Below are 49,412 nucleotides of genomic sequence, written 5' to 3' on the forward strand. Positions count from 1 at the left end.
TTTCGATATCGGGGAGGGTATTCCCAAGGGGCGTCAGTTCAAGGCGGCCCAGCTGGGTGGTCCTTCGGGAGGATGTGTCCCCGGGGAGTTTCTCGATCTGCCTATAGATTATGAATCGCTCAAACAGGTCGGTGCCATTATGGGGTCCGGCGGTCTGATCGTCATGGATGATAAGAGCTGCATGGTCGATATGGCCCGTTATTTCCTGGAGTTTATACAGAAAGAATCCTGCGGGAAGTGCGTGCCCTGCCGCGTGGGGTCACGCCATATGCTGGATATCCTGGAGAGAATCTGTCATGGAAAGGGAGAGGAGGGCGATATCGAAAAGCTCGAGGAGCTGGCCGAAACGGTTAAGACATCATCTCTCTGCGCCCTGGGACAGACGGCGCCCAATCCCGTTCTGACGACTCTCCGCTATTTCAGGCATGAGTATGAAGAGCATATCCATGATAAGACATGCCGCGCCGGGGTCTGTACCGATCTGGTTTCCTATTGTATCGATGAGGAAAAATGTGTGGGATGCGGCGTCTGTTTGAAAAACTGTCCTGTCGACGCCATTTCCGGTGAGAAGAAAAAGGCTCATATCATCGATCATGCGATCTGTATCAGCTGCGGCATGTGCGTCGATGTCTGCAAGTTCGATGCGGCGGCAGTGTGCTGAGGAGGGGTTTGTGAATAGTGTAAATATCAGAATAAACGGAAAAGATATAATATGCCCGGAAGGCGCCAATGTTATGCATGTCGCCATCGAAAAGGGCTTCGATATTCCCAATCTCTGCTACGATCAGCGGTTGAGTCCCACCGGCGCCTGCCGGCTCTGCATCGTTGAGATGGAAGGACGTCCCGGCGTTCACACCTCCTGTACGATGAAGGCTGCTGAGGGACTCTCCATAACCACCGAATCGGAAAAACTCAGCGCCTTGAGAAAGTCGACGCTGGAACTGATCTTCAGCGAGCATAAAGCGACCTGCACATCCTGCGACCGGGAGGGAGCCTGTTCTCTTCAGGATTATGCCTACCGGTACGGGGCGGCGGAGGATCGTTTCCCCTCCATTGTGAAAGGCGGTCTTTCGGATAACTACACCGAAGGCGGAATCGCCATCGGATACGATGTGGAAAAATGCATCCGCTGTATGCGCTGCGTGAAAATCTGCGACGAGGTTCAGGGCGCCGAGGCTATCACACTTGAAGGGCGTTCCGGGAATGTGGTCGTCAATACACCTTTCAGCATGCTTCTGACCGATTCAAGCTGTGAAATGTGCGGCCAGTGTGTCGATACCTGTCCGACAGGAGCGCTCTACGCCAAAGCGGCCAAAGGCAAAGGACGGGTGAGAACCATGGAGAAAGTCCGGACCACCTGTCTTTATTGCGGTGTCGGTTGTCAGCTCGATCTGAATATCGGAGCTGACGGGAAACTGGTCAAGGTGACCAGCGAGCCGGGTGTCATTCCCAATGACGGGAATACCTGCGTCAAAGGGCGGTTCGGCTTCGATTTCATCCACCGGGACGAACGGCTGACTGTGCCGCTGATCCGCGAAGGAGAGGCTTTCCGCGAATCGACCTGGGATGAAGCTTTCGATCTGGTGGCCAGACGGTTTTCCGGGATAAAAGAAAAACACGGAAGCGAAGCTCTGGCCGGTCTGACATCAGCCAAATCGGGTAACGAAGATAATTATATTATGCAGAAGTTTGTCCGGACACAGTTCGGAAATAACAACATAGACCACTGCGCCCGCTTGTGCCACGCGTCTACAGTCGCGGGACTGGCCCGTGCCTTCGGCAGCGGGGCCATGACCAACAGCATCGATGAGTTTTCCGACACACCGCTTATTTTCGTGATCGGTTCCAATACGACAGAAAACCATCCCGTTATGGGAATCAAGATCCGCAAGGCCGTAGCAGAGGGGAAAACGAAATTGATCGTCGCCGATCCGCGGAAGATTTCCCTGACCGATATCGCCCATATACATCTGCAGCAGAAACCGGGCTCCGATGTGGCTCTGATCAACGCCATGATGTACACCATCATCGATGAAAAACTCCACGATAGGGATTTCATAAAATCGCGGACGGAAGATTATGAGCTGATGGAAGCGGCGGTCATGAAATGTCCTCCCGAGTTCGCCGAAAAGGTGAGCGGCGTGCCGGCGGAAGATATCCGCGCGGCGGCCCGTCTCTATGCGGCGGCTGAAAGCGCGTCAATCGTCTACTCCATGGGAATTACGCAACACACCACCGGCACGGATAACGTCCTGTCTCTGGCCAATATGGCCATGCTGACGGGAAATGTGGGTAAACCCTTCGCGGGAGTCAATCCGTTGAGAGGGCAGAACAATGTTCAGGGCGCCTGCGATATGGGCGGACTGCCCGATGTTTATCCGGGATATCAGAAAGTGCATCTGCCTGAATCAAAAGCCAAATTCGAGAAAGCCTGGGGAGTCTCACTCTCCGACAAGCCCGGTCTTACGGTCAACGAGATTATGCACGATGTGGGTTCCGGGAAGATTAAAGGGCTCTATGTATTCGGGGAAAACCCCGTTCTGAGCGATCCCGATACCAATGAAGTGGTCAAATCTCTGAAAAAGACCGATTTTCTCGTTGTGCAGGATATCTTCCTGACCGAAACGGCCGAACTGGCTGATGTGGTCCTTCCCGCCCGGTCCTTCGCCGAGCGCGACGGTACTTTTACAAACACGGAGCGCCGGGTCCAGGTGTACCGCGAAGCGGTTTTGGCTCCCGGTGAATCGAAACCCGACTGGGAGATCATCACCGGAGTGGCCAACAGGATGGGTGCGGACTGGAATTACAATTCAGCCTCGGAGATTATGGACGAGATTGCTTCTGTGACACCGATCTACGGCGGGATCAGTTATGAGCGGATTGCCGATGTGGGACTTCAGTGGCCCTGTCCTGATAAGGAGCACAAAGGAACAGCTGTCCTTCACCAGGGAAAATTCTCCCGGGGACTGGGAAAATTTCACCCGGTCGATTATCTGCCCCAGCAGGAACTGCCCGATGAGGAATATCCCCTGATTCTCACAACCGGTCGGATGCTCCAGCACTGGCATACAGGGACCATGACCAGAAAGAGCGAGGTGCTTCACGGAATCGTTCCGGAAGGTCATATCCAGATCAGTCCCGCCGATGCCGGCCGGCTCGGAATCGGTCCTGAAGATAAGGTAAAAGTGAGCACGAGGCGCGGCGAAATCGAGATTGCCGCCGATGTAACTGACCGGATGAAAGAGGGCGTTGTATTCCTCACTTTCCACTTCAAGGAAAGCCCGGCCAATGCTTTGACCATCGCCGCTCTGGACCCGATCGCCAAGATTCCTGAGTTCAAAGCCTGTGCGGTCAAAATTGAAAAGATATGAGAAAAAAAGGCGGCTCCCCGGAAAGAGGTAGCCGCCTTTTTTCATGCTTCGATAAAAGGTGCGAGAAGCTCGCTCTTGTGATCTTCATCGCTATGGACCCGACAGATCCCTTTTCTGCTTCTTTCGTATCGGAAAGGCTGATGAATCTTCTTACCGTCGATAAAGTATTGCCCCTGTATAATCAGCCGCATCTCATCACCTTTTCTGTAATAAGTTGAGGACGGGGTAAACTGAAACTCCATCTTTACAATTTCTCCGGGAGAGACAGGCTCCCTGATATCAAAGTCGTGGTCCGGTGAATAGGGAAGACTCGTCTTTTCATTGACTTTTCTCAGAGATGTTCGCAAGGCCGTTTTGGCGACCAGATCATTCGGGAAACCGTATACACCTTCAAATTCCACTTCTTTTCCTTTGTGGAATTTCCGGATTCCAGCATAAATCGTCGCATCGTCGCAGTCCTGGTAACTGGTGTAGAGAGTCAGTTTCATCGGTCCTGTTATCTCACAATCCCTGTCAAAACGGTAAATGTATTCCAGAGCTTCCTTTTTCAGACGGAATCTCCGGGCCTCTTCTGAAGCGGGGGAGCTTTTTGATAGGATGGATGTACCGTTATCCAGATTTAGAGTTTTCCAAGTTATGTCAGCAGGCGGCCACTGATCGACATAGCGGACCTCTTTGACCTGATCTCCAAATTCCCGGACTTCAAGTCGGATTTTATCCGGTCCATCCCCTTGCGAGGGTATCCCCTTCAGGAACCGGTTGAAGAATCTGGCCATATGAGCTGTGGCTTCGGTACAGTAATATTCGGTCCACTCTCCGTTGCGGTGTGTGTAGAGCCATTTTTCGGAGGATCCGCTTCTCTCATAAACCCGCTGGCTCCCTCTGCTATGGAACATCTGGCAGGAGAAACTGACGCAGTTGAGCATGGGAACTTTTATGTTTTCAAAGTCGGCAACATAGGATTTCCAGAAATCGTCGCGAAGAGGATGGGCTGCTGAAATCTCTCCCAGATCCTCTCCGAAGCCGAACATTTGAAGCCTTTTAAAGAGGAAAGGAGTAAAGCCGATTTCCCGGATTCCTCCGCAGTAAAACCAGTCTTTGTATAGATCCGAGACCCCCTCCCAGGGGCATATTGCTTTCAGGTGGGGCGGATTCATCGCTGCTGTTCTGTACTGGTTTATCGCCAGGTAGGACACGCCTATCAGCCCGACATTCCCGTTTGACCACTCCTGAACGCCGGCCCATTCCACAGCGTCGTAAATATCTTCAATTTCCTTCTGTCCGAAGAAAGGCTGGGGTTCTCTGCCGGGAGGGGAGGTTCCAAACCCCCTTTTATCTATGTGAAGCACGGCGAAACCGTTTGCCACCCAGAAATCGGGATCCGGTGCTTCAAAACCTGTTTCATCGGAGAAAACAAGTTGTCCCGGTTGACGGGCAAAGCGGTACTGGATGTGCATATAGCCGTTTTTGCAGGTGACATCCTTGCGGGTCGGATCGAGATGGAGGAGCGGCGGGAATTTTCCCTCCCTGTTTGGCATATAGAGGTTAGCTGATAAAGTGTGGCCGTCGCGCATGGGGATCTGAATATCCCGGATCACTTTCACATTAGCGCTCATCTTTTTTATGAGGTAGTTTTTCGGCTTAATCAGATTGGATATTTTGTCTTTTATCTGCAGGGGAGAGTTTTTCTTTATAAGAGCTTTCATCATTGTACCTTCTTCTTGTAGCTTTTATAGAGAATTGAGCCTATTACAGGAAGAAGCAGATTTAATCCCAGTCCAATGGGGAAATGAATGTTGATAAAGAAGCTGTCGATGTATCCGGCCCTCATGAAGTAAAGGACAACGGCTGTTCCCACCGGTATATTCAGAAGCAGGCTGACGATAAGGCCGGGGTTGTAGAGCTTTCGCGCCTTAATCGCCAGGGCGATATGGGAAACACCGGCGAAGATGGTGAAATAGGGAATCCATAATCCCAGTTCCGGATTAAGCACTGACAAAAAACCGAATAAGGGCAGCAGTATCCAGATATAGGACATATTGATGGCAAAGATGAAACCGGAGCCTATCGGTTCGTTATCCTGCTCCACCCCGAAGATATCTCTGTTGAAAAAGGGACCGAAACCGCCGGGGAAGATATACTCCTCCGCTTGGTGAAGCATGTAGAGTGGTGTCTGAAGCAGAATGAGAAACACGGCGAAATTGGATTTTCTGACGAACACGACGAGAAAGATCGTCAGATAAAAAGCAAGCAACAGTCCGGTATTGGCCCAGTTTTCCTTAAGCCAGTTGTAGTATTCCTTTAATTTCATTATAAAGACTCCATATTTATTGTTTTAACTCGGGTAGAAAGGCTGTGGTGATAATATCTTCCAGATATTCGAGTTCAGAGTTGATATCCTGTTTTTCTTTCAGAGAGACCAGGCCGATTGCGTAGCCGAAAACAAGACTGATCAGAGAATCGGCATAGATACGGGGATCTCCTGATGGTAATCTCCCCTGCGAAATATGATAGGAGAAAAAATTTTCCAGACGGGTCACGCTGCGCATCGGACCATCTTTTAGCAGATCCTTCAGTTCCGGATTTCTGATCGATTCGAAGAGCATCATGCGGATCGTCCGGTTCTGCTCAATAAAGTAACGGCAGAGAGTTTTTGCGAAATGACACAGACCATCGCGCAAGCCCGGATTGCCTTCGGTATCGGAGATTTCCAGAATAACCGAGCCCTGGATCTGTTTTACCGTCTCCCTGAAGAGAGTTTCCTTGTTATTGAAATGACGGAACAGGGTCACTTCCGCAACACCGGCCATTGCGGCAACAGCAGCTGTTGTCGTACCCGAATAGCCCTTTTCTTCAAATAGCCGCGATGCCGCATAAAGCAGTTTTTCTTTAGCCGCCACAATACACCTCTTTTTATTATGTAAGTAAGTAATTACTAACATATTGAGGAAAAGAAGAAAAGTCAAGTTTTTTTAATCGACCATCCCTCTTCTGAACAGGACAGCCGGGAGAAATCAAAATCGGCGCCGTCCGGAGTGGTTTCAACAATCAGATCGGTCCTGTCAACCAATTCTTTTGCTGATTTCTTGGTATTTTTCCGGTTCCGGGCTTTCAGCTGGATATAGAGGCCGGGCTGAATATATTTCACAATGCTGTTTGATTCGCAGAGAACCGGGATTCCGGGATCAAGTCTTTTCAGAAGAGCCCTCAGCCCCCGGGCGACGGCGTCATTCCGAACTCTGAGCCAGAAGACCCGTCGTGCCCCTGCCTGGAGAAGCTGAGACGTATCCTTTCCGCTTTCCCGGTCGGTTTCCTCGGTTATGTCGAAGGGGGTTTGGAGGGAAGAGCAGACGCCGCACCCTCTGTCGCCATGGGGACAGCTGTGCCCCCGTGAGATGACTGTAATTTTTACCACAATCAGTTCCGGTCCGAACGTCCTGATGATTTTCCGGGAAAATGAAGTTTTTCCCGAGTTCCTGGCCTGTGAGCCGATAACGAGAAACAGAGGCAGTACGGTGAGACTGTTTATCATAGGTACATTATGGGTCCTGAAGAGAATAAAAGCAATATGTCACAAAAAAATAGACAAGTATAAAAATGTGAGATATATTGTGGTTGTGATAGATAGTGATTTGATCTTTGGAATCATGGCTTCAATGGGGGAAGGGCAATACAGTGTTTCCCGGCTTATGTATCTCACCTCTCCCTTTTCCATGAGCGACACTTCACTGAGGACGGCCCTTTCCAGAATGGCGGCCCGGGGAATCGTAATGGCGGAGAAGAGGGGGCGAAAAGCCTTTTACACAATCGTGACCAGAGGCAAACGGATCGGTGCCAATGTAGCGCTCTCCTTCGCCGAGCCCGACTGGTCCTCCTGGGACGGGCGATGGTGGGGATTCCTCTACTCCCTCCCTTCGGCGGAGAAAGCGCTCCGCCACAGACTCCGGACAAAGCTGGAGGCCCATCGCTTTGTCAGTTTTTACCCCGGCTGCTGGATCAGACCCTTCCGGGAAGAGGAGAAAATTAAAGAAAAATTATCGGGATTTTCCGTTTCGGTCAACGGCAGGCTTGTGCTTCTGACCTTTCCCGATGAGTTGACAGCCGTCGAAGTCGGGGGACTCTGGCAACTCGATTCTGTCAATGATGCTCTCGGACGGGGTATAAAACTGATCGAACAGTCTGAGAGATCTCTGGAGCGAACGGATCCCGCCGGAGCGTTCCGGCTGAAAATGGAGACGGGAGATCAGGTCGTGAAGATCCTTTTCGGTGACCCTCTTCTGCCGCCTTGCTATTTACCGGAGAACTGGGCCGGCGGAGAATTGCGCCGTCGATTCACTCTCTGGGAAAAACAGGTCAATAAGGCCGCGGCATCGTTCGCGGCAGGAGGAACAATATGAATTTCTTTTTCTCGGGGCTGTTGTGGGGAACTGTGGCAGGAGCGGTGAGCTTTTTCCTGGGATCATTGCTGTGGTTCGCGCCCTGGGCCAGAGCCGTCAGCGAGAGATCCTCAGATCTGCCGATCTGGAAGAATCTTCCGGTCAAACTGTTTTTGCCGGTTCTTTTTTGCTGGGGTACCGTCTTTACCATAGGGCTGACTTTTCTCTATCTTGCCGTTCGCTCCATTCTTCCGGGGAGCCCGGTTGCAAGCGGGGTGATTTTCGGGGCTGTCATCTGGTTTCTCAAAAACCTTACAGAGGGAATCAATGCGCTCGTGCTGATCGATAAGCCCTCAGAATATGTCGCTCTGGAGCTGGTTAACTCTCTGATAGGCCTTCTCGTGACAGGCGCCTTAATCGCCTGGCTGACCAAAGGAGTCTCTGTATGAACGATCCTTTTATCCGCTCGGTTATCGATGATTTGAAAGAATGGCCTTATCCGGTTCTGAAGAGGCATAACGATGCTAAGCTCCTGCTCCACAAGCTCGCCTTTCTGGCGGAACTGGATTACACGGTTGAAGAGCGGGATATCGCTGAGATCTGCAGCGCGATCTCGGCGAACCGCTCTGATGAGGGAGTCGTTCAACTGATGGTGAATATCCCGAAGCACTTCGGCGGTTCCGGTACTGATTCCTACAGCTGGATGCTTTGCGACGCGCCGCTGCTCCACTACAGCCTTCACCGCATGGGAGTAGACAGAGCCATACTGGAGCGGGGGACCGAATACTTGTTTTCTCTCGGCCAGTCCTATGGTTATCCCTGTGCGGTCTCGCCTCTCATGGGGAAATTCAACGGGCCGGGCAAAAGGGGAACGATCTGTCCCTATGCCACATTACTTATGCTCCGTCTCTACAGCCTTTTTCCCGATCGTCATAACGACGAATCGTGCCGGGCATCCCAGGAAGCTCTTCTCGGGCAATTGGAAAGCCATGACAAACCCTATCTCTTTGGAACGGGAAAGAAGTTCAGAAAATTGAAATATCCCTTTATCTGGTATGATATCCTCCATGTGGCGGAAGTTCTCACCCGATTTGATTTCGCACGGAAAGACCGCCGCCTGAAAGCGCTTGTCGATGAAATTGCAAAAGAGGCCGACGCGCAGGGACTCTATAAAGCCGGATCGGTCTGGACGGCATGGAAGGGGATCGATGCGGGCCAGAAGAAAAATCCCTCCCAATGGATTACCTCCGCGGCCGGCAGAATAATATCGCGTATGACCTGATCGGAAGCATGTCCCATTCTGCACCTCTCTTAAACGGAATAAGTTATGTTTCTTTATAACAAGAGGAGCACCGGATCGTCCATTGGATGACTTGAGGAATTGATTTTGAACATACATAAATGTATGATAAATATCAATAAGTTACATTAATGTCATATGATTTATTCGTATTCATAGTCTCAGGAATTTGATCATTTTTGGGTCTGAAAAAATATAAGATCATTTAAATCTATATCATAATTGGGAATATCGCGGATATGCACCTGTCTACGAGTTTCGAAATAAATAAATTCATCATAAGTGGCACGTTCATTGCTTAACTATATACCAAGTAAGTGAATGGAGTGAAAATTATGGATTATCTCAAAGGCAGGAAAGTTCTCCTGTCGGCTGCTCTGTCAGTTTTTCTTATCGGACCCCTCAGCGCGGAAGGGGTGTCTCTGTCTCAGCTTCAAACCGGACTCGATACGGTTTGGGTTCTTCTGGCCGCCTTTCTGGTTTTTTTCATGCAGGCGGGATTCGGTATGGTCGAAGCGGGTTTTATCCGCTCCAAGAATGCGACCAATATTCTGACCAAGAACTTCCTCGATTTCTGCATGGCTTCCATCGGATTTTTCGTTTTCGGTTACGCCCTCATGTTCGGAACAGGTTCCGCTTTCGCGGGATTCAGCGGGTTTTTCATGATCGATGCCAAAAGCGGCGCCGATGTGCCTCTCTGGGCCTTCTGGCTTTTTCAGGCTGCCTTCTGCGGAGCTGCCGCCACAATAGTTGCCGGAGGAATGGCGGAGCGGATGAAGTTTAAAGCCTACCTGGTTTACTCCTTTCTCATCTCCGCCTTCATTTATCCGATCGTCGGCCACTGGGTCTGGGGAGGAGGCTGGCTTTCCTCTCTGAACTTTGCCGATTTCGCCGGTTCGGCCGTTGTCCATACAACAGGTGGTGTGGCGGCCCTTATCGGAACAATCATTCTCAAACCGAGAACCGGGAAATACCGCCCCGACGGGACGGTTAAAATGATCTCAGGCCATAACATACCATTAGCTTCCCTCGGCGTATTCATTCTGTGGTTCGGATGGTTCGGTTTCAATCCCGGGTCGACTCTCAGCGTCGGCGACGGATCGCTCATCTCTCTGGTCGCCATCAATACGAACCTCGCCGCCGCGGCGGGAGGAATCCTCGCCATGATAATGGTCTGGGCTATTACGGGTAAACCCGATCTCTCTATGGCTCTCAACGGCGCTTTGGCCGGTCTGGTCGCCATAACCGCACCCTGTGCTTTCGTCAGTCCCTGGTCCTCTATCCTGATCGGTGCTGTCGGAGGCGTTATGGTTGTTCTGGCTTCCCTCCTCCTCGATAAGCTTAAAATTGATGATCCTGTCGGAGCATTTCCGGTGCACGGAGTCAATGGCATCTGGGGAACTCTGGCGGTGGGGCTTTTCGGCCGACAGGCTCTGGGACTTTCGTCGGAAGGTCTCTTTTTCGGGGGCGGTTTCAAAGTGCTCGGCGTGCAGAGCCTCGGCGTTTTTTCCATAGCCGCATTCGTTCTTGTTGCCATGGGAACGATATTTATTATCATCGATAAGACAATAGGTCTCAGAGCTTCTCTGGAAGAAGAGTATCTGGGACTGGATATCGGTGAACACGGACTGGAATCCTATTCGGGATTCCAGATAGTAGAATAGGAGGATGAGTATGTTTTTAGTAACCGCTATGATACAGCCCCAGAAATTTGAAGATGTTAAAAAGGCTCTATTTGATGCCAATGTACATAAAATGACCGTTACTTCGGTGAAAGGATGCGGTCAGCAGAAAGGCTATGAAGAGTCTTTTCGAGGAGTCGTTTCGGAAGTCAACCTGATGAATAAAATACGACTGGATATCGCCGTCAATAAAGAATTTGTCGAACCGACTGTCGATGCCATCATCAAAGGGGCGCGGAGCGGCAATATCGGCGACGGAAAAATCTTTGTTACCGAATTGAAAGAGTGTATCCGGATCCGTACGGGAGAGAAGGGGAGCGACGCTATCGGATAATACCTGTTTCATTCAGGCGGGACCTCCAGTATAATTAATAGAGGAGGTTCCGTCATGATAAGAAAAAAGGGCTTTATGGCCATGCTTGTCCTTTCCCTGTTTCTGTTTTTTGCCGCCTATGCCACTTTGATTCCTTTTGAGAATGCGGAAAAAGTCAGCCTTCTGGGTTACAGTGCGCTCAGTGTCTATGCTCCGGTGACGACTCTGGGTTTTCTCTTCTGCGCCATAGCGGCACAGATTATTCGCAGGCGGTTTTTCCGAATCTAAAAAGCGACAGACAGGATCGGGCTTAGCCGATTCCTCTGCGAATAATACAGATAAGGGCAACTGAGGCTGTACATTTCTTTATACAACTGATATGTTTGCCCCTCGCGAAGAATAATTACCGGTCGTTACGCATACCTTTTAATTAAACGGTGTCCCGGACTGGTGCGGCTTTAAAACCGCGGGACCCGCAAACACAGGAGATATGTTAATGACTTTCAATAAACTCGGGCTCAAGCCCGAAATCCTTTCCGTTCTGGAGAGGAAAGGCTACGATAAACCCACGCCCATACAGGCTCAGGCCATTCCCGCTGTTCTCAAAGGTAGAGATGTTCTCGGCGGCGCCCAGACAGGTACGGGCAAGACCGCGGCTTTCGCGCTTCCCGTGCTGCACAGGCTGAGCGAATCGGAAAAAAGAGTCCGGCATCCCCGGAGCCTCGTCATCACTCCCACAAGGGAACTGGCCGATCAGGTCTGCACAAGTTTCCGCTCATACGGCGGGAACCTGAATCTCAATACTGTAAAGATTTTCGGCGGAGTAAAAATAAATCCCCAGATCAGCACCCTCAAAAACGGAGCTGACATTGTCGTTGCGACCCCGGGGAGACTTCTCGATCATATCAATCAGAAAACGATTAATCTCAATAATGTGGAAGTTCTGGTTCTCGATGAAGCGGACCGCATGCTCGATATGGGTTTTATCAACGATATTAAAAAGATCCTGAAAAAACTGCCGGAAAGCAGACAGAATCTCCTGTTCTCGGCAACTTACAGCAAGGATATAAGAGGACTCGCCGAGACAGTTCTCAACAACCCGATCAGCGTGGAAGTGACGCCGCGCAACACGGCCGCTGAAAAAGTGGAACAGCTCGTTTATCCCGTAGCGGCCAGCATGAGAAAGGAGCTTCTTCTTCATCTGATTAATGAGGGCGCCTGGTATCAGGCTCTCGTTTTCGTTTCCATGAAACACAACGCTTCGCGACTGGCGAAGTTTCTCGATAAAAACGGTGTGCCTTCGGCCGCTATACACGGCGATAAGAGCCAGGGAGCGCGAACCAGAGCGCTTGACGATTTCAAAAAAGGCGATATCCAGGTGCTTGTGGCTACGGATATTGCGGCAAGAGGGCTCCAGATCGACAATCTCGATTATGTGGTCAATTACGATCTTCCCCAGGTTCCCGAAGATTACGTTCACAGAATCGGACGGACGGGACGCGCGGGGAAATCCGGTACGGCCATCACTTTCGTTCACGGCGAATCGGTAAAGCAGCTCCAGAGAATCGAAAGGATTCTGAAGCAGGAGATCCCCGTTACAGTTATTCCCCGGTTTCAGGGAGAGACGGCGACGAAAGTAAATACTCAGTCGGGAAAAGAGGGGGTAAGATCCCGGTCTTCAAATCCGGCAAGACAGGAATCGCCACGTTCCGAGGCATCAAAAACGGACACTCCCGTCCGCGTTAAACCGGACAGAAAGCCCTATCTGAAGAATAACAGAAAACCGAATCAATCAGGTTCGGGAAACCGGAAAAGCCAGAGCGGCCGGAATAACAGAAATTCAAGGCCCCGGACTAAATCCTGAAATCCTAAAGCCTTTCGGGAATCTCTCCCTTTTGCCAGCAGTCGATCAGATTGACCATCTGTTCAAAAGTGGGGGATTCTCCCGATCGGACAAAATGTCCCGACGAGCAGACGCCGGCGAGGATCATTCCTGTATCATCCAATCCCTTTAAAGATGCTGCCAGACAGCCGGCCCCGAAGTTATCGCCGGCACCGGTAGATATAAGCGGTTCCCTGCAGTAGGGGCCGGGAACATATACTGTTTCCTCCTCTCCGGAACAGACAGCTCCGTCATTGGGATGGATCACAACTTTATCTGCGGTTACATTTGCTTTTATAAAGGCTGCCAGTTCCGCAGCGCTTTCGGGATCTTTTTTGCCCCGGAAGTCTTTTCCGAGGAAATCGCCCATTTCCCAGGCTTCTTTCAGGTTGAAACTCAGAATGGACGTGGACTGCTCAGTAATCAGAACCAGAAGATCGAGCAATCCTTTTATATCTTTTTCCGGTCTCTGTTCGAACTCCGCCAGGTCCATAAAGAAATGAACTTTTTTGGCCGGAACCTGCAGTTCCGTCAGTCTGAGAGATATATTTTCCCATATCTCGCCGACGTTGACCAGTTTCCCCCAGTTTACGGCACCTATGTAGTCAGCCCTGCTCAACTTTTCATCGAGTTTTTCCATGCCCATGACTTCCCGTAACCGCTCCCAGGTGATTTCCGCACAGCTGCTCAGATCGTTGAGCATGATTTTTCCATCGGTAAACTCCAGACAATCGCTGTGGGCCGGGTCGGCCAGGGTGTATATATTGTCGACTTTGTCTTCCAGAGCCTTGCGGAAGATGGGTGATACTTCGTCCTTTCCGATACCGCCTATGTAGGAGAGTTCTATTTCTCTCCGGAAGATATCGCTCAGCGCTCCGGCGAAGAGAGGCCCGTTACCGCCGAATTTGTCCCCCTTATGCTTGACCCTGTAGGATGCGGCTATCCCCGCTGCGGCTGAAACTCTGGGGCCGAAATCCGCCATGGACGACGGATCCTCCATACGGATGAAGGTGTCGATAAATCCGTCGAATCCGCATATTCCCGAAAACTTTTTATGCGGCGCAGCTAATCGGCTTTTTATCGTATCGATTTTATCAGACAGTTCATTGATATTTTTATAGATGTTGATGCGGGAACTCATTTTACACTCCTCAATCTTTCAGATAAGTATAAATGAGTTTCCCTTCATATCAAGATGATATTTGTCACATTTCCGAGTAGGCTTCTATCAGGTTGTTTTTGCATTCGTCACAAAGAATGTCATCTTTCATATCGTGCTCTTCCAGCGAATGCGGGTAGGCTCTTGCGCAAGTCGGATCTGTGCATCTCGGAATACCTATAAGATATCCCGTTGAGGAGAAAGCCTGCATGACAGTGCGTTTGATTTCCTTTGAACGACCGGCATTATCCCGTACGAACCTGTTATAACTCATAATGGATATATCCGGATTGCCCCAGCCGAAGAGGAAGTTGTAATCGCCCGAGTAAATATCGCTTGAAGTTACAGCCAGAATCCCCAGGCAATCCGGTTCTTTCAGCTCATCAGCAAAGACATGCTTTAAAACGGTATAGGATTTGCCGGCATCATACTGATCCTGAATAAGCGACATGTTTTTTTCCCACAATTCCGCTCCATTTTCTTCTTGCAGATAGAGAAAGCGGACGAATTCCTCTTCGATATTTCCAATCGGGCCATTCCTGTTAAGTTCTTTGATGACAAGATCAAATGTATCCTGTCCGTTCCGGTCGATAAACTTTTGAATTACAGAGTCGAAATACTTCAGGTGGTTATCTTTTTTATTTTCTTCAACAGGGAGTATTATTTTATCCAGAATCCGCACTTCGATTCTGAACTCGTCCTCAATGCGATCCTGAATCGCCTTCTGGAAGATTCCATCGATTTCTCCCAATCGCATCAGATAGACATACTTATCGGACATATCGGGAATTGATATGTCATGATATTCATATCCGGTTCTCAAAATCTTTGCCTGGAGTTTTTCGGCTTTGTCCAGCAAACCTTTATCTGAAGATTTTTCCAGAATTTTCAGAGTCCTTATGTATGAAGAATTATAGTCTTCCAACTCGAATTCGATCAGAGCGCTAAGGTATTGATAAGTATAATCTGTCGATCGGAGCCTTAAGCCTTTGTTGACTGCTTCAAGCGCTTCGGGCATTTCGCCTTTCTGGTAGTAAGCTGTTCCCAGCTTGAAATATGTTTCATAGTATTTTCTGGCTGAGGTATTAACCATGGCATCAATTTCAGCCGATTCATCTTCCAGAGCTTTGATTTCTTCATCTGAAAATATGTAATCACTGAATTCAACAGAGTTGCAGGAGCCTAATATCAGTGTTGAAGAAAGAAGTAAAATTTTGAGGCTTTTCATTTAAGAATCCTTTTTCTCAATATAATCGATTGCCAGGAAAACCGGCCCCTCCTGAGATCCGCCGATAAAGTAGTAATAGATCAATGCGGAATCGCCGGCGTTGATATGCTCGAATAGGGAATCCTGAAACAGGATATAAAATGTTTCCCCGGATTCTTTAACCAGTATTTTCTTATTGTACAAAGTTGAGAAATCGTTAAGGGAGAGAGACTTAGTCCAGTAATGAATCATGTCCCTGTCGGTTTTTGTTATGGGAATGATATCATTTTGGAAAGTCGCGTAAGCCATAGAGCTGTTTAAACGGGCTTCAAAAGACATTGTGGTATCGGAAATGTTATTTTTATGGTAATCCGAGTAGGATTTAAAGCTTTTCAGGGTGAATTTGAGCGCCACATCGACCAAGTCGCCTCTTGTTTGAAAGAACGATCCATCATTCATCAGAAAATCGATCCCGATTATTTTATCCGATTCATCGACATATTCTCTTTTGGACAGGCAATTTGTATTTTCAGCTTCCGAGTCGGTAAACCATATTTCAAACAGGTAGATTATATCGTTTTCATAGTAATCGATCTGTTTTTTCATTCCGTTCTGAATTGAAGCGCTTTCTGTAAGGAAATTTTCAATTTTTATTAAGGCTCCGTCGTCATCGCGGTGAACAATCTGCTTTTCCAGTATCCCGAAAAGATGGCTTTCAGGCTCAATCTGATTTACAGTAATGCTTCCTTCTGCGGAACTACCCGCCGAGATGAAAAACAGCGTTAAGAGAATGCTTGTCAGTGTTCTGATAATATACGCTCCCAGAAGCGGCAAGGATTGTTATTATGCCGCTTCTCTTTTTACAACTATCTGAAATAATAGCCTGAGACATAAGGGGGTGCAAGAATTCTTTATCAGGCGGTCTATGCCAGGCTATCATCTGCCAGATGATGCCATTCCAGTCCTTCGATTTCCGACACTTCCACAATCCCGTCCGCCTTCTTCAGCAGAATCCGGCATTCGTGGCTCAGGTTGAGTATATGCAGTTTTTTGCCGAGGGATGAGTATTTTTCCGTAACGAAGTTGAGTGCTTCCACTCCCGAATGATCGTGAACCCTGGTGTGCATAAAGTCGATTACAATGTGTTCCGGGTCTTCGGCAAAGCGGAATATATCTTTGAAGGAATGAACCGAAGCGAAGAAAAGGGCGCCGTTGAGTTTGTACACCTTTGTCCCGTTTTCATCTGTTGTCTCTGTAAAATCGATCTTCTTTCCCTTCTCCCAGGCGAAAACAAGCGCCGAGAAAATAATCCCCGCAGCAACGGCTATGGCCAGATCGACTGTAACCGTCACGACCGATACCAGAACGATTACCAGAGCATCGGACTTGGGAATCTGTTTCATGACCCTGAAACTGGACCACTCGAAGGTTCCGATTACGACCATAAACATAACGCCCACAAGAGCGGCGAGGGGGATATTCTCGATAAGAGGAGCACCGAATAGGATAAATCCCAGTAAAGCTACAGCAGCAGTGATTCCCGAAAGCCTGCTTCGTCCTCCCGCTTTGATATTAATGACCGATTGGCCGATCATGGCGCAACCGCCCATTCCGCCGAAGAGCCCGTTGACCATATTGGCCACGCCCTGGCCGATACACTCCTTATTGCCTCTTCCCCTTGTGTCAGTCAGTTCGTCGACAAGGGTGAGGGTCATCAGAGATTCTATCAGTCCGACCGATGCCGCCAGCATGGAGTAGGGGAAAATCTTTTTCAGGGCTTCAATGCTGACAGGGATCCGGGGGAGAGAAAATGTCGGCAGACTGGCGGCCAGAGTCGTTCGGGCCGGGTCTTTTTCCTGAACAAAATCGAGGACGCTGAGAACGGATATGCCGGCTTTGTTGAGGATGAAAGAGATAAGGCTGACCGTGATAATGGCGACCAGAGTCGCCGGGACAGCTTTGGTCAGTTTCGGCAGGAACTGGATGATGGCCATTGTCATAGCAATGAGTATTCCCATTACTCCCAGTACAAGAGCTTTTTCCTCAAATGTTTCGGCATGGCCGGTGAAGAACATTTCAAACTGGGAACGGAAGATCACAATGGCCAGTCCATTTACAAATCCGAGCATAACGGGGTGGGGAACAAGCCGTATGAATTTACCCAGCTTCAGGACTCCGAAGAGAATCTGTATCAGTCCCATAAGGACGACAGCGGCGAAAAGGTAGTCCAGAGCCGATTCCATTCCGCCTTTTTTAACCTGTTCCCGGACAAGGGGAGCGAAAATAACAGCGACAGCGCCGGTTGCTCCGGAAATCATTCCGGGGCGTCCTCCGATGGCCGCTGTGACAAGCCCCATCATAAAAGCGGCATATAAACCGATTGTCGGGTCGATTCCGACTATAAATGCAAAAGCAATAGCTTCCGGAACCAGGGCGAGAGCCACGGTCAGTCCTGATAATAAATCATTTTTCAGGTTTTCCGGTCTCCTGATTCCTGAAGGAGAGAATTTCATGATTGTATTTCCTGTATATATAAAGAATTGAATTGGAAAGGTAACAATTATTAAAGAAAAGGGCAAGCGCCCTTTTCTCATTTCTCTCCTATTTCATACCAGTTTATTTTTCTTGTAAAGATCATGACTCCCGCCAGCATGATGAACAGTCCGAGCGAACCGATCAGAAGAGCGTAGTCTTCCGAAGCCAGCGCCATATAGAGATAGAGGTAGAGCAGTCCCATCAATCCGGCCATCAGTCCCCCTTTTACAGGGCTCTTCAGAACGGCTCCTGTATAGAAAGATATGAGGAGAGCTGATCCGGCCGCCGCTACAAGATAAGCTGTATTGAAGGCCATATGCTCGGAAAAGGTAAGCAACAGCAGGAAGAAGATGACCACGGCCAGCCCGATCATTATGTACTGCAGCGGATGGAGTTTCCCCGCTGCGAATATCTCGAAGAGAAAAAGAGTCACGAAAGGGAGAAATATAAAGAGGAGACTGTATTTGACCGCTCTGTGGCTTTTGAAATAGCCGTCCACCGGTGAGACGAAATCCACGCCGAATCCGCTTCCGTTTATATCCTGCCATGTAACGTTGTCGTCAATCCAGAATTGGGGATAGTTCCGGGCCAGCGACTGGATAGTCCAACCGGCGGAAAATCCTTCTTCCGACAGCTCCCTTTGCGTCGGGATAAAGGCTCCGGTAAATCCGGGACTGATCCAGTCGGAGTTCACTGAAACCTCTGTTTCGCCGCCCATGGGGAAGAAGCGGATTGATCCGCCGCCCTTAAGCGATACATTCATGGTGAAAGCCGTGCTTCCCTCATGGTTGATTTCAACGGGCGCCCATATCCCTTCGGGTAGGAGTTTTGTCCCCGAAGTGCCGCCTTGAAAAGCCGGAGAACTGCCATCCCAGTCAAGCACAACATCGCGGCTCAGCCCTTTTACATCTCCCATTCCCAGGATCAGACGGGCGTCTTCCCAGATCACTTTGCTCCTGTTCAGGTCCCACAGAGGGTTCGCCGGTCTGGTAAAGCTTCCGGTCAGTGTAAAATCTCCTGTATAGAGTTCGATTTTGAAGATCCCCTTCTCCCGGATCTGAGTATCCATTGAAGCGTCGATTTTCAGTGAATCGGGAAGAATGTAAAGATAATGGTTGATGATTCCCTTCTCCACGCGGTCGTTGTAATGCTCTTCATATTCCTCCTCAACCGGAACTGCCAGTACAGGCCCGGTCAGGTACTGCCATCCTCCCCACTGGTCGATCACCTGGTTCACCGCTTCATCCCGGCGGTTTTCCCGTTCCCACATCAGGTCCTTGATCGCCGCGACAGGAATCAGGAGTAAAAGGGCGATAAAAACCGTTACGAGAAGTTTCGCCATGGGCGATCCTCCCCAATCCTTCATTCGGCTGATCATTCTATTTTCATTCATTCAGGTATCCTCACTATTTGTTTTGATAGGAACATTGTGCCCTCTCTCCATGGCAAAGGAGGGGCGCAAATGTGGCAATCCTGTGACATTGTCTTTTCCGCGCTTGGAGTTTCTTTTGCGGCCGTGATACATTGAAAACATGAAAATTGCCGTAGTTGACGATGAAGCCGATCTGAGAGAGACCCTCCGGTTCGCTCTTGAGAAAGAGGGGTATTCCTGCGACACCTACAGAGACGGCGAGCAGGCCTGGGACGCTTTCTCCCGCTGTCTGCCCGATCTGGCCGTACTCGATGTTTCCATGCCCCGGATGGACGGGCTGGAGCTCTGCCGCAGAATCAGAACTATTTCCGAAACCGTTCCCGTACTTTTTCTCTCTTCGAAGGATGAGGAGATCGACCGTATTCTCGGTCTGGAAATCGGCGGCGACGATTATATGTGCAAACCCTTTTCCGTGCGGGAACTGACGGTGCGGATAAAGGTTCTCTTCCGGCGGCTGAAAGCACGGGAGAAAGAGAGTTCCAAAGCGCCCTATGTAATTGGCCATCTGCAGCTCGATTCGGAGAAGTATACGGCGACCTGGAAGCAGAGTCTTCTCGATCTGACGGTGACGGAATTTCTGCTGCTGACCACTCTGGCGCGGTCTCCCGGATTCGTGAGGACCAGAGAAGCCCTGATGGAACTGGTTTATCCTGTCGGGACTTATGTTTCCAGCCGTACCATAGATACCCATATCAAACGGCTCCGCCGGAAAATACAGATGAAAGATGAGGAATTCGATGAAATCGAAACGGTTTACGGCCTGGGCTACAGGTATAAGCAGGTCGGCGCTTAGCATTTCATTCCGTCTGCTTCTTTTTAATGTTCTTCTCGTTTTCCTCCCTGTGGCGGCGGTTCTCTATCTCGATGTTTACGAGGAGCAGCTCCTGGTATCCCAGGAAAAAACCATGGTGCAGCAGGGGCGGATTCTGGCGGCGGCTCTTGGGGGAGAGAGCTCTATCAGCCGCAAAGAGGTCGAAGGCTTCATTACCAATCTGGCGGGGCGCACCGAGACGAGGCTGCGGGTTCTCGATGATAGGGGGCGGTTGATCGGCGATTCCAGTTCCCCCCTATCAGAGCAATCCTATGGAATCGATGAGGATATGGCCAATGTCGGCAAAGTCTCCCCGCGCTCTTATGATTCTCTCGATACTGTCGCTCAGGAGGTTCTCGGGGAGAATACCCTTCTCTACCGCCTGGCTACCTATCCCATCCGGGTCTACAGGAAACTCTTTGATCCTCCCGTTCCCGTCGGAGATCCCGATGATTATGATGCCCGCTATCCCTTTCAGGGCGTCGAGGTCCAGGCGGCTCTGGAAGGCCGTTACGGTGCGGCTACAAGATTGTCTTCGGGCGGCCAGCGGTCTGTAACCCTCTATACGGCCATTCCCGTTTACAATGGCGATGAGGTTATCGGGGCGGTTCTCAGCAGCCAGTCCACCTATCGGATCCTGAAGGATCTCTACAATATCCGCCTTGTCATTCTGAAGATTTTTCTGGCATCGCTGATTGCCGCGGTCATTATCAGTCTTTTTCTGTCGGCGACCATATCTTCGCGAATCAAGAAGCTGGGACGGGAAGCCCGTTCCATCAGCACGGGAAAGGGGCGGATCAGCGGTTCCTTTACGACCATGAAGCTGGGCGATGAGATCGGCCTGCTCTCCCGTTCTCTCGTAGACCTGACGGGGCGGCTCGACAGGCACATCCGTTTTATCGATTCCCTTTCCCGGGATATCAGTCACGAGTTCAAAAATCCTCTCGCGGTTATCCGCTCGGCCGCCCAGATGGTAGAATCGGCGGAAGGGAAGGATAAAGAGCGGTTTCTTACCATGATAGAGGACAATACGAGGAGAATGGAGTCTCTTCTCAACGGCGTGGAGGAGATTTCCCGGCTCGATTCCCGTCTGGAACAGGAGGAGAGGGAAGCGGTTGATGTGGACAAGCTGATAAACGGGCTTCTGGAGGGGTTTCGTCTGCGGTATCCCTCTCTCCAATGGAATTTCCAGACTTCGGGAGAAAAGGCAACTGTAACGGCATCGCCGGAGAGGCTCAGCCAGATATTCGTCAATATTTATGAGAACGCCGCCACATTCTGTGATAATGACTCAGCGATCGGGACGGCGCTCTTCGCCGACCGGGATAAGATCCGGCTGACGATTTCCAACCGGGGACCGGAAATCCCCGAAGAGGATCTTGATAGAATTTTCGACCGTTTCTACACGTCCCGCGACAAAGGGAAAGAGAAACACCACGGCCTGGGACTCTCCATCGTCCGTGCCATAGCGGAAAACTACGGCGGTTCCGTCTCGGCTTCCAACGGTGAAAAGGGGCCGGTCTTTACCCTCACATTTCCGGAGGCCGGCGCTTTCTGCTGATCTGTTCCCAGCTGTAAGCCAGTCCGATCAGAACCGGTTCGCTCCAGGCCGTTCCGATAAAAGAAAGCCCTACAGGCAATCCATGAACAAATCCCATAGGCACGGTTATATGGGGATAGCCGGCGATAGCCGCAGCCTGCGACGCTCCGCCTCCTGTGTAATGGTCTCCATTGATCAGGTCTATTTTCCAGGCTGGACCGCCGGTAGGGCCGATCAGCGCCTGAAGTTGATGTTCTTTCAAGAGGCTGTCAATTCCCTCTTCGCCAGCCAGACGAAGAGATTTCTCTCTGGCTTTTTTATAAGTCTCTTCCGTCAGATCGCCTTTCTCCTGAGCTTTTATCAGCAGTTCCTGACCGAACCAGGGCATGGTTTCGCCGCTTCGCTTTCTGTTGAAATCAATCAGCTCTTCGAGATTTTTCACCGGAGCACCCGCACCGGACAGATAGGCATTGAGATCGGCCTTGAATTCGTACAGGAGCACTTCCATTTCCTCATCGTCGTATTCTCTCATATGGGGAAGCTCCAGGTCTTCTATGATCTGTGCACCGGCTTGCCGCATCTGCTCCGCCGCCTCCGCGACCATCTCATCAATATCGCTCCGGAATCCGCAGAAACTCTTTACCAGTCCTATCCGAGCGCCTTTTAACGCACCGGACTTCAGAAAAGATGCATAGTCCTTCTCTCCTTTCACACCGAAAGGCCTGGTGGATTCATCACGGGAATCGCTCCCTTTCATGGCATCGAGAAGATAAACCGCATCGCTGACCGTCCGGGCCATAGGACCGGCCGTATCCTGGCTGTGGGCAATGGGGATGATGCCGCTCCGGCTCACAAGGCCGATGGTCGGCTTGAATCCGACAATTCCGTTTTTCTGGGAGGGGCAGACGATGGACCCGTCGGTTTCTGTTCCCACCGCCACAGTTGTGAAGTCGGCGGCAACGGCCACTCCCGAACCGGAACTGGATCCGCAGGGACTCCGCTCCCTGTCATAGGGGTTGCGGGTCTGGCCGCCGCGGCTGCTCCATCCGCTGGAGGACCGGGAAGACCGGAAATTGGCCCATTCGCTCAGGTTTGTCTTACCGAGAATGACCGCCCCCGCTTTTCGCAGCTGCTCCGCAAGAAAGGCATCGCCGGCGGCTTTGTGTCCGGCCAGAGCCAGAGAACCGGCAGTCGTTTCCATTTTATCACCCGTGTCGATATTTCCTTTGAGCATGACCGGAATGCCGTGGAGGGGAGAGCGGCGTCCTTTTTCCTTTCTCTCCTTATCGAGACTCCGGGCCATTTCCAGGGAATCGGGATTGATTTCCAGAACGGAATTGAGCTCCGGCCCCTTCCGGTCATATGTTTCGATCCGTTCGAGATAATAGCGGACCAGGTCTTCCGCCTTGAGCTCTCCCTTATCCATCAGATCCTGCAGAGACTCTATTGTCGCATCTTTCAGTTTATCCATCAGTTCTCTCTCCTGTTGTCGATTCCAATTCTGTTATTCTCATCGCGGATGACAATACCTTTTCCGTAGATGCCCGATTCGCTATCTCCCAGGGCAAAATCAAATTTACCATTGCTCTTTATTATATTGTCTTCAAACTCAAGCCTTCCCTTATTCAATATCCCGCCGTAACCCGTTCGGGAATCATTGTTGACGATCCGGGTGTTCACTAATGTCAGGTCTCCCCGCACATGGATGGCGCCTCCTTTGTAGGATGCGTAATTTTCCTCAATCAGGCAATTATCGATGACCGTCTGCGATTCGCAGGATACGAATACTCCGCCGCCCCGTCTCATCGCTGTGTTTCCCCGGATGGTCGTATCTTTTATGGTCATAACGCCGCCCGGTTCGTTTTTTATGCCGCCTCCGCTTCCCGTGCAGCCCGTGGCGTCTTTGACCTCGGCCGTCGTCAGGCGGAGACCTGTATTGTTTTCGATCAGGGAATCGTAAATCTCCATTTCCCCTTCGTTCCAGATTCCCACTCCGTAGACCGCCTGATTATCGGCTATTCTGACCCGTTCCAGCCTTACAAAACCCTGGCTGGCTATGGCTCCGCCGCATCTGTGCAATCCGTAAGGTCGGCCGTTGGTCACCGACAGGTCTTCGAGAATCAGGCGGCCTTCGGACTTAACAAAGAAGATCCGGTCTTCCGCTTCTTCTGCTGTCTCTCCTCCCGCCAGAATTGTTTTCTTCATTCCTCTGCCGCTGATTGTCACCTCTTTCGTGATATCTATACCCGATTCGATTGTCAGATCATCCATAAGGACGATTCTGTCCCAATCGTCGGAAAAGGCTTCAACCGCCTCCCTCAGAGATGTGTAATCGCAATCTTCCCGACCGACTGTAATGATCCTCTCATCATTCGAACCGCTCCGGCAGGCTGGAAAAAAGGACAGAAAAAAAATGAGAAGCAGAAGCTTATGCAGAAATTTCATCGGTTACTCCCGTGTTTCAGAATATAATCATTACACTGGAATGGCAAATAATTTGAACCTGCGGTATTTAGATGCTAATCTTGTATTATGGAAGTACTCGATTTAACTAAGGAACAGAAGAAAACCGTCATGGCTCCCGGCTCTGTTCTGCTCATGCAGGGATCGGACAATCAGGCGGTATGCCTTCTCCACTCGGGACTGGCCGAGATCCTCTATCACGGAGAGAATAACAGCACCGATTTGAGAGTCGGATTGATCAAGGGGGAGTCACCCTTCGGTATCATCGGCATTATGAACAGGAAGGAGACGTCGCGGATTACGATCCGGACTGTTACAGAGTGCATTGTCAGTTCCCGGCCCATGAGGGAAGAGGAGCTCATCTCCAAAATCCAATCTGATTTCTCCTTCAATTTCAAAGTCCTGCGGACGCTTGTCTCCCGGATCGAGTCGACTATCTATCTTTTCAATAATTATCGCTATCTCTGGCACAAATATGCTTCGATCGCCGATTCCATCGCCCTGGGTTGTGAATATCCCGAAATCAGCGGCTACAATGTGGCTATACGCCACGAATCCACTCTGGAAGAGTACGCGGGATATGTCAAACATCTTGTATCAGAAGCCCAGTTTCCCCATCCCGAAGCGTGGAGTTACAACCTTTTTCTGGGAAAGCTCCAGGATCAGCTGGGACTGTATGAAGACCAGGATAAAATCAGACTCGAGGATATGATCGATTATCAGCAGTTTCTCTTTATAAAACGGATATTGAGAAAGAGCGATGCGGTACTGAAAGCCCTTTTTCAAAAAGACGAACCCTCCAATCAGTACATATTCGAGTTTCTGGGGAAAGTTCTGGAAACCATGATGAAAACCAATATGGGACTGGCTTCCATAATCGATAATCTGATCAATATCCTCTACCGGGAAGACGGATGGGTCATGAAACTTCTGAAGGAACAGAACCGGGATGATCCGAAAATCCGCTCTTTTTTTCATTTCCTGGCCAAATTCACCTGGCGCTGCCGCAAGGATACAGAGAGTCTTTTAGGCAAAGATCTCTTCAGGGAATATGATGTCTTCAAGCACTTGAAACCTTTTCATGATCTTGATCTGTCTGCGGAAGCCCCGGAGAAGAAACAGACTGAAGTTAAGATGAATGGGGGAAGCCGGCTGAACAAGTACAAGGGACTGTTATCCCGCATACTCGATTTTGCTGAACTGCCTCAGGGGGATCGTGAGGAATTCCTCAATCTGATGGAAAAATTCCGCAACAGCAAAGACCGCCTCTCCAATGATAAGGCCATGGCGGAGCTGAGGAAAAAGATTTCCGAGCGCTACTGGAAAATTTATGAAATCTGCTTCCTCAAGATAATTGACTCCGACTTGAAGGGTTTTGTTCCCGGAATTATGCTCCATTTCGGTCTTATCGATGAACGACTGGTTTCCCAGAGGGACCTGGCGGTCATGGATGCCTTTTATTCGGGAAACCTCTTTGTGGATGATTCGGTCCCGATTATGACTCTGCCTTATTTTCTGGAAAAGATATACCGCTCCGAGAGAGAACCGTCGATTACCGATATGGGCGACAGTTTCCGGACCCAGCTGAAAAAACAGGAGAAGATGACCGAAGGGCAGAAAGATAAGATTTATGTCTACGAAAATACCGCCGAAGACCGGGTCCGTTTTGAAATCCGCAAAATCGCCCGGGAGATGGGCGGGATTCTCTACGGCAACAAAAGCAAAGCGGTCCCCTTCCTCTGTACGGAAACAATTGCCGGGGATCTCAGGAGGACGCTGATTGAACCGGAAAAACTGGTGTCCATGCTGGATAAAATCAGAGAGCGCGATTTCTCCCTGTTTTTCCGGGAAGTCATGTTCAAACATGAACTGGGGGCCGATTTCATACAACAGGAAGTTCCCCCTCTCTTTGTGCTCTATCCGCTTGCCGGTTCAAGAGGTCTGATCTGGCAGGAACTGGACGGCACAAGAAAGGATACGCCGGGCCGCTTTTTCTTTCCCCTTTCCTTCAGCGAGAAATTATACGATACCCTTGTTTACCAACTTGCTTCGTTCCGCTGGGAACTGCAGAAAACAATCGCCGGCCATAACTGGACCGACCCTGTGGAAGGGGGGATGGTCGGGGCTTACTACGATTATATCCAGTTCTATAAAAAGAATAACAACATTACTCCTGAAGCCAAAAAGCGGCTTGAGGAATTCATCAAGAAAACCCGGTCCGATAAAGACCGGTTTGCCAGAGACTATATGACCTGGATCGATTATGAATTCGATGGCAAAATCAGGCTGAACGGAGCGGCACGGGAAGTGTTTTACCGCTTCTGTCCCTTTCCGTCGTCCGTCCGTGAAAAGTTTGCATCGAAACCGCTTTATTCCTCTCTGGACAACCGTTTCAAGAAACGGCGGAAAGACGATATCCTTAAATTGAAAACGCGCTTTATCAAATACGAGAAGAAGAACAAAGTTGTTCCGCTGGAACTCCAGGGCTTTATGATGTATCTGGAAGAGTAAAGTGATGACAAATGTCATGTTGTGAACGTGACGAAAGGGTAGTATCATTTTCCCGATGCTTAAGGAAGGGAAACCGGTCGGACTTATCCGGACGGCATTTATCATTGTCAATTACTCAACGCTCCTCTTTGTTTCTCTGGTCATTTACAGAACCACTTGCCAGTCTCGGCGTTGCCCAAATACTCATTTACTTACGTAAACTCCGTTTTGGGCGCCTTGATACTGAAAAAAATAATTTGTTTAACAGCAATTACAAAGTAGTTCCGGAGCCCGGTTTCCTCCTTTCTCCGGGTTCCGGGACGTTTTTTTATCAGCGGAGGAAGGGGATGGAGAGAATGTAACGGCACGGTTGCTCCTGAAGGGCTCTGAGAGCATTGCGAATTCCCTGAACAAAACAGATAATGCCCAGAGCGATGAGCGGAACAATTCCCGAAAGGCTTATTATTACGGCAAGCGCATCGGACAAATCTCCTGATTTTTCGAGAAAGATAAGCAGCGCGGGCATAAGCACCGTATAGAGAATGACCGTTCCGAAAAGAAGAATTGTCATGGTTATCTGGAAGTTGAGAACCATGCGTCCGTGATCATCGATCTTCAAACTGCTCTTTTTCCTGAAGGACCAGATGAGCAGAGGGATGATAAGTATGGCCAGAACCGAACTGACGTGCATAAGAGTGATCCAGAAGAGTTCGCCCTTTTCATCATCAGTATAAAAATCGAATTCCAGAATATTGCTAAGATTGTTGAGTGTGAATGAACGGGGATCGACTTCGCCGCTCTCTATCCTCTGAATGGTCCTTGTGCTGACCTCGCACAACTCCGCCAGCTTTTCCTGAGTCATACCTTTTTTCAACCTCAGGTCCGCTACAGTTTTTCCTATTTCCGGCTGTTTCATAATCAGACTCCTTAAAATAATCTGATTTCAATATGCTCCTATCAGGTTCAGCAGGCCATGTCGTAAGGGCGACATTGACCCGACATTTGATCATTCATTAGTCCCAGACATATTTCCAGGTACCGCCGGGTTGTCTTTTCCAGACCGTGTGGAAGATTCCCCGGGCTTCTACAGGTTTGTTTTCATCTGAAAGAGCGGCAAAAACGTAGTTCCCGTAGGTCCAGGCCATGTCTCCCGATTCTGCCACATCAACGTAATCGGGACTCCAGGTAAGTTGGACATCCTTTAGAGTCTGGTTGTCGTAGTATTCAGCTATTCCCGCTTTTCCCCGGTAAATGCGGTTGTTCCGGTTTATGACGGCCCCATCATCGGCATAGGTGAGAAAGGCTTCGGCTATTCCCCTTTCCGCTGCCAGACGGCAGAAAGCCGCTTCCGTATCCTTTATTTCTTTAATGAGATCTGCTTTATCAAATTTGTCAGCCATAAATTAATTATAGATCAGATCCTTTTTAAACTTAACAAAAGAAGCCTTATTCCCTATATAATATAGACATGAAAATATCAATCATACATCTTTTCTGGATTATCCTGGCGCTCTTCAATCTTATAATACAGATTTCCTATTTTCTCAAAGATGACAGCTCCTTTCTCTATCTGGGTAAGAGAATTACAACTCCCGCTCTGCTCTTCAGCGGTATGGCCATGCTTCTTTTTTACAATGAAAGCTCATCGTTTCTTCCGATTCTCCTACTGGGATTGATGGGACTGGGTGAAATAGGGATAGAGGGATCTTCAGTCGTCGAAGACAGGGGAGAAAAAGCAAAACCATCTATTGTCGGCAATATGATTGTTACAGTAGCGGGAGTTATATTTCTTGCCGTCAATATAATTCTGGGTCTCTCTCTGTTTCCCCATAAATCTTTTCATGTCCTGGCTGTTTCGTTCGGTATAAGCCTTGTAGTCTTCATGCTGATCAATCATTTTCTGGAGCTCCGTTTCAAACCGGATAGCGGAATAAAATTTCAGACAAGGATCTATTCTCTCGGACTGATAATCCTGTTCACAGGAGCATTGGCTGATCTGTACAGCGGGTTGAGCTCTACAGGACTGGCTGCAATGATCCTGAGTATTTCCGATACACTTGTGCTGATAAGAATGTCCGCCGGCTTTGATAAAAGTAAAAACCGTGAGAGATACATTCTATTCGGCTTTCTGCTGATAATTTTGCTGCTCTATTACTTTTACATGGCCGTACTGATAAATTCCGGTCATTCCTTCTAAATCTATGTGATACAATATGGTTAATTTTGCATAACCAAGGATTAAAAATATAATGAAATATGAAATAAGAAATGCTCTGGAAAGCGATGCCTCTCAGATCCTTCAATTTATAAAAGAACTGGCAGATTACGAAAAAGCGCCCGATCAGGTTTCTGCAACCGTGGAAGATATACGGACTTCTCTGTTCGGAGACGGTGCAACGGCCCATGCCCTTATTTGCGAATCGGAAAAGGACGCGGTTGGTTTTGCTGTATATTTCTACAATTATTCGACATGGCAGGGGAAGCGGGGATTATACCTCGAAGATCTGTATATTACACCGGAATACCGGGGAAAAGGAGCCGGCGGTGCCCTGTTGAAATATCTTGCACGAAAAGCCGTGAAGGAGCAATGCGGCCGCTTCGAATGGAGTGTTCTGGACTGGAATGAACCGGCAATCGGATTTTACAAATCTATCGGTGCGATTCCTAAAGAGGGATGGATAGGCTATCAGCTTGCCGGAGAAGCCTTGCTGAATTATGGGAAAATCGAGGATGATGAATAATGAGTCTTAAGTTGAAGCCTTTCAGTCCACTTGACGGAAAGAAGGAATGGGAACTGATTCAGAAAATCGGGGAAGGGGAAAACGGATTTATGAACGACGGATTCGGCATCCCTTTTGAATCTTTTGACGGATACATTTTAAAAAATGTCGAAATGTCGAACGGCATCAATCTAAAATCTCATCTTGTACCGCAGACATCTTACTGGCTGACAGACGGGGAGACGCTGATGGGGTATGGAAAAATCCGGCACTACCTGAATGAAGCCCTGTTAAAAAAAGGAGGCCATATAGGATATTGTGTTGCACCGGAATTCAGAGGAGAGGGATACGGGAAAGAGTTGTTAAAGCTCCTACTGGAAAGAGCGAGATATAAAGGGATCGATTCAGCTTTGATTACATGCAGCAGCGGAAATATCAGTTCGCAAAGAGTGATTCAGGCAAACGGGGGTATTCTGCAGAAGGCTGATGAGAATGATCATTGGTACTGGGTTCATTTATAATTCAGAATGTCAGGCGATACTTATACTGATTCAGTATAAGTTATAAAAATCGAATACTTATATCGAATTAATTATAGATAAGTACGATATTTGTTAATTGTACTGCAGAAGAGATATCGACTTCAGGAAATTCAGAGAACTGGATAATAAGTTACGTTATATATACAGAATGGAGAATAGATGTCAATTTTTGAAACAAAAGATAAAATAAAAGACTTTGTTAAAACAGCTACACCTTCAGTTCTTGCTATAAAAGGGGATTGGGGTGTAGGTAAGACATATACTTGGAATCAGGAATTATATAAAAATAAAGCGAATATACAACTTAAAAAGTATTCTTATGTTTCTTTATTTGGTTTAAATTCATTATCTGATTTCAAAAACTCTATTTTCCAAAACTCAATCTCAACAAATATAATTGGCAAAAACCCATCACTAGATTCTTTTAAAGAAAATATTAAGGAATTTTCATTTCTTGGAACAAGAAACTTTATAAGTAAATTTAATAAAACATCTTTTTCAGAAAATTTTGCACCATTTTTAGAATCCCTATCATTTGTTTCAATTAAGGAAACACTGATATGTATTGATGACTTGGAAAGAAGAGGTGATGATTTAAAAATAAAAGATATTCTTGGATTAATATCTATTTTAGTAGAACAGAAAAAATGTAAAATTGTATTAATTTTTAATCATAAGAAAATAGATGATGAAACCTATGACGAATTTAGAGAGAAAGTAATCGATTATGAATTATTATACAATCCTACTCCTTTAGAATGCTCAAACATTGTATTTAACGTTCAAAATGATAATATAGAAAAAATAAAAGACATTACAACTTCATTAAAACTAACAAATATTCGAATACTAATAAAAATTGAAAAAATGTATTATGATTTGGAAAAATATTTGAATAATATTGAAAAAGAAGTAGTTGATCAAATAATAAATACACTTATTATTTCAACTTGCTCCTTCTATATCAAAGATAAAACATTCCCAGATATCGATTTCTTATTAAAACGGAACAATTATTTTTCTTTATCAAAAAGCGATAAAGAGGAAGAAGTTGTTGATCGTTGGAATTTATTATTAAAAAACTATGGATATATATATACTGATGAATTAGATCGTGAAATTATTAATAGTGTCATGATTGGATATTTTATAGACAATAAAATAGAAAAACAAATCGAAGTAAAAAATAATGAAATTAAAAAGAAAAAATCCCAAGATTCATTCTTCAATTCTTGGGAATTGTATCATAATTCGTTAAAAGATAATCAGGAAGAAGTAGTAAATTCTATTTATGACTCTTTTCTTGAGAATGCATTAGAAATTAGTATAGGGAATCTTCAAGGTACTTTCAATTTACTTAATGAGTTGGATTGCGAAGAAAAAGCACGTAATATAGTAATGAAGTACATTGATGTTAGAAAAAATAATCCAGAATCTTTAAATCTAAAAACCATTGATTCATTTAGAGATATCACAAATCCTTATATAATTGAACAATTCAATAAAAGTTATGCAGACCTCAAAACTTTTGATGATCCTGAAACAACAATTGAAAAAGTAACAGAAAGTCATGGATTTACTGAAGATGCAGAAATCGTGTTATCAAATCTTACTGAATCTGATTTTGTTAGATTATTGAAAAGCTATGATAGTAGCGATACCGATAAAAAAATCGCAGGATTACTGAGGATTGGAGAACTATCACCTCAAACAGAAAGACGAAGCAAGATTTACAACAATTTACGTAATGCACTAATAAAGATTGGTAATGAAAGTAAAATAAATCGGAGACGTGTCAAAAAATTTGGAATAAAAATTGAAGATACATAACAATCGAATGAACGAAGACAGAGTCTTTGGCACAGCATCTGCTCGCCGCTTCGCTCTGAGGCAAATGCAGCGCCAATCCTTACGCTCCGCTCCAGGAACGAGTCTGCTTGTTATTCGGGCGTTATATTCGTTTATTAATAAACTATTAAAAAAATCTTTATATTTCATAAAATCGAGATTAGTATATACAAATGAAGATAAAATTAATTATAGCTATGCTGCTGTTACAGCTCTCTATTTACCCAGATGATATTCGTATTCAGGAAGTTGATAATTATAATTGGGAAGCCACAGCAGTAATAAATAATACAAATACATATTTATATTTTGACTTCACATCTTCAAATCAGAGTGTAAAAGTTATTGAAAAAGATTTATTTTTGAATATTATTTCAGAAAATGCATTTAAATATAAGCTTTTTTTTGATGAATATCCTAGGCATATTTATATTTATGATACTGATATTGAAGAACCAATATATTCTATTGAATATTTTGAAGGAAACTATATTTTAAAAATGAATCAAATCAGTGCAAATCCTAAGACATTAATTTCTTTTGATTCTGTGAAAAATAATTATGTTCGTTTATTTATGCAGGGTGTATTAAACTATGACAGAGTAAGATTGAGAACTGCACCTAATTTAGAAGCAAAGCAAATTGATTCATTAATGAAGGGTGATGTTGTTAAAATTCTAAATAGATCTGATTACCAGATGAAAATCAATGAAATGAATTCATTTTGGTTTAAAGTTCAAACGCAATCTGGTCTTGTTGGATGGACATATGGCTATTTTATGGAACTTGGAAAAGTAATTAATAGCAATAACACTCTAAATACTTTTATATTTCAGAAATTTGTGAATTTAGATCAAGGTTCGAATCAGAGATTCTATTTTTATAAAAATAATAAATTGGTTAGTGATTCAGGTTGGATTAAGAATAACCAGATTTATCTGTTTGAAAATCAAAATAGATTAGTGTCTTTAAGTGATAACTATAGAGATTGGGTGTCCAATCAGAATACAAATTTCGAAGCGCCTCCCTTAATATATATTTTTGATTTTAGCGGGGAACTTATAAACGAAATAGAAATTAATAATATGATTTTATATATTAATAGAATTAAAGATTCCTCCCTATTCTATCAAGTTGTTGAAAATGGTCTCGATTCAAACCAAATATGGTCTAATAAATGTATTATTTATAATCATGATGGAATAATTGTGAATGAGACAATATTCAACGATTCTGATTCGATTTTTGAATTTGAATATATGGGTAAACAATATCGTATTAAATTGAATTAAAATATGGAGAATATAACAATCGAATGAACAGAGACCGAGTCTTTTGTCAGGGTATCTGCTGCTCCACTTCGTTCCGAAGCAAATACCCCGCCAAATTCTTTCGCTTCGCTTCAGAAACGAGTCGGCTCGTTATTCGGGCGTTAAATTGACTAAGGAGTATAAATGAGAGAAAAAATTGTATCAAAATGGAAGAATATTGATAATGATGAATGCCTACTCTTTTTTGCTCAAACAGTTGAAGAATTATTATTTTATTACACTATTGATAGCTATAGATTACCAGCTCATAATACACATTCATTACTTGATGAAAGTTTAAGCACAATTCAGCATATAAAACAAGATATTCTGAAACCAGGAGCCCTTAATTCAATAATAGAAGAAATAGAAGATCAATTTGAAAAAGACATAGTAATGAGAGATTTTTTTGGAACTGAATGTCCAGAACTAATTAAGCACATAAACTCCAGTAAAAGTATTGATCACAAATATGACACAATAAAATATTTATCCCAAAGAATTGAGAATAATTATCTAGATTTATTGATCAAAAGGATTAGATCATGCATTGAGAAAAATGAAAGAAAAGATATTATTTTTTTAACTAAGTCTCTTATTATTGAAATAAATAAATACTTACAATATTCAAAAGAATATATATATGATCAATGCATGCATATCTTTTTCAAAAGCAAAGTTGATGGAATTAGCTCATATGATAGATTTATAGAGAGCTTCAAGAATGATGATTTTGAATATAATATTCTTTTTCGAATTGGAAAAGGATTTAACCAAGTTAAGAAAAGTCTTAATATAAAATATTTTAAAATATATGAAAATTTAAAAGAAAGTGACGATGCCTATAAAAAATGGAATAAACATAGTTTTTTGAAAGAAAATAAAAACTATATTGAAATTGTAGTAAAAGCTAAAGACGAATTTCGTGCATTGTCCAAAGGACGTTATCAGCTAATTGGTATATCATCTCACATAAGTTTTTTGAAGCATGCGGAAGAACTAAGTATTTCGGAAACAGCACTTATTGAGATTGTTTCAAAAAGCAAAATCATAAAATCTAGTGAAATATCAAGCCCAATATATCGAAGACCCGATACCATAAAAACTAACGACTTCAATGATAAATTTGAAAAGATTGTTGATATAGAAACTACAAATGAAATAGAATTTAATACTCTACAACGTCTAAACCTAGCCTTTCAAAGGCATTCAGTTTCATTAAAATCCTCATCTTTTGAAAACCAATTAGTAGACTTGTGGAGTGGGTTGAATGTTTACTTCCCGTTTACAATAAGGATAGTGATGATAAAATCGTCCAAATAATAAATTACATAAGTCCGATTCTTGTTCATAATTATATTAGTAAATTATTAATTGATTTAAGAGAGTCACTGAATTTTTCAATAAATAAAGTAAAGATTAAAAAGTTTTTAAAAAATAAGGGAATTAATACGCTAAAAGATTTAGCAGAATTAATCCTTATAAGAGAATCATCTGATATTGAAGAACTCTATTCTCTTTTAGATTCAAATATTTTATTAATCGATAGAATTAAGTACTTCCAAGGCATCTTTAAAAAACCAACTCGAGTCAAATCTAGATTAGTTTCTCATGAACGTAGATTAAAATGGCAAATACAAAGAATATATAGAGCAAGAAACCTGATAATTCACTCAGGGAAAACTCCATATCAACTAGAAACATTAATAGAAAACCTGCATTATTATTTTGATACATTAATGAATGTATGTATAAGTAATCTTGCAGAAAATGATGAATATAAAACAATAACTGATATTGTTAATCATTATTCAATCAAAAAGTGTGCATATTACAATTTTTTAGATAGTATAAAAAAAGAAGAAATTAATAGTGAAAATATTAGTTCAATATTAAGTATAAGTCAAATTTAATAATCATTTGAAGTTGACAGTCCTACTGTCACAAATACTGCTTATCGCTGCGCGGCAGTATTAGTGCCAGCTTAACGGTCTGCAACTTAAATGGGCGTTCTACAGACTCTAGAAACGGATTATTTAATTTTAGAACTGAATGTCTTATTTAAATTCAGAACATAAAGAAATCCTCCTTTGGAGGATGAAAAATCAAAGGCTATAGAAATACCGATTGGAAAGTATCAGAATAAAAAACGTTTTCTGAATTGATATATAGACATATATTAATCCTCCTGCGGAGGATTAGTTAGAAAATTATATAAAATACGATTGGAAAGTCTGAAAAATATTTTTTAATTGGATATATCGTTTATTTTTATATTAACATAAAATCAAAGGAATCTATTTATGACTTTCATTCAGGACATATCAGAGTTCATCTTTCTAAACGATAAAATTGAAGAATCAGATATTATTTTTATACCTGGAGGGTCATATCCGGAGTTAGGAGAATATGCTGCAAGATTATGGAATAATAAGATTGCCCCATATGTAATGCCTTCTGGTGGTGTTTCCATAAAGACAGGTAAATTTAACGGGGTTAAATCCAAAAAGAACATATATAGCAAAGATTACAAAACTGATTGTGAATTCCTTACAGATGTTTTAAAAATAAACGGAGTTCCCGAAGAAGCAATAATCTGTGAAGACAAATCTTCTTTCACAAAAGAAAATGCTATTCTATCAAAAAGAATACTAGATTTATATGGAATGAAAATTAAGAAAGCAATTATATGCTGCAAATCATTTCATGCGCGAAGAGCATTACTTTGTTATCAATTTGCCTTTCCAAAAACTGAGTTTCTTATGCATCCATACCCATATGTAGAAAATAATGTCGAGATATCAAAATTGAACTGGCATAATTCTGAAATTGGAATAAAAAGAGTTTTAGGGGAATTACAAAGATGCGGAAATCAATTTGAAGAAGAATTTATTCGATTATTAGAATAAATACATGTAACTAAAATAAATACGCTGTAGAACAAGGAATTGAACATGACATTTCTATTGTCAAGTTTCTTGCAGAAGTTGGTATAAACTCGGAAGAATCCTTTTCCAGAAGCGGAGTAGGTATTATCCTAAAAAGCAAGAAAATCGCCAATGCCTGGCAAGCCAGGCCGTAATGCATGTTAATTCGATGTTCTACCGACACTAGGGGCGGATTATTGATTCTTTTGAACAATTTCCGTTTTTTAAATTCAGAATATAATTAATCCTCCTGTGGAGGATGGAGAATGGGCTATAAAAAGTACAAGTGGAAAATTTGCAATGTATGACTACATATTGAGACTTTGCAATTGCCCTATAAACGAATAGAAGGATAACATGGATTATATTTTGGGAACTATAATTGGATGGGGAATAATTCTATTACTTTTGACCCCTTTATTTTTACACAGAGGAAAAAAAGCTAGAAAACTAATTAATGAATGGGCAATTGCAGATAATTATGAATTATTGGATGTAAAATACAAATATTTTGGATCAGACATATTTAGCTTCATTATGAAGGGATATAAAATGTCATATTTGGTTAAAGTTATTGATATTCAAAATGAAAAAAAACAATTGTGGCTTGAAATTGGTGATTATTGGACAGGTCTATTATTCAGTGATATAAATGATATAAAAACATTTAGTACTTAAGGTATTATTTACGAAGCGGATTAGTAATGAATTCTCCCAAGAATACAATAAGAGTTATGGAAAATCAATATTATTTAATAAGAAAAACAGAAGAACTCGATGGAACATGCTATTTTGAATTCTTACCAGGAAAATATCAGGATAAGTGTTGGAATAGCCACTCAGTTTACTTAACTGAAGATAGTGCAGCTTTTGTTGAAGACATTTTTCATCAAATTTCCAATGAATATGATCATTACTCATTCACAGAATTAAATAAAGAGCAAATTCAACTATTTTTAACTCTTATAGATTCTCGAATATCTAAAATGAAATCTACGAAACAATACAAATTAGAATCAACAATATTTTCCGAATATTATTACAACTATCTTATGAATGACTATATCAAATATAAGAAACAAATAATTACATTATTGTTTGATTTTAAAATATGGCTTAGTGAAATAATCCAATCATATGATAGAATAACAATTATGGGTTTATAATCCTTTGCGAATTGAAATAGGGAAATATTAAGATGGCGGTAGAACAAAGATTTGCACCAGATTCGGCTATGTCAAGAATCCTGCTTTTTCGCTTCGCGGCAGGATTATCGCCATATACGCCGAACAGGTGAAATCGACGTTCTAAAGATAAAATTAATAAATATGTTTATTTTATAATAAAATAGTAATAAACTTTCTCTTTAATAAGGTGTAGTATGAAGATAAAACTAGAGAAGAAAGAATTCCACATTTGTGACAATAAATTTATCCTACCTGTAAAATTCTTTAAAATTATTAAAGATAATATAACGATAAATAGAATTTCAGCTACTTTAGTCCATGAGAGTGGGAAGTCTACAACGATAAATACAGCAATGGAACATACTGATAGTAAAATAGACTTTCCTTTCAAAATAAATGGTAGTAATATTAACAACGATTACCAAATATTTTTAACTATTAACCTTGATGAAATTAGTCATAATGATAAAGTTGTACTTAATTTCCATTTTGAGAATGAGTATGAATCATATATCATAGACTTTAAAATCAGTGGTTTATTTGAAAAAGATCAAATTACTCATAGTTCAATAAAAAGAAATAGTAACTCAAAAAGAGCAGCCTTTTTATCAATATTCTTGATTTTGTCATTTATTCTTTTTCAATATTGGGAAATTAATAATTATATTGCAAACTACAGTCCTTTAAGTGATTTATTTAAAATTACTCCCTTATTTGTAACTTTTTTACTTGCTTATATTAGCTTGCAACCTAAGTTGATTAAGACATTACTTTTGAAACAGATTCATGGAGTATTCAATTATTTTCAATTTCCTGAATTTTATTTTGGATCAACAACAATAAAAATCCTAAAACATAGTGTCTCTATAATATTTATTATTTTATTATTATTAGCGTCAATCATGTTAAATATTGCATTTAAAAAAATAGAATTACAACAATTAGATGAGAGTTCAAATAGACATTATTATATCAATGAAAAAAAATTAAATAGCTCAGTATATGTTTATTTGTATGATTATAATAAGATAAAAATTGGATTTGAAAGAAATAATGACTCTCCTTTCATTGTTGGTGATATTGAAAAATTATCTTCAATTAGCGAATATATTCAACTTTTCCAAGGTACCTATCAAAGTTCTTTTAAAGATAGGTCATTTAATTGTTATACAAATGATAGCTATTCATTTTCTGAAATCTTAAGAAGAAGCACAGATGATAAACATTTTAAACAGATACTAACTCTTATGCAAAATGGAAACTCTGATTTCGTAAAATACAATGAAACAGATAATTCTTTTTCTATTGATACGGTAATAATGAAGCAAGCTGAAATAAAAGATTTTGAAAAATTATTTAATTCAATTTATGATGACGAAGATCGAGATGATTCACTACTTTGTGGTGTTGAATATGGGAATTTAGATTTCACAATGAAAGATCAATTTACTGAATTAAATGAAAAAATTAGAAAAAATTATAATGAGATTTTTACAAAAGAAAATATATATTTAACAGCAGACTCAATTTTTGATTATTACAAGAAATTGTATGAAGAATACGTTTATAACAAACGAACTGGACTTGCTAGATATAGGATGAAACAATCTATAGTTTTTCATTTAATTTTGACTCTTTATAAAGAAGCAAATCATAGAGAAAATGTTTGGATAGATGAAAATCAAATTGATAGTTTTGTAACTGATTTTGTCACACTTTTTCAAGATTTAAACCAAAATAGTTTGACCAATTTTGATGATATATCAGTAGAACTGTATTTAAGATTTCTTTTATCACTAGAAAAATATCAGATTATGGAATCGAATAAAATACATAATTGTATTGTCGGATTATTAAAAAATTCAACAAATAGCTATTATTTAATATATTTTAGAGCAATTATTGATGTTAAAGCTAATTATGATGATCCTAGATTAACATTTTTTTTAAAAGATGAAGTTAAAGGTTATTTAGAATTCCGGCAAGATGATTTAAAACTTATTTTAAATAATTATCCAGTTCTAAATAATGAGATAAGAGAATATATAAATAGTATTTTATTTAAAATTAATTAGGTGCAAAAAGACTTTAGAACAATTTCATGAACCCGACCCGGCTATGTCACAATTTTTGTAAGTCACTTCGCTCGACAAAAACTGCGCCATGTACGCCGTGCGGGTTATGAAGGCGTTCTACCGACACTAGAGGCGGATTACTTTTTTAAAAACAATTTCCGTATTTTAAATTCACATATTAATCCTCCTTCGGAGGATGAAGAATTTGAACTATATAAAGGACAATTGGAAATAATGCAAACCTCCCTTCATCTAGAACTGAGTTATTTGTTCAATAACTAAAATATAAAACACCAGATTGGAAAGAATGAAAAATGAAAAGAGTGGGATAATTTTTCTACAGATAAAAATGGATTTTGATACTTGAGGGCAATTTTATTATTTAAAATTTGACATTAGTTCTCCAACTGTTATTCTTGTGTTGGACAACAAAGGTGAACCACGATGAAAAAATATCTATTATTATTCATTCTCTTATTTCTGTCTCTTCTTTTATTTACTTCATGTAGCTTAATCAAAGAAGGTAAAATAGCTTCAAAAATTGAAGCTTTTGAAAATGGGCTAAGACACGCAACAAAATATTATACAATTTATGAACGGATGGATGCGTATAATGTCCCTGGTGTAAGTATTGCATTTGTTTATAATGGGGAAATTGAATGGGTAAAAGCTTATGGAATTGCTAATACTAATAATGAGAAAAAAGTAAATACAGAAACATTATTCCAAGCAGCTTCTATAAGTAAACCAATAACAGCATTGGCAGCACTTAAAATGGTAGAAGAAGGATATTTAGCGCTTGATGAGGATATTGAAGCTTATTTAAAAACATGGAAAATTCCAGAAAATGATTTTAATAAAGATGAAAAAGTAACTTTGAGACGCTTACTTACACACACTTCGGGATTTAATGTTCATGGATTTCCTGGATACAAAGTCAATGAAGTACTCCCTGGTATTAATTCTGTTCTTAATGGTCTTGGGAATACTTCTCCTATAGTCTTAACAGATACACCAGGTAAGAAATGGGCATACTCGGGAGGTGGATATACTGTAATACAAAAAGTTATAGAAGATGTAACTAATAAATCTTTCGAAGTATATATGGAGGATTCCATATTAAAACCTATTGGCATGAGCAACAGCACTTTTGAGCAACCTTTACCACCAGATTTACAGTTTAATGCAAGTGCAGCATATGACCAAAGAGGAAATATTATAGATGGATTATGGCATAATTACCCAGAAAAAGCTGCTGCTGGTCTGTGGACAACTCCTACAGATTTGGCAAAATATTGTATAGAGATTTATAGGATAATATCTGATAAACCAAATGGTGTCATTTCTAAAGATATGGCACAACAAATGATGACAAAACATATGAATGATTGGGGACTTGGTATGTATATCGGAGGTAGGGAAGAAAATATTTATCTTGTGCATGATGGAAAAAATGAAGGATTTACTAGCAAATTAATCATGTTGCCATATCATGGAACAGCTCTAATTGTAATGACTAATGGTGATAGTGGGTATGGACTGATTGAAGAAATACAGCAGGCATTAATTGAAGTATATGAATTGTAATATGAATACTTCATAACAGATGCTTACTTAACATTCATTTAATAATAAACACGCTGTAGAACAAAGTTTTGCACCAGATTCGTCTTTGTCATAAATACTGCTGTTCAGCTTCGCTGGCAGTATTTACGCCAAGTACGACGAACAGGTGAAAACGACGTTCTACCGACACTAGAGCCGGATTATTGATTTTTTTGAACAATTTACGTTTTCAATTTTCGGAACAATTTCTAATCCTCCTTCGGAGGATGAAAACATATGGGCTATAAATAAATCAGAATTGGAAAGTATGCAAAGAATTTCGGTTTTGTGAATTTTAATCTCCGGTGGTAGATTATTTAAAGGCAATAAATGAGAGGTATTATGAGAATAGTATTTATACGACATGGGGAAAGCGAAGCTAACACTCAGAAAATTATTTCAAATACAGGATATACTCATGGATTAACAGAAAATGGTTATGCCCAAGCAACAAATCTTGTAAAGAAACTAAAAATAAATATCCGAATCCTTCCAAGATCATTTCAAGTCCTCTAAAAAGGGCAGATGAGACCGCTAAAATTATCAGTAAATATTATAACTCAGAATATATAATCGATAATCGCTTAATTGAATTCCATACGGGAATACTTGAAGGTAAAAGTGATGATAATAGCTGGAATCAATTATTTAAACTATGGAATAAATGGATAACAGACGATCAAGCTTCGAATGAATCACTACCTGGTGGTGAAAGTCGTGATGATGTTGTTAGAAGATTAGATCATTTTTTTAAAGATCTAATAGCTGACAATAACGAAAATGATATAATTTTCTGTATTAGTCATGGAGGAGTAATAATAACTGGAATACCAAACGTTCCAATTATTAAAAATACTGAAAATCTAAAACACTATGATCTTAAGAATACTGATATAGTAGAAATTTTATATACTAAAAATGAAGGTTTTATTTGCAAAAATTATGGGCCAGCTTAATAATAAAACACGGTAGAACAAGCAATTGAACGTGACATTTCTATTGTCAAGTTTCTTGCAGAGCTATTAACCATAACGGATTAGACTTCATACTATCTCGGAGAAGGGATTCTGTTAAAAAAGCAAGAAAATCGCCAATGCCTGGCAAGCCAGGCCGAAATGCACGTTAATTGGACGTTCTACCGACACGAGAGACAATTTTTTGATTTCCTATACAATTCTTTTTTTTAAATCAGAACTTAATTAATCTTCCTTCGGAAGATGGGAGAAAATTGCTAAATAAAGATCAAATTTTAAAATTTGCAAAGATATTATTGATGACTTTGTTTATTCAAATACAACAGTTTTTGCAATATTGCTAGTTTTTCCAATTATTATTTGACACTCACTGTTATGCTGTTATACTTGTATAGTACAGTTAAATAATAAAGGAGATTTCATGAATCAAAACAAGATAATTCTCGTATTTTTTACATTTATTCTAGCAGCATGTACCCCAAAACAAGTTGCATTGGAAGAACGATTTGGTTATCAATTAGTTAATTCTGAGGATCATAAACTTGCAACAAAGACATTTGGTAAAGGAAATGTGACAATTATTCTTGAAGCTGGTCTTAATACTCAGTGTAAAACTTGGATAGATTCAGGGATAGTCTCAAATCTAGAAAAACATGCGAAAGTCATAATATATAGTAGACCGGGCATCTATCCATCTGATAACTCAGAACATCCAGCAAATATCAGTAATATGATTAAAGATCTGGATGCTGTAATAAATAAACTTGCTAAAGGTGAAAAACTGATTTTAGTCGGTCATTCTTTAGGAGGAGTAATAATCAGAGCATATAGTATAAAATACCCTAAAAAAGTTGATGGTTTGGTTTTTGTCGATACAGCGCACGAAGTCTTTATTGATGCAACACAAGAAGAGGTTATAGCGCATTTGTCTGATATGGGTGTACCTGACACCGATCCATACTATAAAGAAATGATCGAAATGAGAAATACTTTAGAATATATATCTAATATAGGAACTCTACCTGATATTCCAGTTATTTCATTATCTGCTTTAGGTTTAGAAAAAGATCCGCTTGATAATAAAGAAAGACGATTGTTAAAAGAACTTAATGATGATTTAAGTATTGGATTATCTGATTTTACTAATATAGAAGTTTCTGATAGTGGACATTTTATACAGAACGATCAGCCGGATATTTTAATATCGGCTATTTTAGATGTTCTTAGAAAAATTAAATAAAAGGCATCTTAAAGCAAGAATCTATATATTAAAAACTGATTCTTGCTTTAAATTCAAACAATGATAAAATACTCGGTAGAACAATCGAATGAACAGTGACAGAGCCTATTGTCAGGGTATCTGCTACTTCACTTCGTTCTGGAGCAAATACCCCGCCAATTCCTTTCGCTTCGCTACAGGATCGAGTCTGCACGTTATTCGGGCGTTATATTTATTTAAATTGCAAACTAAAAAGAAGAATTAATGGAATGTAGATTTTGTGATATTGCGAATAAAAAAGTTATTTCCAAAATAGTGTATGAAGATAATAAAATTATTGCTTTTTTAGATCGTTTCCCAGTTAACCCAGGGCATGTTCTTGTTATCCCGAAAGAGCATTATTCCAGCATATGGCAGCTTGAAAATGAACTATATACCTCAATATTTAAAATAGTGAAACAGATTTCTAGTTCTATTCAAGAAGAAATAGAACCAGAAAAAATAGGTCTCTTAGTCGCAGGTTATGATATTGATCATTGCCATATTCATATTATTCCGATGTACTCTCGAGACGATGTTGCTACAAAACGTGTTCATAACAATGCATGGATAGAAGCAGATATTAAAGAGCAAGAAAAGCTTGCTATAAGACTTCGAAAAAGAATTTCATCTTTAAAATGAGTGTCCTCAAACTCCATCCTTGGAGTTTGGGAATATTGTACAAATTCGTCGAACTCATCACTTAACAGCAAGTTTATGCTACAGCCCTTCGGGCTTCCGGGCTCCGCCAAATTTTCCTCTGTCAAAATTATTGCTTTTAAGGTTATACTGCTATAAAACTATGATAGTTTGATATTGAAACGGTTTATTGGTTTATCATGCAGTAATTTCACCAGTCCTGCGGATCGGAAAACTTCAGATACTTGCGAACCGTTAAGTGACATGTCCGACTAGTCGGGATTATAGAACTCGCCTGTCCGTGGGCGAATAAAGATATTAGGAGTTATCATTGGTAAATATAATTCAAATACATGATGATAAAGAAAAATCAAATATAACTCGCAGAATATTAGAAAATTTACCGGAATGGTTTGGTGATAAAGAATCTCTTGAAAAATATGTTAATACTGTTAAAGGAAAGCCTTTTTATGCTGCAGTAGAAGAAAATAAAAATTCCATTGGTTTTCTCAGCTTAAAGCTACACAATAAATATACTGCTGATTTATATGTCACAGGAATCCTGAAAAAGTATCATAGACAAGGTATTGGAAAATTATTAGTACAAAGAGCAGAATCCTATCTGATGAAAAATAAATATAAGTTTTTTATGGTTAAAACTCTAGGAGAGTCATCCAGCGATGAGTCATATGCTAAAACAAGAAAGTTTTATTTTAGCCAAGGATTTTATCCTATGGAAGAAATCAAAGAGATATGGGGAGAGAAGAATCCCTGTTTGATAATGGTAAAGAATATTGAGAACGATTATTGAAAATCAAAATATAACCAAAAAATGCAACTGACAGCCCTACTGTCACAAATACTGCTATTCGCTTCGCGGCAGTATTTGCGCCAGCTTTACGGTCTGCAGCTGATTTTGGCGTTATATAGCAAAAAAGGTTTAAAAATGAAAAAAATACAATTTATTTTATTAGTTATTCTCATAATAAGTTGTTCAAATAATGATGAAAAAGATATTACGGCAACAGAGAATAGTGATAATATCAATAAAACTGAAGAACAAAATCAAAAAGAAACTGATATAAGTATTCCTCTACCAAAAGAGGAAATTCTCAAATCAAAATATCTATCGAAGAATGAGATACTAAGAGAAATTAATTCAAATATATTAACTTCAGAGAGTTCCGATTCAATAATTCTCCTTAATGATACAAATCTAAGATATTTGAATGAGTATGAAGAGCCTAATTTAGATATATTACTTGTTTATGATTCAGTAGAGAATCAAATGTTATTACACCCATTCGATTCTCTTTGCCTTGTAAATCAAGGAAGAACTAAAAATCTTGATTCTGTTAATCATCTTTCTGAAAGACTTGGAGAATTCTATGAATACTTCTACCTAACTGATTTTAACAATAATGGGATTAAAGAGATTTTTGGATTTCGCGTAACCGGAATATCATTTGAACCAGAAATTTGGGAATATCAAAATGGTGAATTTATTAATCTCTTTCCTCTAGAAAAAGATCTAGATCTACCTGTTTTAAACTATTTGGATATTACTGATGATAAAATTTCTGTTTGGTACGCTAGATATGGAAAAACGGATAATGATATTTATCAATATTATTGGGGTGACAGTAGTAATAGATTTTTAAGAAAAGCGCACATCATTGGAACTAATGAAATGCTAGAATCAGTTACTTCCGGTCAATATACGACTGATGAATTAATAAATGATGCTTTTAAAGAATATTTGGATCAATATCTAGAGGAAATTTCAGAATGGAGAAATACGACTGATATTACTGAGTTACCAAAACTAGAAATTACAGATATGGGACTTACTCTACCTGCTTCAACTAATCAATTGATGGATAATCCTCCTGTTTATTGGCATGAAAACGAATTTATTGGTTCAATTCCATTTATTGTCAAAATTCTTCCTGAGAATGAATCATCTTTATTTCTTCAGGAAATTGAGAATGCACTTTCTGATCATTATAAAACAAGACCAGATACCCAGGACATGGGATTTGAAAATCTAGATTCTACACAATTTTATACTGCTGCATTAGCCGAAGTATATGGTTTCTCTAGACTATTTGGTCCGACCATGGCAGGGAATAGAACATATCTTCTTATTAAGAAAGATAACCAATTTAGAGAATATAATGATTTGGGATCTATTCTTTACAATGGATATATACCTTGGAAGCCATCTGGTATGAATTTCTTATTAATTGAAGAATTTGAAGATGGCTCATTTAAAGTTATTAAAGAAGGTGCAGCTGGTTAAAAATCACTATATAACAAAGTTTTGCAGCAGAATTGCCTATGGCACAGTTTTTGAAGTCGCTTCGCTCAGTTCAAAAACTCCGCCATGCACGGCAATCAGCTGAAAACGACGTTATGTGGAATAAGGAGAATTTAATTGAGAAAATTATTATTAACTGTGATATTGATGTTCGGAATTCTATTAAGTTCCTATGCAAACGATTCATTTTCATATAGAGAATCAGGATCAGGATTGATTCTCTTAACAAAAAATGAAGGGATTTCTATGAGTTCTGAGTTATTAAAATATGATTATAATAACAAAAATTATGAGATCACCTACACTTTTGAAAATTTAACAACAAACGATCAAGATATTACAATTGCATTCCCTGTATCTAGCAATGGTTATGATGGTTATGAGATGGAACTATATAATACTGCTGAAGAATGGATGCAATCGACATATCATTTTGTAACTGAAATTGATGGTATTAGTTATGAACGCGAATTAATGAAATTAAAGCCTGAAAGCGCTACAATTGATTATGACTATGCTTTTGTTCTTGATATAAGCATTCCCAGTAAAAGCGATATTACAATAATTGATAAATATGGAAGCAAAGGTAATAGTGAATATTATTATGATTACTTTTATCCAAATAGTAATGATCTCCAAACAATGATCTGGTATACAGATATTAATCAAAAATATATCCTTGAAACAGCTAATAGTTGGTCTGGAACCATAACTGATTTTGAAACAGTTTATAGTGTCGGATTTTATAGTAACTTTTTCACTCTTGGAAATGACATATATTTCTTCAATAATAACCAGTTTCAATCAATCAGATTTGATTCTAACTACAACGAGATGAATCTAGAATATTCCGAAAATGCAGATACTGCTAGATTAAATTACACTATGGATTTTAATAATTTTGAACCAATAAAAAACCTAGAATCAGAACTTATCATTCGAAAAACTGACTCAATCAATGCATTAACATTTAGTGGTACAATATTCGAGTATCTTAATAGTAATTATTACAATATAGATCATATTAACTATATGCTAGATATGATTTTTAAGATTTTTCCTCAAGATCAATTCAATGACATATTATTTAATGCAATACTAAAAATGGATAAATATTATAACGACAATGAATTAAGAGATATGTATTTTTCTGATCATAAAAGCTATATAGCAACTGAAATAGTGACTTTATCTAGATTTTTTCTTAATAAATTGTTTGCACAAGAAGGTTATGTCTTTAATTCAGAGAAATGGAATAATATTTTCTCGTATTTTGATTGGTACAATCCAACAACAAAAAATGTTTCATTTAACTCATTAGAAGAATCACAAATTGAGAAGATTAAACAAATTCGAAGTACATATAGTACAATATCTGAAGAGGAATTATCAAATGATAACTTTTTGATGCCTAAATTACAGTTGCAATATCAAGGAAAATAAAACACCACATAACAATCGAATGAACCTGATTTTCCTATGTCAAGAATCCTGCTTTTCTGCTTCGCAGGCAGGATTCTCGCCATCTACGGAAAACAGGTTATTCGGGCGTTGAGGCTGTAGAATAAGTCATTTTCCTTTCAGTTATAAACCAATCGTGGTAAAAATTTCTTAACTGGGAGGGAAATATGGCTCGATACAAGTATTATTCCTATGAACAGCAGCTGATGATTCCTGTTAATCTAAAAAATCAGATTTTACCCGACACCTTTGAGCATACTTTAAATAGAGTAATAGATAGTCTCGATCTATCTGTCTTCAATAATAAATATGCAAATGATGAAACGGGAGCTCCCGCTTATGACCCGGCCATATTGCTGAAGGTTGTCCTTTTCGCCTATTCCCGGGGAATTATCAGCAGCCGGAAAATAGCCAGGCTCTGCGAAGAGAATATAGTTTGTATGGCATTGGCCGCCGACACAAAACCTCACTTTACTACTATCGCTGATTTCATATCCTCTATGGATCAGGAATGCATTTACCTATTCACAAAAATCCTCTCTATCTGCTATTCAGAGAACCTGATCGGAAAGAATATGTTTGCGATTGACGGTTGTAAGATTTCCTCCAATTGCTCGAAGGAATGGAGTGGAACAAAGGAAGAACTGCTAAATAAATCAGAGAAGATAAGGCGTTCTGTAAGTTATCTAGTTTCCAAACACAAAAGAACTGATGCCAATCTTGAAAATGACAAACAGAGGGAACGGGAGAAAAGAGCCATTGTTAATCTTACCGAACAGGCCAATAAAATATCAGCCTGGCTCGATGAAAATGAAGATAGGATCGGTGTTCAGAACAAACCGGTGAAGAGCAATATTATAGATAACGAAAGCGCCAAGATGTCCACTGGCCACGGTGTGGTCCAGGGATATAACGGTATTGCAGCAGTGGATGATAAGCATCAGCTGATAGTCTGGGCAGGAACCTATGGTGATGCCAATGAATCCAGGCATCTGGAAGAAGTACTTACCGGAATAGAGGATAACTGCAGAGAATCAGGTATTGATGAGAATATATATAATAAAGTGACAGTGACCGCCGATACGGGATATCACAGCAATCGCAATATGGATTTGCTTCAGGAAAAAAGAATAGATGCTTATATTCCAGACAACCAGTTCCGCAAAAGAGATATCAGATTCAAGGATGCCGGAGAACACAAAAAGCAAAGAGTTGTTAACTGGAAACCGAAGAAGGGAAAAAAGTATTTCCGACCGGATGATTTTCATTTCGATGCCATTACCGGAAGTCTTGTGTGCCCATCGGGATATCCCATGTGGTGTAAGGGAAGAAACTTCAAATCATCAACAGGCCTGACAGGGCAGGCATTCATGGGACATATAAAGAATTGCAAAATCTGTAAACTGCGGTCCAAGTGTCTGAGGAATAAGAATACGAAAGCCCGGCAAGTCGTAATTTTTGATAAGGTTGAAAACGCGACAGAGCAAATGAAGAGGAAAATCGATACTGCCTATGGGCGGAGTGTTTATTCTAAAAGAATGGGGATAGTCGAGCCGGTCTTTGGACATATAAGAGGAACTCTTAAACTGGATCGATTCTCTTTACGAACCCGGCAGAAGGTGAATAATCAATGGTTATTGTATTGTATGGTCCACAATATCGGGAAAATTAACCGGTATGGGAAATGAGAGAGAAAGAAAAGTAGAGAAATATAATGAGAACCCGTATAATGGGTGTGAAAAGGACCTAATTAGAGTTTAAAAGAACCTGGAAATATCCAAAGAAGCCCAATATTAGATATATCCTTATGGTAAACACGATCTTTTTAAGGGTTATTCTACAGCCTCGTTATCCAGCCTTCGGCCGCGAAGAATAGAATTTTATGCTTGTCGATAGCATCAAATGATACTATCATGAAGCTGTGAAACCACCGTACGATATTACAAAAACGATATTAAATTTATATGGGCAAATTACAGAGGCTT

45 protein-coding genes (1 of these 45 only partly in view) are annotated in these 49,412 nt (G+C 41.8%); 32 read left to right on the top strand and 13 right to left on the bottom strand.

Going from position 1 to position 49,412, the window contains the following annotated elements; genetic code table 11:
• Positions 1–661: the end of an NADH-quinone oxidoreductase subunit NuoF gene (nuoF, locus tag HNR50_RS19515; protein ID WP_184748484.1), read on the top strand. Its footprint begins 1,139 nt before the window's first position; 661 of the gene's 1,800 nt are visible here — the last part of the coding sequence; its start codon lies beyond the left edge, outside the window; it ends in the stop codon at positions 659–661.
• A 10-nt stretch (positions 662–671) separates the two neighbouring features.
• On the top strand, positions 672–3,371 hold the full coding sequence (gene fdhF / locus HNR50_RS19520) for a formate dehydrogenase subunit alpha (protein ID WP_221439939.1): 2,700 nt from the start codon (positions 672–674) through the stop codon (positions 3,369–3,371).
• 41 nt (positions 3,372–3,412) lie between these two features.
• Here fdhF and HNR50_RS19525 read toward each other — a convergent pair whose 3' ends face one another.
• The 4 genes from HNR50_RS19525 to HNR50_RS19540 all read right to left on the bottom strand — a co-directional run bounded on the left by HNR50_RS19525 (position 3,413) and on the right by HNR50_RS19540 (position 6,903).
• Positions 3,413–5,080, bottom strand: a complete 1,668-nt coding sequence (locus HNR50_RS19525; RefSeq protein ID WP_184748485.1) for a CocE/NonD family hydrolase — start codon at positions 5,078–5,080, stop codon at positions 3,413–3,415.
• Positions 5,077–5,682, bottom strand: a complete 606-nt coding sequence (locus tag HNR50_RS19530; RefSeq protein WP_184748486.1) for an HXXEE domain-containing protein — start codon at positions 5,680–5,682, stop codon at positions 5,077–5,079. The genes HNR50_RS19525 and HNR50_RS19530 overlap by 4 nt, the downstream gene beginning before the upstream one ends.
• A 16-nt stretch (positions 5,683–5,698) precedes the next feature.
• On the bottom strand, positions 5,699–6,271 hold the full coding sequence (locus HNR50_RS19535; RefSeq protein WP_184748487.1) for a TetR family transcriptional regulator: 573 nt from the start codon (positions 6,269–6,271) through the stop codon (positions 5,699–5,701).
• 62 nt (positions 6,272–6,333) lie between these two features.
• Positions 6,334–6,903: a hypothetical protein gene (locus HNR50_RS19540; protein WP_184748488.1), complete on the bottom strand. Its 570-nt coding sequence runs from the start codon at positions 6,901–6,903 to the stop codon at positions 6,334–6,336.
• 85 nt (positions 6,904–6,988) lie between these two features.
• Between HNR50_RS19540 and HNR50_RS19545 the strand changes: the two genes are divergently transcribed.
• The 7 genes from HNR50_RS19545 (at position 6,989) to HNR50_RS19575 (ending at position 12,906) form a co-directional block, all read left to right on the top strand.
• The gene (locus tag HNR50_RS19545) at positions 6,989–7,768 is read left to right on the top strand and encodes a PaaX family transcriptional regulator C-terminal domain-containing protein (RefSeq protein ID WP_184748489.1); all 780 of its coding nucleotides are present in this window, start codon (positions 6,989–6,991) and stop codon (positions 7,766–7,768) included.
• Positions 7,765–8,196 carry a hypothetical protein gene (locus HNR50_RS19550; protein ID WP_184748490.1) on the top strand — a complete coding sequence of 144 codons (432 nt, stop codon included), beginning with the start codon at positions 7,765–7,767 and terminating at the stop codon, positions 8,194–8,196. Before HNR50_RS19545 ends, HNR50_RS19550 begins: the two co-directional genes overlap by 4 nt.
• The gene (locus tag HNR50_RS19555; RefSeq protein ID WP_184748491.1) at positions 8,193–9,029 is read left to right on the top strand and encodes a hypothetical protein; all 837 of its coding nucleotides are present in this window, start codon (positions 8,193–8,195) and stop codon (positions 9,027–9,029) included. The genes HNR50_RS19550 and HNR50_RS19555 overlap by 4 nt, the downstream gene beginning before the upstream one ends.
• Before the next feature lie 353 nt (positions 9,030–9,382).
• A complete protein-coding gene (locus tag HNR50_RS19560; protein ID WP_184748492.1) occupies positions 9,383–10,711 on the top strand; it encodes an ammonium transporter in 1,329 nt (442 codons plus the stop codon).
• A 10-nt stretch (positions 10,712–10,721) separates the two neighbouring features.
• The gene (locus HNR50_RS19565; RefSeq protein ID WP_184748493.1) at positions 10,722–11,063 is read left to right on the top strand and encodes a P-II family nitrogen regulator; all 342 of its coding nucleotides are present in this window, start codon (positions 10,722–10,724) and stop codon (positions 11,061–11,063) included.
• A 54-nt stretch (positions 11,064–11,117) separates the two neighbouring features.
• A complete protein-coding gene (locus tag HNR50_RS19570; protein WP_184748494.1) occupies positions 11,118–11,330 on the top strand; it encodes a hypothetical protein in 213 nt (70 codons plus the stop codon).
• A gap of 208 nt (positions 11,331–11,538) precedes the next feature.
• Positions 11,539–12,906 carry a DEAD/DEAH box helicase gene (locus HNR50_RS19575; protein WP_184748495.1) on the top strand — a complete coding sequence of 456 codons (1,368 nt, stop codon included), beginning with the start codon at positions 11,539–11,541 and terminating at the stop codon, positions 12,904–12,906.
• A 4-nt stretch (positions 12,907–12,910) separates the two neighbouring features.
• On the opposite strand, the gene HNR50_RS19580 is transcribed toward HNR50_RS19575, so the two are convergent.
• From HNR50_RS19580 to creD, 5 genes are all read right to left on the bottom strand, one after another.
• Positions 12,911–14,065 carry a PfkB family carbohydrate kinase gene (locus HNR50_RS19580; protein ID WP_184748496.1) on the bottom strand — a complete coding sequence of 385 codons (1,155 nt, stop codon included), beginning with the start codon at positions 14,063–14,065 and terminating at the stop codon, positions 12,911–12,913.
• A gap of 64 nt (positions 14,066–14,129) precedes the next feature.
• Positions 14,130–15,311: a hypothetical protein gene (locus HNR50_RS19585; protein ID WP_184748497.1), complete on the bottom strand. Its 1,182-nt coding sequence runs from the start codon at positions 15,309–15,311 to the stop codon at positions 14,130–14,132.
• Complete coding sequence (locus HNR50_RS19590; RefSeq protein ID WP_184748498.1) at positions 15,312–16,124, bottom strand: hypothetical protein; 813 nt, start codon at positions 16,122–16,124, stop codon at positions 15,312–15,314.
• A gap of 89 nt (positions 16,125–16,213) precedes the next feature.
• Complete coding sequence (locus HNR50_RS19595) at positions 16,214–17,803, bottom strand: SulP family inorganic anion transporter (RefSeq protein WP_184748499.1); 1,590 nt, start codon at positions 17,801–17,803, stop codon at positions 16,214–16,216.
• 77 nt (positions 17,804–17,880) lie between these two features.
• Positions 17,881–19,218 carry a cell envelope integrity protein CreD gene (gene creD, locus HNR50_RS19600; protein ID WP_184748500.1) on the bottom strand — a complete coding sequence of 446 codons (1,338 nt, stop codon included), beginning with the start codon at positions 19,216–19,218 and terminating at the stop codon, positions 17,881–17,883.
• 139 nt (positions 19,219–19,357) lie between these two features.
• Between creD and HNR50_RS19605 the strand changes: the two genes are divergently transcribed.
• Together HNR50_RS19605 and HNR50_RS19610 are read left to right on the top strand one after the other, a co-directional pair.
• On the top strand, positions 19,358–20,050 hold the full coding sequence (locus HNR50_RS19605; protein WP_184748501.1) for a response regulator transcription factor: 693 nt from the start codon (positions 19,358–19,360) through the stop codon (positions 20,048–20,050).
• Positions 19,995–21,629, top strand: a complete 1,635-nt coding sequence (locus HNR50_RS19610; protein ID WP_184748502.1) for a HAMP domain-containing sensor histidine kinase — start codon at positions 19,995–19,997, stop codon at positions 21,627–21,629. Before HNR50_RS19605 ends, HNR50_RS19610 begins: the two co-directional genes overlap by 56 nt.
• Here the strand turns inward: HNR50_RS19610 and HNR50_RS19615 are convergent.
• Positions 21,598–23,079, bottom strand: a complete 1,482-nt coding sequence (locus HNR50_RS19615) for an amidase (protein WP_184748503.1) — start codon at positions 23,077–23,079, stop codon at positions 21,598–21,600. The genes HNR50_RS19610 and HNR50_RS19615 overlap by 32 nt on opposite strands.
• Positions 23,079–24,053: a right-handed parallel beta-helix repeat-containing protein gene (locus tag HNR50_RS19620; protein WP_184748504.1), complete on the bottom strand. Its 975-nt coding sequence runs from the start codon at positions 24,051–24,053 to the stop codon at positions 23,079–23,081. The genes HNR50_RS19615 and HNR50_RS19620 overlap by 1 nt, the downstream gene beginning before the upstream one ends.
• An 87-nt stretch (positions 24,054–24,140) precedes the next feature.
• Here HNR50_RS19620 and HNR50_RS19625 point away from each other — a divergent pair, with 87 nt between their 5' ends.
• A complete protein-coding gene (locus tag HNR50_RS19625; protein ID WP_184748505.1) occupies positions 24,141–26,582 on the top strand; it encodes a cyclic nucleotide-binding domain-containing protein in 2,442 nt (813 codons plus the stop codon).
• A gap of 310 nt (positions 26,583–26,892) precedes the next feature.
• Here HNR50_RS19625 and HNR50_RS19630 read toward each other — a convergent pair whose 3' ends face one another.
• Positions 26,893–27,477 carry a helix-turn-helix domain-containing protein gene (locus HNR50_RS19630; RefSeq protein ID WP_184748506.1) on the bottom strand — a complete coding sequence of 195 codons (585 nt, stop codon included), beginning with the start codon at positions 27,475–27,477 and terminating at the stop codon, positions 26,893–26,895.
• A gap of 97 nt (positions 27,478–27,574) precedes the next feature.
• Entirely contained in the window at positions 27,575–27,961 is a 387-nt protein-coding gene (locus tag HNR50_RS19635; RefSeq protein ID WP_184748507.1) for a YybH family protein, read from the bottom strand.
• A gap of 68 nt (positions 27,962–28,029) precedes the next feature.
• Here HNR50_RS19635 and HNR50_RS19640 point away from each other — a divergent pair, with 68 nt between their 5' ends.
• The 20 genes from HNR50_RS19640 to HNR50_RS19730 all read left to right on the top strand — a co-directional run bounded on the left by HNR50_RS19640 (position 28,030) and on the right by HNR50_RS19730 (position 49,115).
• A complete protein-coding gene (locus HNR50_RS19640) occupies positions 28,030–28,758 on the top strand; it encodes a hypothetical protein (protein ID WP_184748508.1) in 729 nt (242 codons plus the stop codon).
• Positions 28,759–28,810: 52 nt separating this feature from the next.
• Positions 28,811–29,302: a GNAT family N-acetyltransferase gene (locus HNR50_RS19645; RefSeq protein WP_184748509.1), complete on the top strand. Its 492-nt coding sequence runs from the start codon at positions 28,811–28,813 to the stop codon at positions 29,300–29,302.
• Positions 29,302–29,802, top strand: a complete 501-nt coding sequence (locus HNR50_RS19650; protein ID WP_184748510.1) for a GNAT family N-acetyltransferase — start codon at positions 29,302–29,304, stop codon at positions 29,800–29,802. Before HNR50_RS19645 ends, HNR50_RS19650 begins: the two co-directional genes overlap by 1 nt.
• A gap of 180 nt (positions 29,803–29,982) precedes the next feature.
• A complete protein-coding gene (locus tag HNR50_RS19655) occupies positions 29,983–31,653 on the top strand; it encodes a hypothetical protein (RefSeq protein ID WP_184748511.1) in 1,671 nt (556 codons plus the stop codon).
• Between the two features lie 191 nt (positions 31,654–31,844).
• Positions 31,845–32,963, top strand: a complete 1,119-nt coding sequence (locus tag HNR50_RS19660; RefSeq protein ID WP_184748512.1) for an SH3 domain-containing protein — start codon at positions 31,845–31,847, stop codon at positions 32,961–32,963.
• A 162-nt stretch (positions 32,964–33,125) separates the two neighbouring features.
• Positions 33,126–34,304 (top strand): hypothetical protein, encoded by a 1,179-nt coding sequence (locus HNR50_RS19665; protein WP_184748513.1) that lies wholly within the window; start codon positions 33,126–33,128, stop codon positions 34,302–34,304.
• Positions 34,238–34,894, top strand: coding sequence for a hypothetical protein (locus tag HNR50_RS19670; RefSeq protein ID WP_184748514.1), 657 nt, complete (start codon positions 34,238–34,240; stop codon positions 34,892–34,894). Before HNR50_RS19665 ends, HNR50_RS19670 begins: the two co-directional genes overlap by 67 nt.
• A 390-nt stretch (positions 34,895–35,284) precedes the next feature.
• On the top strand, positions 35,285–35,890 hold the full coding sequence (locus HNR50_RS19675) for a YdcF family protein (RefSeq protein ID WP_184748515.1): 606 nt from the start codon (positions 35,285–35,287) through the stop codon (positions 35,888–35,890).
• 375 nt (positions 35,891–36,265) lie between these two features.
• Positions 36,266–36,586 carry a hypothetical protein gene (locus HNR50_RS19680; protein WP_184748516.1) on the top strand — a complete coding sequence of 107 codons (321 nt, stop codon included), beginning with the start codon at positions 36,266–36,268 and terminating at the stop codon, positions 36,584–36,586.
• Between the two features lie 56 nt (positions 36,587–36,642).
• Positions 36,643–37,074 carry a hypothetical protein gene (locus HNR50_RS19685; protein WP_184748517.1) on the top strand — a complete coding sequence of 144 codons (432 nt, stop codon included), beginning with the start codon at positions 36,643–36,645 and terminating at the stop codon, positions 37,072–37,074.
• Positions 37,075–37,289: 215 nt separating this feature from the next.
• Positions 37,290–39,170 carry a hypothetical protein gene (locus tag HNR50_RS19690; RefSeq protein ID WP_184748518.1) on the top strand — a complete coding sequence of 627 codons (1,881 nt, stop codon included), beginning with the start codon at positions 37,290–37,292 and terminating at the stop codon, positions 39,168–39,170.
• Positions 39,171–39,614: 444 nt separating this feature from the next.
• The gene (locus HNR50_RS19695) at positions 39,615–40,757 is read left to right on the top strand and encodes a serine hydrolase domain-containing protein (protein WP_184748519.1); all 1,143 of its coding nucleotides are present in this window, start codon (positions 39,615–39,617) and stop codon (positions 40,755–40,757) included.
• A 360-nt stretch (positions 40,758–41,117) separates the two neighbouring features.
• Positions 41,118–41,291, top strand: a complete 174-nt coding sequence (locus HNR50_RS22880; protein WP_221439940.1) for a histidine phosphatase family protein — start codon at positions 41,118–41,120, stop codon at positions 41,289–41,291.
• On the top strand, positions 41,273–41,731 hold the full coding sequence (locus HNR50_RS22885; protein WP_425506749.1) for a histidine phosphatase family protein: 459 nt from the start codon (positions 41,273–41,275) through the stop codon (positions 41,729–41,731). Before HNR50_RS22880 ends, HNR50_RS22885 begins: the two co-directional genes overlap by 19 nt.
• Positions 41,732–42,170: 439 nt before the next feature.
• A complete protein-coding gene (locus HNR50_RS19705; protein ID WP_184748520.1) occupies positions 42,171–42,989 on the top strand; it encodes an alpha/beta fold hydrolase in 819 nt (272 codons plus the stop codon).
• Between the two features lie 243 nt (positions 42,990–43,232).
• Positions 43,233–43,649 (top strand): HIT family protein, encoded by a 417-nt coding sequence (locus tag HNR50_RS19710; RefSeq protein ID WP_184748521.1) that lies wholly within the window; start codon positions 43,233–43,235, stop codon positions 43,647–43,649.
• Positions 43,650–43,977: 328 nt separating this feature from the next.
• Positions 43,978–44,457 carry a GNAT family N-acetyltransferase gene (locus tag HNR50_RS19715; protein ID WP_184748522.1) on the top strand — a complete coding sequence of 160 codons (480 nt, stop codon included), beginning with the start codon at positions 43,978–43,980 and terminating at the stop codon, positions 44,455–44,457.
• Positions 44,458–44,478: 21 nt separating this feature from the next.
• On the top strand, positions 44,479–45,948 hold the full coding sequence (locus tag HNR50_RS19720) for a hypothetical protein (RefSeq protein WP_184748523.1): 1,470 nt from the start codon (positions 44,479–44,481) through the stop codon (positions 45,946–45,948).
• Positions 45,949–46,083: 135 nt separating this feature from the next.
• Positions 46,084–47,409 (top strand): DUF4424 family protein, encoded by a 1,326-nt coding sequence (locus HNR50_RS19725; protein WP_184748524.1) that lies wholly within the window; start codon positions 46,084–46,086, stop codon positions 47,407–47,409.
• A gap of 185 nt (positions 47,410–47,594) precedes the next feature.
• Positions 47,595–49,115: an IS1182 family transposase gene (locus HNR50_RS19730; RefSeq protein WP_184748525.1), complete on the top strand. Its 1,521-nt coding sequence runs from the start codon at positions 47,595–47,597 to the stop codon at positions 49,113–49,115.
• Positions 49,116–49,412 lie beyond the last annotated feature (297 nt).

This window comes from Spirochaeta isovalerica (assembly GCF_014207565.1).
Taxonomy (GTDB): Bacteria; Spirochaetota; Spirochaetia; order DSM-2461; family DSM-2461; genus Spirochaeta_F; species Spirochaeta_F isovalerica.

Coding starts and splice junctions, on each gene's coding strand:
- HNR50_RS19675 (WP_184748515.1), top strand. CDS start 35,285: ATGACTTTCATTCAGGACATATCAGAGTTCATCTTTCTAAACGATAAA.
- HNR50_RS19605 (WP_184748501.1), top strand. CDS start 19,358: ATGAAAATTGCCGTAGTTGACGATGAAGCCGATCTGAGAGAGACCCTC.
- HNR50_RS19625 (WP_184748505.1), top strand. CDS start 24,141: ATGGAAGTACTCGATTTAACTAAGGAACAGAAGAAAACCGTCATGGCT.
- HNR50_RS19540 (WP_184748488.1), bottom strand. CDS start 6,903: ATGATAAACAGTCTCACCGTACTGCCTCTGTTTCTCGTTATCGGCTCA.
- HNR50_RS19530 (WP_184748486.1), bottom strand. CDS start 5,682: ATGAAATTAAAGGAATACTACAACTGGCTTAAGGAAAACTGGGCCAAT.
- HNR50_RS19550 (WP_184748490.1), top strand. CDS start 7,765: ATGAATTTCTTTTTCTCGGGGCTGTTGTGGGGAACTGTGGCAGGAGCG.
- HNR50_RS19640 (WP_184748508.1), top strand. CDS start 28,030: ATGAAAATATCAATCATACATCTTTTCTGGATTATCCTGGCGCTCTTC.
- HNR50_RS19615 (WP_184748503.1), bottom strand. CDS start 23,079: ATGGATAAACTGAAAGATGCGACAATAGAGTCTCTGCAGGATCTGATG.
- HNR50_RS19695 (WP_184748519.1), top strand. CDS start 39,615: ATGAAAAAATATCTATTATTATTCATTCTCTTATTTCTGTCTCTTCTT.
- HNR50_RS19720 (WP_184748523.1), top strand. CDS start 44,479: ATGCAACTGACAGCCCTACTGTCACAAATACTGCTATTCGCTTCGCGG.
- HNR50_RS19705 (WP_184748520.1), top strand. CDS start 42,171: ATGAATCAAAACAAGATAATTCTCGTATTTTTTACATTTATTCTAGCA.
- HNR50_RS19585 (WP_184748497.1), bottom strand. CDS start 15,311: ATGAAAAGCCTCAAAATTTTACTTCTTTCTTCAACACTGATATTAGGC.
- HNR50_RS22880 (WP_221439940.1), top strand. CDS start 41,118: ATGAGAATAGTATTTATACGACATGGGGAAAGCGAAGCTAACACTCAG.
- HNR50_RS19525 (WP_184748485.1), bottom strand. CDS start 5,080: ATGATGAAAGCTCTTATAAAGAAAAACTCTCCCCTGCAGATAAAAGAC.
- HNR50_RS19660 (WP_184748512.1), top strand. CDS start 31,845: ATGAAGATAAAATTAATTATAGCTATGCTGCTGTTACAGCTCTCTATT.
- HNR50_RS19565 (WP_184748493.1), top strand. CDS start 10,722: ATGTTTTTAGTAACCGCTATGATACAGCCCCAGAAATTTGAAGATGTT.
- HNR50_RS19555 (WP_184748491.1), top strand. CDS start 8,193: ATGAACGATCCTTTTATCCGCTCGGTTATCGATGATTTGAAAGAATGG.
- HNR50_RS19665 (WP_184748513.1), top strand. CDS start 33,126: ATGAGAGAAAAAATTGTATCAAAATGGAAGAATATTGATAATGATGAA.
- HNR50_RS19570 (WP_184748494.1), top strand. CDS start 11,118: ATGATAAGAAAAAAGGGCTTTATGGCCATGCTTGTCCTTTCCCTGTTT.
- HNR50_RS19595 (WP_184748499.1), bottom strand. CDS start 17,803: ATGAAATTCTCTCCTTCAGGAATCAGGAGACCGGAAAACCTGAAAAAT.
- HNR50_RS19680 (WP_184748516.1), top strand. CDS start 36,266: ATGGATTATATTTTGGGAACTATAATTGGATGGGGAATAATTCTATTA.
- HNR50_RS19730 (WP_184748525.1), top strand. CDS start 47,595: ATGGCTCGATACAAGTATTATTCCTATGAACAGCAGCTGATGATTCCT.
- HNR50_RS19630 (WP_184748506.1), bottom strand. CDS start 27,477: ATGAAACAGCCGGAAATAGGAAAAACTGTAGCGGACCTGAGGTTGAAA.
- HNR50_RS19645 (WP_184748509.1), top strand. CDS start 28,811: ATGAAATATGAAATAAGAAATGCTCTGGAAAGCGATGCCTCTCAGATC.
- HNR50_RS19655 (WP_184748511.1), top strand. CDS start 29,983: ATGTCAATTTTTGAAACAAAAGATAAAATAAAAGACTTTGTTAAAACA.
- HNR50_RS19620 (WP_184748504.1), bottom strand. CDS start 24,053: ATGAAATTTCTGCATAAGCTTCTGCTTCTCATTTTTTTTCTGTCCTTT.
- HNR50_RS19650 (WP_184748510.1), top strand. CDS start 29,302: ATGAGTCTTAAGTTGAAGCCTTTCAGTCCACTTGACGGAAAGAAGGAA.
- HNR50_RS19635 (WP_184748507.1), bottom strand. CDS start 27,961: ATGGCTGACAAATTTGATAAAGCAGATCTCATTAAAGAAATAAAGGAT.
- HNR50_RS19685 (WP_184748517.1), top strand. CDS start 36,643: ATGGAAAATCAATATTATTTAATAAGAAAAACAGAAGAACTCGATGGA.
- HNR50_RS19690 (WP_184748518.1), top strand. CDS start 37,290: ATGAAGATAAAACTAGAGAAGAAAGAATTCCACATTTGTGACAATAAA.
- HNR50_RS19560 (WP_184748492.1), top strand. CDS start 9,383: ATGGATTATCTCAAAGGCAGGAAAGTTCTCCTGTCGGCTGCTCTGTCA.
- HNR50_RS19575 (WP_184748495.1), top strand. CDS start 11,539: ATGACTTTCAATAAACTCGGGCTCAAGCCCGAAATCCTTTCCGTTCTG.
- HNR50_RS19710 (WP_184748521.1), top strand. CDS start 43,233: ATGGAATGTAGATTTTGTGATATTGCGAATAAAAAAGTTATTTCCAAA.
- HNR50_RS19580 (WP_184748496.1), bottom strand. CDS start 14,065: ATGAGTTCCCGCATCAACATCTATAAAAATATCAATGAACTGTCTGAT.
- HNR50_RS19610 (WP_184748502.1), top strand. CDS start 19,995: ATGAAATCGAAACGGTTTACGGCCTGGGCTACAGGTATAAGCAGGTCG.
- creD (WP_184748500.1), bottom strand. CDS start 19,218: ATGAATGAAAATAGAATGATCAGCCGAATGAAGGATTGGGGAGGATCG.